The following is a 53,273-nucleotide window of genomic DNA, read 5'->3' as shown; positions in this document are numbered from 1 at the left end:
TGACGTCGAACTTCGCGATGCACCACCTCTCCGACGACGAGAAGCGCGAGGCGATCTCGGTCGTCGCCGACCTCGCCCCCCGGAAGGTCGTGCTCGGGGACGTGATGTTCTTCGGGGAGCCCGACCCAGCGGAGCCGTTCTACAGCCCCGAGGTCGACGACCCGGCGACGGTCGGCGTGCTCGCGGACGCGTTCACGGACGAGGGCTACGCGCTCACCGCCGTCGAGCTGGTCCACGAGCAGGTCGGCGTGCTCGTCGCCGAACGGCAGTAAGCCGCCACGCGGGGACTCCCAGCCATGAAACACCTCCCGAAACACCTCCGCCCGCGGTGGCGGTACCTCGCCGTGGAACTGGAGGCGTGGCCGGACGCCGACGTCGCCGAGGGCGACTTCCAGCGCAGCCTCTGGTTCGCCGCCCAGAACCTCTTCGGGGACGCCGGCAGCGCGGACGCCGACCTCCGCGTGGTCGCCTTCTCGTTCGCGGAGGGGACGGGCGAGGCGCTGGTCCGCGTCCGACACGGCGAGGTCGAGCGCGGGCGCGCGGCGCTGGCGTGCGTCGACGCCGTCCGCGGCGACCCCGTCAGAGTGGCCGTGCGCGGCGTCTCCGGGACGATGCGCGCCGCCGAAGAAAAGTATTTAGGACGGCCGAGCGAACCCGCAGAGGAAGCGACCGTCGCGTTCGCGGGCGAGTCCCGGCGCGCCGTCCGCCGGGGCGACCTCCTCGACGTCGACTGCGAGGGCTCGTTCGCGGGCGCGACGAACCTCGATCTCCAGTAAACCATGCAAGGGCAGACCCAACAGCAGGCCTACGACCGCGGCATCACGATCTTCTCACCGGACGGCCGACTCTACCAGGTCGAGTACGCGCGGGAAGCCGTCAAGCGCGGCACGCCGTCCATCGGCGTCCGCACTGACAGCGGCGTCGTCCTCCTCGTCGACAAGCGCATCAGCTCGCCGCTGATGGAGGAGGCGTCCGTCGAGAAGATCCACAAGGCCGACGACCACATCGGCATCGCGAGCGCGGGCCACGTCGCCGACGCCCGCCAGCTCATCGACTTCGCGCGCCGCGACGCCCAGGTCAACCGCCTGCGGTACGACGAGCCGATCGGCGTCGAGACGCTGACGAAGGACATCACCGACCACATCCAGCAGTACACGCAGGTCGGCGGCGCGCGCCCGTTCGGCGTCGCCCTGCTCATCGGCGGCGTCACCGACGGCGAGCCCCGCCTCTTCGAGACCGACCCGTCGGGGACGCCGTACGAGTGGAAGGCCATCGCCATCGGCGAGAACCGCTCGTCGGTCCAGGAGTACCTCGAGGCGAACTACGACGAGTCCCTGACCCTCGACGAGGGCGTCGAACTCGCGTTGCGCGCGCTCGGCGAGATCCGCGACGGTCTCGCGCCGGAGGGCGTCGGCGTCGCCACCATCGACGCCGAGACGGGCGCGTTCATCGAACTGACCGACGACGAGATCCGCGAGTACCTCGCCGAACACGGCCTGCTCGCGGACGAGGACGGCGACGAGACGGGCGACGGACCGGCCGACGAGAGCGAGGAGTGACGTCCCCGGTAGCGCGAGCGTGACGCGCCCGGTAGCGCGAACGTGACGCCGCCGCGTTTCGCGGCGTCGGGAAAAGGGCTTTTAGCCGCCCCCGCCGAACCCCCTGGTATGATTTCACTGGACGAGGCGGTGACGGCTCGCCTGGAGACACACGGCGAGCGGTTCGAGGTGCTCGTGGACCCGGACGCCGCGCTCGCGATGAAACGCGGCGAGTTCGAGGGAGAGCTCGAGGACGTCATCGCCGCCCGCGACGTCTTCGAGAACGCCTCGCGCGGCGACCGGCCGGCCGAGGAGGCCCTCGAGGAGGTGTTCGGGACGACGGACCCCCTCGAGATCATTCCGGAGGTCATCGACCGCGGCGAGATCCAGATCACGGCCGAGCAGCGCGAGGAGATGCAGGAGCGCAAGAAGCGCAAGCTCATCAACATCATCTCGCGGAACGCCATCAACCCCCAGATGGACGACGCGCCCCACCCGCCGGAGCGCATCGAGAACGCCCTCGAGGAGGCCGGGTTCACGGTCGACCCGATGGAGCCCGCGGAGAACCAGGTCGACGAGGCCCTGGACGCGCTGCGGCCCGTGATCCCGATCCGCTTCGAGGAGGTCACCGTCGCCGTGCAGCTGCCGCCCGAGCACGCGGGCAGCGGTCAGGCGAAGCTCCGGGAGTTCGGTGACCTCGACCGCGAGGAGTGGCAGGCCGACGGCTCCTGGGTGGGCGTCATGACGTTCCCCGCCGGGATGCAAAACGACTTCTACGACCTCGTGAACGAGGTCTCGTCGGGCGAGGGCGAGACCCAGATCATCAAGGACAAGGACGAACTGGAGACGCGGTAGGCGGCGCGGACTGGCCGACACCGGACTGGACGAATCCAGCCTGGTCGACGGCGGACGGGTCGGCACCAGCCTGGTCGGCGGACGGGTCGGCGTTACTGGTTCGGTAAGTCGGCGTTACTCCTTCGGAGCGTCACTGGACCCCGTTCGGGGGCCTGCGTCACCCCTTCCGGAAGCCGAGCAGGAAGCCGCCGGTGAAGCCGGCGCTCACGGAGAGCGTCGAGAGGATGGTGTTCACCCACGACGGCGGCGTGCTGGCGTTCGCGGCGGAGGTCAAATCGAGCATGCCGGCGGTGAGGCGGTCCCAGTCGACGGTGAGGATGCCGCGGGACTCGAGGAACTTGAACAGCGCGAGCTCGAGGCCGACGATGACCGCGATGAGCTTCGCGACCTTCTTCGCCGCGAACCCGATGACGGCGCCGATGCCCGCGCCGCCGCCGAACTCGAGCCCGAGCGAGGTGAGATTGACGTCTGGCATGGTCGCTTCTCGGTCACCAACTGGTAAGTCTCTTTTGCCGCGCCAGGGGCTTAAGTAGCGGCGGACCGTACGCTGGGGCAAGTGACCGGAACACAAGCGACGGCCGTGGTCGCCAAGCGCGTCGACGACGGCGACCCGGAGACCGCCGAGATCCGGGACCTCGTGCGCGCCGCGGGCTACGAGGTCGCCGGCGAGGTGACGCAGACGCGGACCGCGGACCCGGCGCTCCAGCTCGGCGAGGGGAAGGTCGAGGAGCTGGCGGTGCTGGTCGAGGAGACGGGCGCCGAGCGCGTCGTCTTCGACAACAGCCTCGGCCCCTACCAGACGTACAACCTCGGACAGCGGCTCCCGGGGGACACGGAGGTCGTCGACCGCTTCCGCCTCATCCTCGACATCTTCGGGCAGCGCGCGCAGACGCGGAAGGCCCAGCTCCAGGTGGAGCTGGCCGAGCTGCGGTACGAGCTGCCGCGCGCGGAGGCGAAGACGAGCCTCGCGAAACGCGACGAGCGCCCCGGGTTCATGGGCCTCGGCGAGTACGACGAGAGCCGCGAGCAGGACATCAAGGCCCAGATCAGCCGCATCCGCGAGGACCTCGAGAACATCGAGAAGACCGAGCGCCAGCGCCGCGAGACCAGGCGGGAGTCGGGGTTCGAGCTCGTGGCGCTGGCGGGGTACACGAACGCGGGGAAGTCGACGCTGCTGCGGCGGCTCGCCGACGACCTCGACGTCGACGAGAACGAGGACCTCCACCCCGACCTCGACAGCACGGCGGAGTCACGGGACCGGCTGTTCACGACGCTCGGGACGACGACGCGCCGGATGGAGCTGGACCGCCGGGACGTCCTCGTGACCGACACGGTGGGGTTCATCAGCGACCTGCCGCACTGGCTCGTGGAGTCGTTCAAGTCCACGCTGGAGTCGGTCTACCAGGCCGATCTGGTGTTGCTCGTCGTGGACGCCAGCGAGTCCGTCGACGACATCCGGGAGAAGCTCGTGACGAGCCACGACACGCTCTACGAGCGCAACGAGGCGCCGATCGTCACCGTGTTCAACAAGGTGGACGAGGTCGGCGACGACGAGCTCGCGGAGAAGGTGGAGGCGCTGTCGGCGCTCGCGCCGAACCCGGTCGCGGTGAGCGGCAAGGAGGGGAGCAACGTCGCCGCGCTCCGGGACCGCATCGACGAGGAGCTCCCCGACCGCGAGCGCGAGACGCTCGTCCTGCCGATGACCGAGGACACGATGAGCGTGGTGTCGTGGGTGCACGACCACGCCCACGTCAGGGACGTCGACTACGGCGACGACCAGGTCGTCGTCGACTTCGAGGCGCGGCCGCCGGTCGTCGAGCAGTCGCGCGCGAAGGCCAGCGACCTCGTCGCGGAAGCCTGACGGCGCTCGTTCTGCCGGGGCGAAGACAGTGAGCCCGTCAGCCCCGGGTCAGAACAGGGCCCTCAGCCCCGGGTCAGAACAGGGCCCTCAGCCCCGGAGCAGGGCAGACCCCTCAGCCCCGGGTCAGGGCAGTTCGATGGTGCGCGTGGCGTCCTCGGTCGTCAGGACCCGGAAGGGCGTGTCCGCGGGGGCCTCGTCGGGCGACAGGTAGCCCACGGCCCACGCGGTCACCGCCTCCTCGGAGTCCAGCGAGACGTCGACGGTGGTGACGACCGTCCCGTTTGCGTCCGGGGTGTCGGCGCGGATCTCGATCTCGTAGTCGCCCTCGGGGACGGTCACGTACTCGGAGGCGTTGCCGAAGCTGACGTTCTCCGCGAGGACGACGTCGCCGTCGTCCGCGGTGATGTCGACGGTCGGCGCGTCCGGCGAGAGGTGGGCGACGCGGACGGCGGCCTCGTCCTCGTCGGGCGTCAGGGCGTCGCTGGCGTACACGCGCGGCGTGAACGCGGTCGAGGCGTTCTCGCTCACTTCGCCGGATGCGGCGATGGTCGACGCGGTCCCGCGCTCGGCGGTGACGTTGCCCTCGAAGACGACGGCCTCGCGGTCGTCGGCGACGGTGATGGTGACGTTGTACGTGCCCGCGGCGACCTCGAGGTAGTCGCTGACGTCGCCGAACTCGACGTCGTCGAGGACGCTCTCGTTGTCGACGTAGACGTCGACAGCGGGCGCGTCGGGCGAGGCGTGCGCGACGGAGAGGTACGCGGCGTTCTGCGGGTCCACGTCGTCGTGGTCGGACGCGTCGTCGTGGTCGGACGAGTCGGCGAGCGCGCCCGGTGCGGCCGCGGCGCCCAGGGAGGCGCCGGCGAGCAGGACGGTCGCGGCGAGCAGTACGGCTGTCAGCGTTCGCGGTGACTTGGGAGCCATCACTGTCGTCGAGACGCCCCGGACGGCTTTCGTTATTTGTCGCCAACAACACGTATCAGTACGCTTAGTTCTTCGACCGGCGTCGGTAAGGTCGGCACCGGCGACGGCCCGCGACAGTAAGCACGACGAATCGGAGAGCGTGCTCGGACCCTCGCCGGACCGCCTCGAGGCGGCGACTGCGGTGAAACTGTGGGGCAGTAAGCCGCCACGAGTCGGACCCCAGGAGAGTAAGCCGCCAGGAGTCGACCGAAAGGCGACCGTACCGCCTCGCGGAGGCGGCCCGGGCGGCCGCCGGCAGGCGCGCCGCCGGGGCGCCGCGCCGGCGACCGCTCACTCCAGAACGCGTTTCTCCTTCGCGACGACCTCGACGCCCTCGATCCGCGTCCCCGGATACTGTCCGTCGTCGTCCTTCTCGGCGGCCTTCACCATGTCCCAGACGACGTTCAGCCCCGTGGTCACGCCCTCGAGGGCCTCCATCTCGCAGCCGGTCTTCCCGGTCGTCTCGACGGCCACCGCCAGCACCACGCGGTCCTCGCGCACGTCGAAGTCAGTCTCGACGTTCGTGATCGGGATCTGGTGGCACATCGGGATCGTCTCCCACGTGTGCTTGACCGCCTGCACGGCGCCCACTCTGGCGGTCGCGAGCACGTCGCCCTTCCCGATCTCGTCGTCCCTGATGGCGTCGGCGGTCGACTCGGAGAGGTGGATCTCCCCCCTGGCGACGGCGCGGCGCGCGGCGTCGGGCTTGCCGCCGACGTCGACCATCTGCACGTCGCCCTCGTCGGTCGTGTGCGTCAGGTCGTCGGCCGGCTCGCTGGTCGCGGCCCCGCCGCTTCCTCGCTCCGAGGCCTCCCGCTCGTCGGCCTCGCGGTCGTCGCTACTCATCCCGACCACCCCACAGCGCGGCGGGGAGCGCGTCCAGGAGGTCCGTCGCGAGCAGGCCGTACCCCCGTTCGTCGACCACCTCGTCGCCCGCCGCGCCGTTCGCGTACGCGGCGACGCTCGCCGCCTGCAGGGGTTCGAGCACCGACAGCATCGCGGCCGTCGCGCCGGCGAGCACGTCACCGGTGCCCCCGACGGTCATTCCCGGGTTGCCCGTCCGGTTCACGCGGGTCGCCTCGCCGTCGGAGATCACGTCGTAGGCGCCCTTCACGAGGAGCGCGTGCCCGAGATCGGCGGCGAACGCCTCGACGGCGTCCGCGCGCTCGCGCCAGTCTTCAGCTTCGGGACCGCCCATCTCGCGGAGTTCGCCCTGGTGGGGCGTGCAGACGAGGGTCGCGTCCGTCTCCACGTCCGGCACGACCTGGAGGGCGTCCGCGTCCACCACCGCCGTCCCCTCGTAGCCGGCGAGGAACTGCCGGACCGCGGCGAGCGTGCCGTCGGCGTCGCCCAGCCCCGGTCCGAGAACCACGACGTCCATCTCGCCGGCGCGGTAGAGGAGGTCCTCGACGTGCTCGGGCAGCAGGCGCGTCCCGACGTACGAGTCCACGATGAGGTTCTCGCTGTACCCCCGGATCGGCTCCACGACGCTGTCCGGGACCGCGAGGTACGCGAGGTCCGCGCCCGCGCGCAGCGCCGCCTGCGCGCTCAGCGCCGGCGCGCCCGTGTACGGCCCGCCGCCGACCACGAGCACGCGCCCGAAGTCCCCCTTGTGGGCGCGTGGGTCGCGTGCCAGCGACTGGAGGTCGCCGGGCCCGACGAACAGTTCGGCCGCCTCGGGGATGCCGATGTCCGCGACTGTCACGTCCTCGCGGTCGGCGAGCGCCGGCTTCACGTCGTGGAACGTCACCACGCGGTCGGCGTCCACGGCGACGCCCGGCGTCTCGCCCGAGTCCGCGTCCACCCCCGAGGGGACGTCCACCGCGACCACGGTGCCGTCGGTCCGGTTGATCGCGCGGATCGCCGAGGCCTCCGGCTCCCTGGGCGCGCCCGCGACGCCGGTGCCGAGGACGGCGTCGACGACGACGTCCGGGTCGCCGAGGTCGAGCGCGGCGGCGTCCTTCACGACCTCCGTGGGGAGTTCGGCCGACTGGAGCGCCTCCCAGTTCTCGCGGCTGACGTCGCTCCCGATGGACTCCGGCCGGCCGAGCAGGTGGACCGCGACGTCGTAGTCGTCCAGGAAGCGCGCCGCGACGAACGCGTCGCCGCCGTTGTTCCCGCGGCCGGCGACGACGGCGACGCTCGCGCCCGGGTCGGCGGCGTCGCGAACCGCGTCGGCGACGGCGTTCCCGCTGGACTCCATGAGCTGTTTCTGCGGCACCCCCAGCGCGGCCGCGTTCCTGTCGACGGCCGCCATCCGCTCGCTCGTGATCATGGCTCGTCGTTCGCGGGCGGCCGCCGTAAAAACTCCGCGTGCGGGGGGCGGGTCGCAGTCGTTCCTACCGCCGGACGCGGAACCCCTCCTCGCCCTCGGGGTCCCCGTACTCGACCTCGACGCCGTCGACGCGCGCTGCGGGACTCCCCTCGTGGCACCACTCCACCATCGCCTCGACGGCCTCGCGGTCGCCCTCGAACACCGCCTCGACCCGGCCGTCCCGGAGGTTCCGCACCCAGCCGTCGACGCCGCGGTCGGTCGCCGCCTCGCGCGTGTTCGCCCGGTAGTAGACGCCCTGGACCTTCCCGGAGACGAGCACGCGAGCGCGCGTGCGTTCGCTGTCGCCCATGGCCGGGAGTGTGCCCGCTACCGACTAAATATTACGGCGCGGGCCGGCGTGCGGTCGTCACGGGACACGGATTGGCGGGCGGTCGTCACGGGACACGGATTGGCGTGCGGCCGTCACGCGGCGTCGCCGCCCGAGCGGAGGTAGTGGAAGAGGTACGTCTGCGTGTAGCCGGCGTACGGGCCGAGGCGCTCGCGGATGGCCCGCGAGGTGGCCGCGTAGTTCCCCTCGTCGCAGTCCGGGTAGTGGTCGGCGATGGCCGAACGGATCCACGTGTCGAGCGGGACGGCCTCGAGGTAGCCCAGCGAGAACAGCAGCACGCAGTCCGCGACCTTCTCGCCGACGCCGACGAACCCCGTGAGTTCCTCCCGGGCGAGTTCGTACGCGCGGCCGCGGACGTCGCGCTCCGTGAGGTCGCCGCCGGCGACCATCTCCGCGGTCCGCTGGACGTACGGCGCGCGGTAGCCGAGTTTCAGCTCCCGGAGCTCCCGTTCGGTCGCCGCGGCGAGCGCCTCCGGTTCGGGGAACGCGTGGACGGTCTCCCCGCCGAACTCGACGCGCTCGCCGTACTCGCGGCGCAGCGCCTCCTGCATCGCGAAGATGCGCTCGACGCGCATCTGCGCCGAGCAGATGAACGACACCAGGCAGCCGAAGAACGGGTCGCGGACGATGCGGAGGCCGTCGTAGGCGTCCCAGGCGGCCTGCGCGAGGTCGTCGTCGGTGGTCGCTCGCCTGATCGCCCGGAGGTCGTCGTCGAGCCCCAGGAGTTCGCGGACGAGCGGGGCGGCGTCGGTCGTCGACCGCCACTCCACGGCGTCCGCGGTCTGCCGGACGTCCACGACGTCGCCGCCGACGACCGTGCGGTACCAGGCGTCGCCGCCGGACGCGCCGTCGGTCTCGTAGGTGGCGCCGTCGGGCCGCCACCAGCGGTAGGTCTGTCCGCTCTCAAGCGTCGCCTGGACGTCGACCGCGCCCGGGACGTCCGTCGTCGGAATCGCGCCTCGCTCCATCCGGACGCGGGTACGTCGGCCGCCGGGAAGTGGGGTTCGGTTCCGGGCCAACCTTCTTCTACGTTGCCTGCGAACACGTCACGTAGCTATGGACTGTAGGGTGGTGGTCGAAGCCGCGGTCCCGGTCTACGACGTGCAGTCCGCCGACGAGGCCGTCCGCATCGCCATCTCGAAGACCGGCGAGATGCTGAATCCGGACCTGAACTACGTCGAGATCAACATGGGCGAGCGGTCCTGCCCGCACTGCGGCGAGGCCATCGACCCGGCGTTCGTCGCCGCCGACGAGAGCCTCGTCGCGCTCGAACTCGAGATGACGGTGTTCAACGTCGAGCGGGAGGAACACGCCTCCCGCATCGCCCGGAAGGAGATCGGTCAGCGCCTCGAGAACATCCCACTCGAGGTGCTGGTCGTCGAGGAGATCGTCGAAACCGACGAGGAACAAGAGGAAGAAGAGGAGGAGGAAGAAGGGGAGGCGGCGGACGATCCCCTAGAATCTCCCGGGGACTCGCCCGGGGACTCGCCAGGCGACTCGCCCGGGGACTCGCCAGGCGACTCGCCCGGTGACCTGGACGACGGCGCCGACCTCGACTCCGACCCGGCGTTCCGACCGGACGAGTAGCCGCCACCCGACCCCGGGCCACCACTGCAATTCCGTCTCCGGCTCGCGGAGCGCCAGCGTCCCCCGAGTCCAGAGATCTGCAGGGACCGCCGGTCCGAGCAGCCGTCCGGGCGCCGAGGCCGTCGCTGGGCGGTGCTGTGTGCAGTAGTCGGCGCGTCGGTCGCTACGTTAGTCGGCAGAAGCGGGAACGGCGTCCTGTTCCTCGGCTTCGCTCATCGCCGAGGTGATGCCGCCCGCGAGCGCAAAAACAGCCGCCTTGTGGTCGGTCTTCGACTTGTGGATAGATGTGGGTCGTACGCCGAGAGAGTCGTACTCGTCGAGTGGGATCTCGTCGTTCTCGCACTCCTCGTAGTAGCTTCCGACCTCTGCCAGGAGGCCGTGCAGGTGGATGAGCTCCTGTTTCTTCATGACACCAGCCTCTAACGGGCACGGGGTTATAGTATTATCCTGAGAGGCGTTACCACGCCTCTACGTCCCACAGGCGGCCGTTTCGGGCCTCGGCCGACCCCGCTTTTGAAAGGCTTTTGTGCGGGCCGCCACTTCTGTCCAGCATGGACTACGAAGAGCAACTCGACCGCGCGATGGAGCAGAAGCCCGACGTCGCGGGCAGCGAGAGCCGGTTCGAGGTCCCCGAGCCGAACGTGCGCGAGGAGGGCAACGTCACCGTCTACGAGAACTTCCAGGAGACCCTCGACCGCCTCGGCCGCGACGAGGACCACGTCCTGAAGTTCCTCCAGAACGAGCTCGGGACGAGCGCCCAGATCGACGAGAGCGGGCGCGCCCGCCTCACCGGCGAGTTCCGCGAGTCCCGCGTGAAGGCCGTCCTCGACGAGTACGTGGACACGTACGTGACGTGCCCGGAGTGCGGGCTCCCGGACACGAACCTCGAGACGGACGGCGACACCGAAGTCCTGCACTGCGAGGCCTGCGGCGCGCGGTCGGCGGTCTGACTCGCGGCTCGACGACGACTCACCGGAGTCGTACCGGTTCGCGGTCGGCCGACTGGATACCGTCTACTTGAGTCGCTTCAGGTTCTCGAGGTCGCGGTCCGTGCGCATGAACTCGGCGGTGCGTCGCGTCGCGTGACAGTTCGGACAGTTGAAGTTCTCGTCGTGCGTGGGGAGCTCGCTGGGCGTGCTCTCCCAGTGCTTCTGGCATTCAGGACAGACCAACTGCACGTACGCCTCGTGCGCCATGTCACGGATTCGGACGGCTGTGGGGAAAAAGGTTGAGGCCCGCCCGCCGAATTGCTGGGGCGACGTCCGCGCAGACGCTCCCAGGACTCGCTGGACCGGCGACCGCGCGGTCAGTCCCAGGTGACCCACAGTAAGAAGAGGATGGCGGCGGTCTCCAGCAGCCGCAACACCATGAACGCCGTCGCGGAGATCGAGGGGAGGCCGGTGAACCACGCCGTCAGCACGTCGTGGACGGCGAAGTAGTAGAGGCCGAGCGCGTTCTCGCCGAGCAGCAGGACGCCGAACAGCAGCAGGCCGAGCGTGTGCTTCGACCGGATCTGCCGGTAGTTGCGGACCCACACGCTACAGAGCGCGAGCAGCAACACGACGTTGAGCGCCATGGCCGCCCGCGTGACGTCCGCCCAGACGGTCATCTACACCACCGTTGGCAGGACCGACAGTTATACGCTTTCCCAAATTCGGCCGATTTTCGCCGGGTTCCGTGCATCAGTCGACCGCCTCCGTGTCGTCGATGATCTCCTCGACGGTGTCCCAGTGGTCGCGCGCCTCCTCCGTCGGCAGGTAGACCGCGCCGTAGTCGTCGCCGCTGGACTCGACGATGTCGTTGTCCACGAGCACGTCGAGGTGGTGACGAACCGTCTTGTAGTCCAGGTCGAGGTCGGCCGCGAGCTGGTTCGCGTTCCGCGGTCTGTCGGCCAGCGCCCGCAGCAGGCGGACGCGATTCGGGCCGCCGCGCGTCCCAGTCAACACGTACCAGAGCGCGGCCTCCATCGGGTCTGCCGACGCGGCGCACTCACGTAAAGGTACCCGACGGCGAACGACGCGCCGGTACTGGGGCTCCGGCACTCGGTTCCGCCGTCGTCACGCAGCGGACACGTGACCGGGCCGGCGGCGGGGCCTCACACGGTGAAGAGGTGACCCGAGTCCGGGACGTCGAACAGCCCGATGCGGGCGCCGGCGTCCAGCCACGCGTGCCCGTAGGAGAACGCCGCGAGCGCGTTCACCGCGTCGTCGCGCTCGCGGAAGTGCCGCCCGTCCTCGAGGTACGACTGGGCCATCTCCTCGCACTCCGCGGCCGCCTCGCCGAGCGGCGTGTCCGGCGGCGGCAGGCGTTCGGCCTCGCCGAGCGCTTCGGCGAGCAGCCCCTCGTAGCGGTCCACCTTCTCGTGTAAGTCCGCGGCCATACGCCACACTCGGCGACCGTCGGCGTAAGCGCTTGGGCTCGCCGGCGAGCGGCGACCGAACTAAGTCCCGCCCCGCCGACGTCCCGGCCATGCTCCCGTCGAAGGAGGTCCGGGAGCCCGACGCCGGACCGAGGGTCGTCGACCTGGGCGCCGAGGACGGCGCGGCCGTGAACGCGCTGTCGTCGGAGACGGCGCGCGCCATCCTCGACAGGCTCCGCGAGTCGCCGGCGACGGCGTCGACGCTCGCCGACGTGACCGACACCAGCCCGCAGAACGTCCACTACCACCTCGACAACCTCGAGGCCGCGGACGTCGTGACCGCGGTGGACACGGTGTACTCGGAGAAGGGCACCGAGATGACGGTCTACGCGCCCGCCGGCGACCCGCTGGTCATCGTCTCCGGCGACGCCGACGGCGACGAACTCCAGCGCGTACTGGAGCGAGCGCTCGGCGCCGCCGCCGCGTTCGCGGTCGCGGGCGTGGTCGCCCAGCGCGTGCTCGCGCCCGAACCGGGGTTCGTCGGCGGGGAGAACCTCGGCGGGTACGGCGTCTCAGCGCCGCCGGTCGGCGCGGCCGTCTTCGGCGTCGGCCTGCTCGCCGCCGCCGCGTACGTCGTCGTCCGCGCCCGAGCGCTGCGGGCCTGACCCGGTCGCGCTGCCAGCGGCGAACCCGACGCCGAGCGTCACGACCGCGGCGGGCACGTAGACGACGAGGTCGACGAATGCGAGTCCGAACGGCGTCCGTCCGGGGAGGAACGGGAGGGCCGCCAGCGCCAGGAGCGCCGCGCCCCCCGCCCTGTTGTACCAGCGCGCGTACCGGTCGCCGGCGAGCGCCGCGAGGACGCCCGCAGCGCCGAGTGCCGCGTGGACCCCGTCGAGGGGCGCCGACTCGCCCGTGAACGGCGTCCCATCCGGCGCGCCCAGCGGCAGGAGGCCGGCGGCGCCCAGGACGGCGACCGCGACGCCGACGAGCGCGGCGACGACGCGCTGCGGGCTCCCGACGGCGGACCCGGCGCTCGGCCCGGAGACCGTCCCCCGGGCTGCCGTCGGCCCGGTCCGGGAGAGGCGGACCGCGAGGCCGACCCACGCGAGACCGTAGAACCCGGGGCTGGCGCGGACCACGCCACGACCGAGTCCGAGCCCGGCCGACCCGAGGAAGACGTTCACCAGGAGGCTGGCCGGCAGCGCGAGGACGAACGCGACCGCTCCCGGCCGCCCGAGGACGTCCGCGCGGCGGAGGGCGACGGCGAGGAACGTCGAGCCGACCCAGAGCGCGAGGAACCCGCCGGCCGCCACGGGGCCGACGGCGAACACCGCGACGAGCCCGGCGAGCGCCTGCCGGAGCAGCGCGCCGACCGCGAGCAGCGCGAGCCCGACTCCAGCGAGCGCCGCGCCCGCCCGCCCGAACTGCCCCCAGCCGTCCCCGTACCGACGCCTGCACTCGAGGACGCCGAACGCCAGGAGGACGGGTGCGAGCGGCGCGAGCGACCAGACCCACGGGACGGTTCCGTCGAGCGCCGGGACGGCCGCCCACAGCGTCCCGCCGACCGCCGCGGCCGCGAGGTTCCGCGCTGACGCGTCCATGGGCAGCGGTTGGGCGACCCGACACGTGTAGCTTCGGGAGCGACAAACGCCCGTTTGAACCACCGGAGAGTCGCCCGGCCAACACAACCTACAAACGCCGCGGTCGACGAGTGTACGGTATGACCGACGACCCCCGAGTAGAGATCTACACGAAGACGAACTGCCCGTACTGCGAGAAGGCCGAGGCCCTCTTCGACGAGAAGGGCGTCGACTACGTGACGTACAACGTCACGGGCGACGAGGAACTGTTCGCGGAGATGAAAGAGCGCGCGGACGGCCGCGAGACGGCGCCCGAGGTGTTCGTCGACGACGAGCTCGTCGGCGGCTGGGACGACACGCACGCCCTCGAGGAGGCCGGCGAACTCGACGAGAAGCTCGGGCTGGTCACGGACGGCGGGAGCGAAACCTCGGACGAGGATCGAGCCGGAGGCGGTGACGCCGCCGGCGAGGAGGACGTCGTCGAACACCGGAAGCTCGTCGTGACCGGTACGGGCATCGCGGCGCTGACGGCGGGCATCTACGCGGCGCGGTCGAACAACGACCCGCTGCTGTTCGAGGGCGACGAGCCCGGCGGCCAGCTCACCCTGACGACCGACGTCGAGAACTACCCGGGCTTCCCGGAGGGCATCTCTGGGCCGGACCTCATCAACGACATGAAAGCGCAGGCGGAACGCTTCGGCGCCGACATCGAACACGGCGTCGTCGAGGCCGTCGACGACTCCGTGCGGCCGTTCCGCGTGGAGCTGTCGAACGGCGACGTCTACACGGCGGACGCGGTCATCGCGGCGTCCGGCGCGAGCGCGCGCACGCTCGGCATCCCCGGCGAGGACGAACTGATGGGGTACGGCGTGTCGACGTGTGCGACCTGCGACGGCGCGTTCTTCCGCGGCGAGGACATGGTCGTCGTCGGCGGCGGCGACGCCGCGGCCGAGGAGGCGTCGTTCCTCACGAAGTTCGCCGACACCGTCTACCTCGTCCACCGCCGCGACGAGCTTCGCGCGGAGGACTACTGGGAGGACCGCGTCCAGCAGCACGTCGACGACGGCGACATACAGGTGCTGTGGAACACGGAGGCCGTCGAGGTCAACGGCACGCCCGAGGACGGCGTCTCCGACGTGACGCTCGTCCGCCACCCCGAGGGCCACCCGACGGCGAAACTCGACGACGAGGCGACCGAGCAGTTCTCCCTGAACGTCGGCGCGTTCTTCGTCGCCATCGGCCACACGCCGAACACCGAGTACCTCGAGGACACGGGCGTCGAACTCGACGACGAGGGCTACATCCTGACGCAGGGCGGGAAGGGCGGTGGCCAGACGAAGACCGACGTCCCCGGCATCTTCGGCGCCGGCGACGTCGTCGACTACCACTACCAGCAGGCCGTCACCGCCGCCGGCATGGGCTGTAAGGCCGCCATCGACGCCGACGACTACCTCGAGGGCGAGGTCAGCGCGGCGGCCGGCGAGGGCGGCGAGGCCGCGCCCGCCGACGACTGAGCGTCCGGACGCGCGGACCGACAGCCCCACCGGCGGGCCGCCCCGCGAACCCCATCCCTTTTACTCGGGGTGCCGTCCGTGGTGGCATGGACGAAGCCACGTTCACCATCGAGGGCCCGGACGGCAACACGAACGACGTCACCATTCCCGCGCGACTCGTCGAACTGTTCACCGAGGAGGACGACGACTCGCAGGCCCAGGCCGTCGGCGACATCACGCTGATGGCGTTCGCGCAGCGCGCGCACATGCTCGTCCACCACAGCGAGGACGAGCCCACCGAGGAACTGCAGGCCGTCGAAGAGGCGACCCTCGACCAGTTCGAGCAGCGCTTCGGCGTGACGTACGCCGAGGCGACCGGCCACCAGCACTGAAGCGGCCCGCGGTCAGCAGTCCGCGATCGTTCTAGCAGTCGTACTCGAGGAGCACGCCGCCGTCGACGCGCTCGACGCCGACCAGCTCCAGTTCCGGGAAGTCCTCGACGAACCCCTCGCCGTCGGCGAGCGTCGGGGCGTCCCGGCCGCCGATGACCGTCGGCGCGACGTACACCGAGAGGTCGTCGACGAGGCCGTCCGCGAACAGCGAGAAGATGAGCTCGCCGCCGCCCTCCACCATGAGGTCGTCGACGCCGCGGGCCTCGAGTTCGTCGAAGGCGGCCGGGAGGTCGACGCGGTTCTCGCCGGCGACGACGACGGTCGCGCCCGCCTTCTCGAGGCTCTGGCGGTGTTCGAGCGGTTCCTCCTCGGCGACGAGGACGAACGTCTCGGCGGCGGCGTCGAGGACGCGCGCGTCCGGCGGCGTTCGAGCGTGGGAGTCCGCGACGACGCGCGCGGGCTGGGGAGAGTCGCCGCGGTGCTCGCGGTCGGCGACGAGGTCCGGGTCGTCCACGGTCAGCGACGGGTCGTCGGCGAGCACCGTGCCGACGCCGACCATGACGGCGTCGACGCTCGCGCGGAGTTCGTCGACGCGGCGGAAGTCCTCCGGGCCGCTGATGGCGACCTGCTCGCGGCGGCGCGTGGAGAGCTTGCCGTCCGCGCTCATCGCGGCGTTGACGACGACGTGCATACCCGGGGTAGGTCGCGGCCGCGGGAAACCGGTTTCGCTACACGCGCATCTCGTCGCCGTGCGCGCGCAGGTCGAGTTCAGGGCCGGCGCGTCGGTCGCGCGTCGCGCGCGGGAACCCTTTTAGGGGAGGGTGACGCAGTTCTACGTGCATGAACGTCGACGAGCACGCCGAGGAGCTCGCCTCCGACCTCGGTGTAGACAAAGCGGAGGTCAAAGAGAACCTGCAGAACCTCGTGGAGTACAGCGTCCCCCTCGAGGAGGCCAAACGCAGCCTCCGGCGGAAGTACGGCGACGACGCCGGCGGCGACTCCGGCACGCCGACCGCGGTGGACGTCGTGGACGTCAGCCCGGACTCCGGGAACGTCACCGTCACCGCGAAAGTCCTCACCGCCGGCCAGCGGTCGATCCGCTACCAGGGCGACGACCACGTCATCCGGGAGGGCGAACTCGCCGACGACACCGGGAAGATCTCCTACACGGCGTGGGAGGACTTCGGCCTCGAGCCCGGCGACACGGTCACCATCGGGAACGCGAGCGTCCGCGAGTGGGAGGGCCAGCCGGAACTGAACTTCGGGGAGTCCTCGACGGTGAGCGACGCGGAGGACTTCGACGTGCCGTACGACGTCGGCGGCGACCGCGACCTCGCCGACCTCGAACCCGGCGACCGCGGCCGGAACGTCGAGGTCCGCGTCACGGAGGTGGAGACGCGGACCATCGACGGCCGGGACGGCGAGACCGAGATCCTGAGCGGCGTGCTCGGCGACGAGTCCGCGCGCCTCCCGTTCACGGACTGGGACCCCCACGCCGAGATCGAGGCGGGCGCGTCCGTCCGCCTCGAGGACGTCTACGTCCGCGAGTTCCGCGGCGTCCCCTCCGTGAACGTCTCCGAGTTCTCGACCGTGACGGCCCTCGACCGCGACGTCGAGGTCGGCGGACCGACGCGGCTGGCGGTCCGTGAGGCCGTCGAGCGCGGCGGCGCCTACGACGTCGAACTCGTCGGGAACGTCATCGAGGTCCGGGACGGCTCCGGGCTCATCCAGCGGTGTCCGGAGTGCGGCCGGGTCGTCCAGAAGGGCCAGTGCCGCCAGCACGGCGACGTGGAGGGCGAGGACGACCTCCGCGTGAAGGCGATTCTCGACGACGGCACCGACACCGTCACCGTCGTCCTCGACCGCGAGCTGACCGAGGAAGTGTACGGCGGCGGCCTCGAGGACGCGCGCCGGCAGGCGCGGGACGCGATGGACCAGGAGGTCGTCGCGGAGAGCATCGCCGACGAGATCGTCGGCCGGGAGTTCCGCGTGCGCGGCCACCTCTCGGTGGACGACTACGGCGCGAACCTCGAGACCACGGCGTTCCGGGAGTCCGCGGACGACCCGGCCGAGCGCGCGAGCGCCTTCCTCGCGGAGGTGGCCGCATGAGCCAGTCCGAATCCGGCGAGGTGAACCGCCGCGAGGTCGCCTACCGGCTGTTCGCCGCGGAGTTCGAGGACGCCGACTACTCGTACGCGGAGAGCGACGAGGAGCGCGCGCCGAACTACGTCGTGACGCCGACCGGCGCGCGCGTCAACCGCGTGTTCGTCGTCGGCGTGCTCACCGAGGTCGCGCAGGTCAGCGAGGACGTCGTGCGGGCGCGCGTCGTCGACCCGACGGGCGCGTTCGTCGTGTACGCCGGCCAGTACCAGCCCGAGGCCCTCGCGGCGCTGGAGTCGGCGGAGACGCCGTCGTTCGTCGCCGTCACCGGGAAGGCGAGGACGTTCCAGCCGGACGACTCGGAGGTCGTCTACACGTCCATCCGGCCGGAGGCGGTCAGCGAGGTGGACGCCGAGACGCGCGACCGCTGGGTGGTCTCCACCGCCGAGCAGACCGTCGACCGGGTCGCGACGGCGGCGGCCGCCCACGACCGCGTGGAGCGCGGCGACCGCCTCCGCGAGGTGTTGGAGCGCGCGGGCGTCCAGCCGGGGCTCGCGGCGGGCATCCCGCTCGCCCTCGACCACTACGGGACGACGCCGGCGTACCTGGCGGCGGTCCGCGACCTCGCCGTCGAGGCGGCGCGCGTCGTCGCCGGCGAGGCCGACGCCGCTGGCGACCTCGCGCTGAGCCCCGACGAGGGCGGCGACGCCGCCCTGGACTTCGCGGCCGACCTGGACGCCGACGCGGCAGCCGCGGACGAGGCGGCCCCTGCAGGGGCCGTGGAGGCGGAGAGCGAGACCGCTGTGGCCGCGGAAGGCGAGACCGGGGCGCAGGCCGACAGCGGACCCGAAACTGATTCGGAGACAGACGAAGCCCGGCCCGATACAGACGAGGGCGACTCGGGCGCAGTCGACGCCGAGGCTGGCGAGAGCGAGGGCGACGTGCAGGGCTCTGTCGGAGAGCCGGAGGCCGAGTCCGTCTCGCCGGAGCCGGCGGCGGAGACGCCGAGCCCGGGCGACGTCGCCGCCGAGGCCGCGCCCGAGGGAGGCGACGGTGTCGACGACGGTGGCAGTGGCGACGGTGGTGGCGACGGTGGCGACGACGGTGACGGTGGCGACGGAGGCGACGGGGAGCTGTACGAGCTCTCCGAGGAGGAACGCCGAGAGGTCGAGGAGAACTTCGACGTCGAGTTCTCCACCGGCAGCGACATCCCGGACGCGGGCGAGGCCGACGCGGAGACGCCCGAACCGGACGCGGAGTCCGCGACTGCGGCCGGCGGCGAGTCCGGCGACGAGTCCGCGACTGCGGCCGGCGGCGAGTCCGGCGACGAGTCCGCGACTGCGGCCGGCGGCGACGAGACCGGCGAGGGCGACGGCGAGGCCGTCGATTCGACTGCTGACGACGAGGAGGCAGACGAGCGTGCGGCCGACGGTGACGACGAACTCGGCGACTTCACGGCGGAGGACGAGGCGTTCGACGAGTCACAGGAGGAGTCCGATACGACCACGGACTTCACCGAAGACGAGTACGACGAGCCGGCGTCCGACCGCGAGGACGCGGAAGGGGGCGAACCCGACCTCGACCTGGAGGACTACGTCGTCGACCTGATGGACCGCCTGGACGACGGCGACGGCGCGCCACGGGAGGACGTGGTCGCGACGGCCGCGGACGAGCGCGACGCCGACGAGGGCGAAGTCGAGGACGCCATCCAGGCGGCGCTGATGAGCGGGCGGTGCTACGAGGCCGGCGACGACCACCTGAAGGCCATCTGATGGCGCTCGTCGAGCCGGTGCCCGGCGAACCGGCCGCGGTCGCCGACCTCGACGCGGCGGCGACCGAGGGCGGCCGGCGGGCGGGCACCGAGCGCGCGCTCGTCGTCGCGGACTACCACGCGGGCATCGAGCAGTCGCTGCGCCGCGAGGGCCTGGAGGTCCGGAGTCGCGCCGCCCGGCGCCGCGAACACCTGCTGGGGCTCGTGGACGAGACTGGCGCCGACCGCGTGGTGTTCCTCGGCGACCTCGGACACGCCATCGGGACGCCCGAGGGCGCCGAGCACGACGAACTGGACGCGCTGTTCGGCGCGCTCGACGTGCCGGCGACGCTCGTCGTCGGGAACCACGACGGCGGCCTCGCGGACGCGTACGACCTCGCGGCGACGCCGCCCGAGGGCGCGCGGTTCGGCGACGTCGGGTTCGCGCACGGCCACACGTGGCCGAGCCCTGAAGTGCTGGCCGCCGAGACCGTCTGCGTCGGCCACGAACACCCCAGCGTCCGCCTGGAGGACGACGTCGGCGGCAGCCGCGTCGAGCGCGCGTGGCTGCGCGGCCCGCTGGTCGCCGCGCCCTTCGAGGCCCACCACGGCCGCGACCTCCCGATACGCGGCGAACTCGCCGTCTTCCCGGCGTTCAACGACCTCTCCGGCGGCACGTGGGTGAACGTCGAGGGCCAGGGGTTCCTCGCGCCGTTCCTCCCCGAGGCGTGCCCGGACGCCGACGCGTACCTGCTGGACGGGACGCGCCTCGGCCGGTACTGCGACGTCTGACCGCGGGAAACCGGGCGCGGGTCGCAGCCACGGAGCCGGCAACGGCCTTATTCTCGTCGCGGCCCTACCGCCGCGGGATGAGTGAGACGCGTGGGATGGACGCGTTCTCGCACCTCGGCAGCGAGGTCCGCGCGGCGCTGAGCGAGCGCGGGTTCGCGACGCCGACGGAGCCACAGCGCCGGGCGATCCCCGCGCTCGCGGAGGGCCGGAACGGCCTCGTGGTCGCGCCGACCGGGACGGGGAAGACGGAGACGGCGATGCTGCCGGTCTTCGACCAGATCGTCGCCGGCGGCGCGCCCGAAGGGTTCGCGGCGCTGTACGTGACGCCGCTGCGCGCGCTGAACCGCGACATGCGCGAGCGCCTCGACTGGTGGGGGGACACCCTGGACGTCGACGTCGACGTCCGGCACGGCGACACGACCCAGTACCAGCGCCAGCAGCAGGCCGAGGACCCGCCGGACGTGCTCGTGACGACGCCGGAGACCCTGCAGGCGATGCTCACCGGCGAGAAGCTCCGGGACGGCCTCGCGGACGTCGAGCACGTCGTCGTCGACGAGGTCCACGAGCTCGCCGGCGCGAAGCGCGGCGCCCAGCTCTCGGTCGGCCTCGAGCGCCTCGTGGAGCTGGCCGGCGACTTCCAGCGTGTCGGGCTGTCCGCGACGGTCGGCGACCCCGGGGAGGTCGGCGCGTTCCTCACCGGCGGCCGCGGCTGCGAGGTGATAGAGGTGGACGTCACGTCGAACGTCGAGTTCACCGTCCGCGAGCCCGAGGTGACCGACCGCGACGAGCGCGCGAGCAACGAACTGATGACGAGCCCGGAGATGGCGAGCCACGTGCGAGCCATCCGCGACGTCGTCGAGGCACACGACTCCACGTTGATCTTCGTGAACACGCGACAGACCGCTGAGGCCCTGGGGTCGCGGTTCAAGGAGCTCGGCGCGAACGTCGGCGTCCACCACGGCAGTCTCTCGAAGGACGCGCGAATCGAGGTCGAGGACCGGTTCAAGGCCGGCGAACTCGACGGCCTGCTCTGCACGTCCTCGATGGAGCTCGGCATCGACGTCGGCCGCATCGACCACGTCGTCCAGTACTCCTCGCCCAGGGAGGTCGCTCGCCTCCTGCAGCGCGTCGGGCGGGCCGGCCACCGCCGCGACGAGGTCAGCCACGGCACCATCATCACCGGCAATCCGGACGACGCCCTGGAGGCGCTCGCCATCGCGCGGCGCGCCGGCGAGGGCCACGTGGAGACGGCTGGAATCCACCACGGCAGCCTCGACACCGTCGCCAACCAGGTCGTCGGCCTCGCGATGGACTTCGGGGAGACGAGCGCGCGCCACGCCTACCAGGTCGTCACCCGGGCGTACCCGTTCCGGGACCTCGACGAGGCGACGTTCCGCGAGGTCGCCGCGGAACTCCACGCGAACCGCGTGGTGTACGTCGACGAGGACGACGACACCATCGCGAAGTCCGGCGGCACGTGGCAGTACTACTACGCGAACCTCTCGATGATCCCCGACGAGCAGACGTACGACGTCTACGACATGGCCGCCGGCCGCCAGGTCGGGACCCTCGACGAGCGGTTCGTCGTGAACTTCGCCGAACCCGGGGCGACGTTCGTGCAGCGCGGCGAGATGTGGCGCATCACGAACATCGACGAAGAGGAGGAGGAGGTGAACGTCTCCCCCATCGAGGACCCCACGGGCGAGGTGCCGTCCTGGACGGGCCAGGAGATCCCCGTCCCCTACGCGGTCGCCCAGGAGGTCGGCGAGATGCGCGCGGTGGCCGGCGAGCAGTTCGCCGCCGGCGCGGACGCCGAGGGCGTCGCCCGGGAGTTCACGGTCCGGTACCCGACCGACGACGCGACCGCGAGGGGCGCGCTCGAACAGGTCGAGCGCCAGGTCGAGGCCGAGGCGCCGGTGCCGACCGACGACCGCGTCGTCGTCGAGCAAGCCGGGAAGACCATCGTGGTGAACGCGGCGTTCGGCCACGAGGTCAACGAGACGCTGGGCCGCCTGCTCTCGGCGCTGCTCGGCCAGCGCACCGGCTCCTCGGTCGGGATGGAGGTCGACCCGTACCGCGTCGAACTGGAGGTGCCGGCGCGGGTCAGCGCGAGCGACGTCGTCGGCCTGCTCGAGGAGACCGACCCGGGCCACGTCGAGGCCATCCTGGAGTTGAGCCTGAAGCGCTCGGAGACGCTGAAGTTCACGCTCGCGCACGTCGCCGCGAAGTTCGGCGCGCTCAAGCGCTGGAAGGGCCGGGACGGCGTCGGACTGTCGCGACTGCTCGGCGCGCTCGAGGACACGCCCGTCTACGACGAGGCCGTCCGCGAGGTGTTCCACACCGACCTCGACGTCGACCGCGCCGCCGACGTTCTCGACCGGATCCAGGCCGGGGCGCTGTCGGTCGCGGTGGTCGGCGAGCGGACCGCCGTCGGCTCCGGCGGCCGGTCCTCGGGCGCGGAGCTGTTGACGCCGGAGAATGCCGACGCCAGCGTCGTGCAGGCGGTCAGACAGCGCATCAGGGACGACCGCGTGAAGCTGTTCTGCACGCACTGCACCGACTGGGAGCAGGAGACGAAGGTCCGCCGGGTCGCCGACCAGCCCGAGTGCCCGCGCTGCGGGTCGACGCGGGTCGCCGCGCTGTCGCCGTGGGCCGACGACGCCGTGACCGCGGTGCGGGCCGACGACAGGGACGACGAGCAGCGCGACCGCACGGAGCGCGTGTTCCGGAACGCGAGCATCGTCCAGAGCCACGGCAAGAAGGCCGTGATCGCGCTGTCGGCTCGCGGCGTCGGGCCGCGGAACGCGGCCCGGGTCATCAACCGCCACCGCGAGGACGAGGACGACTTCTACCGGGACATCCTCGAGCGCGAGCGCGAGTACGCGCGCACGAAGGCGTTCTGGTAGGGGCCCGACCGCGCGTCGTGGTCCGAAACCGACCGCGCACTGACCGACCGAAAATCTCGACGCACCGGTCGGCCGATAACCGACCGCGCACTGACCGACCGGAACTTGCGGCGCGCCGGTCGGCCGATAACCGACCGAGCGTCCGCGGTCGCGGGCGGTCCACCGGGCCGCGGCGCGGACGGTGTGGCAACGCTACGCAGCCTCACGAGAATTTAAGAGGGCGTCCACGCAACGGGGAGACATGCGTCTCACCCCCCCAGACAGCGGACGGACGGCCCTCCTCGCGGTCGGCCTGTCGGTCCTCCTCGTCACGGCCGGTTGCACGGGATTCATCGGCGGCGAGGGCTCCGGCAGCGGCGACGGCGCGGCGACCGAGCGCGTCCCCGCGGACGCCTCCATGGTCGGCTACGTCGACGCCGCCGGCATGCTCGAGGACGACTCGCTGCGCGACCTCGCGAACGCCGCCTTCGAGGCCCAGGGCCAGTCGGAGTTCTACAGCGGCCCGACCAGCGTCGAGGAGTGGCTCACGCAAGTCGAAGACGAGTCCGGCCTCGACCCGTCGAACGTCGAGAGCATGACGTTCTACGGCACCGAGGGCGAGAGCGTGCCGACGAACGCCCAGCAGGCCGGGGCCGTCATCGAGACGTCGTTCACCGAGGACGAGATCGTCTCAGCGATGGAGGAGTCCGGCACCGAGTTCGCCGAGGAGTCCCACCAGGACACCACGGTGTACACGTACGGCTACCAGAACCAGAACGCGCTCGCCGCGCTCGGCGACGGCGCGTTCGTCGTCGGCGACACCACCGCCGTCGAGAGCGTCCTCGACGTCGACGCCGGCGACGAGGAGGCCCTCGGCGGCGAACTGCTCGCGCAGTTCGAGAGCACCGACGACGGCTACCTCCGGTTCGCCGCCGACGTCCCCCAGGACCAGCTGCCCGCCGACGAGCTCGGCGGGAACTCCCAGGTGGACACCAGCGCGTTCAACGCCGTGACGTACGTCAGCGGGTCGTTCGACACGAGCGGCGACGAGGTGTCGATGCGGATGAACATGATCAGCGAGTCCAGCGACGACGCCAGCCGGATCAACGACGTCGTCGACGGCGCGCTCTCGCTGTACAGCGGCGTCGGCGGCGACGAGCTCCGGGAGGCACTCGAGAAGCTCTCGGTCTCACAGGACGGGGACACGGTGACGGTCACGTACACGGACACGGTCGACGAACTGGAGGACCGCATCGAGGCGATGTACTCGATGAGCGGCTCGGCGTCGGCCACGGGGTCGGCGTCCTCGTCGACGGACGCGACGGACGGCGCGGCGACGACGGCGTAACCGATGGACGTCACGTCCCTGCTCGGCAAGGAGCTGACGTGGGGACGCCACAAGCTCGTCGCGTTACTCGTCGTCCTCGTCTTGCTCCCGGCGGTGTTCTCGTACACGACGTTCGCGTTCCAGCACGTGCTGCCGACGGACGCGCCCGTCGCCGTCGCGCCGGCCGACGACGCCACGACCGAGGAGGACCTCGACATCGCGACGGCGTCGGTGACGCTGTTCAGCGACCCGCGGACGTACGACTCCGAGGCGGCGGCGATGCGAGCGCTGAACCGCGAGCGCGTCTACGCCGTCATCGCGGTGCCGCCCGACCTCACCGACGAGTCGGCTGGCACCGCGCACTTCGACGTGTACGCGTCGGGCAGCGTCGTGCCGTACCTCCAGCCGTCGCAGGCGCTGGCGAGCATCGCCTCGTACACGCTCGAGGACCAGCTGCCGCGGGACGTCTCCGCGACCCGGCACGTCGTCGGCGAGGAGTACGCGCTGTCCTCGTACCTGATTCCGGCGTTCCTGTTGACGCTCGTGTCGCTGGTGGCGCTGGTCTACCTGCCGTACACGTTCGACCAGGAGGCCGCGGTCCTCGACCGCCTGCGCGTGGAGACGTCCCTGCACGCGGTCGTCGCGAGCAAGCTCGCGTTCTTCGGCGCGCTGCTGTTCGTCCCGCTGGCGGTGTTCGACGCGACGACGGCACACGCCGGCGCGGCGCTCTCCGTGCTGACGCCGGGCACGGCGCTCGTGACGCTGCTGACGTTCCTGCTGCTCGGGCTGGTGGCGGCGACGCTGATGGTCGTGTTCCGGTTCGGGACGTGGGGCCGCATCGCGAACCTCCTCGTGATGCTGTTCGTGCTGTCGTTCTCCGGCATCGCGTACCCCGTGGGGTTCTTCTCGCCGGCGCGCCGGTGGCTCGTCCGCCACGTGCCGACCCACTACTCGGCGGTCACCACGAGAGGGTTCGTGCTGCGCGGCGACGCCGTCGGCCAGTACGCCGACTGGCTGCTCGGCCTGGCGGCGTGGGTCGTCGGCGCCGCCGTCGTGTTCGCGGGCGCAGTGGAACTGTACGAACGGAGGGCCTGAGATGACCGGGACGGACACCGGACCCGGGGCACCCGGCCGGCCGGACGCGACGCTCGGCGTCACCGACCTCACGAAGACGTACGGCGACACGAAGGCCCTCGACGCGGTGGGCGTCGCGTGGGGGACGGGACTGCACTGCGTCGCCGGCCCGAACGGCTCCGGGAAGACGACGCTGCTGCGCGTGCTCGCGGGCCTCACGCGGCCGGACTCGGGAGCGGTGACGGCGCCGGACTCGCTGGGGTTCGCGTTCCAGGAGCCGAACGTCTACCCCGACCTCACGGTCGACGAGAACCTCGACGTGTTCGCGTCGCTGACCGGCGGCAGCGAGGAGTGGCGCGAGTCGCTCGTCCAGCGGCTCCGCCTCGGCCCGGAGCGGGACCGCCGCGCCGCGGACCTCTCCGGGGGCTTCGAGAAGAAACTCGACCTCGCGCTCGCGCTCGTGAAAGCGCCCGACGCGCTCATCCTCGACGAGCCGCTGGCGGACCTCGACCCGGCGACGCGGCGCCGGCTCGTCGCCGTCGCGACCGAGTACGCTCGCGACCACTGCGTGCTCGCGTGCACCCACAACCTCTCGGCGTTCCGCGAGGACTACGAGAGCCTGACGGTGCTCGTGGACGGCCGCGTCCGCCACCGCCACGACCGCGCGGAGACCGACGGCGGCCCCGCCGACGCGTACGAACGACTGCTAGACGACGTGGCGACCGGCCGGGGCAACGGTTTTTAACTCGGGCGACGCACGCTCACGTATGGTCGAGGAGACTGAGCGGGACGACATGCTCTGGTACCGCTGCGAGAAGTGCGGGCTGATGTTCGACGACCAGGGCGACGCGCGCCAGCACGAGCAGAACTGCGACTCCGAAGACCCCTCGTACTTGCAGTAGGCCGCCGCGGCCCACGTCACCTACCCGTCGTCCGCGGCGAACAGTTCGAAGGACCGCTCGCCGAGTTCGTCCTCCTCGAACACGAACACGCGTCCCCTCGCCTCGTCCGGGTCGGCCGCCACTTCCGTGGCGTAGCCGTCCGCGCGGACCGTCACGCCCGGGAACAGCTCCTCCTCCTCGCCGGGGTCCAGCAGGACGCGGCCGACGCCCGACGACTCCAGGATGTCGTCGTGGGTCTTCAGGTCGTTGACGTAGACGAGGACGCCCTCGGACTCCGTCGGGTCCGTGACGAGGACGTGGACGTCCTTGCCCGGCCGGCACCGCAGCGTCCCCGCGACCTTCTCAGGGACGCCGTTGTAGAACGCGCGGCGGCCGTCCGTGTACTCGACGTAGACGCCCTCCTCGGCGAGTTCGACGCCGAGCGTGCTCGGCGGGATGTCGTTGCGGGCGCTCATGACCGAGTGTTGCCGGCACGCCGGGAAAAGGCCGCCGTTTGCCCGCCGCGAGCGGGGCGGCCGCCCCGCTTCGGAGCGGTTGCCAGGAACGCCAACCGTAAGTGCGCGCCGTGGCAGGAACACGCATGGACGGCCGCGCAGCAGCGCCCGCCGCGGGCACCGTGTTGAACGCGCTCGCGACCGGCGTCGGCTCGGCGTTCGCGCTCGACTTCGACGTCACCGCGGAGGTATCCCTGGACGCCGCTGCGGACGGCGTGACCGGGACGGTGGTCGGCCACCCGGACGCCGACACCGCGCTCGTCGAGCGCTGCGTCGCCCTGGTGGTCGAGCGGTTCGGCGACGGCGAGGGCGGCACCGTCGAGACCGACAGCGAGGTGCCGATGGCGTCCGGCCTGAAGAGTTCGAGCGCCGCGGCGAACGCGACGGTGCTGGCGACGCTGGACGCGCTCGGCCGCGCCGGCGACGTCGACCGCGAGGACGCCGCTCGGATCGGCGTGCAGGCAGCCCGCGAGACCGGCGTCACCGTCACGGGCGCCTTCGACGACGCGTCGGCGAGCATGCTCGGCGGCCTGACGATGACGGACAACACCGCGGACGAACTGCTGTTCCGCGACGAGGTCGAGTGGGCGGCGCTCGTGTGGACGCCGCCCGAGCAGTCGCTGTCCGCGGACGCCGACGTCGACCGCTGTCGGCGCATCGCGCCGCTGGCGGAGCACGTCGCCGACCTCGCCACGGCGGGCGAGTACGGCACCGCGATGACCGTCAACGGGCTGGCGTTCGCGGCGGCCCTCGAGTACCCGAGCGCGCCGATCGTCGACGCGCTCCCGCACGCCGACGGCGCGTCGCTGTCCGGCACCGGCCCGAGCTACGTCGCGGTCGGCGCCGAGGACGCACTCCAGGAGGTGAAACCACTATGGGACGACAACCCCGGGACGGTCCGGCTGACGACGACGCAGCTGGACGGGGCCCGGACGACATGACACTGGACGAACTGCGCGAGGAAATCGAGGACATCGACCGCGAGATCGTCGACCTCATCGCGCGACGCACGTACGTCGCGGACACCATCGCCGAGGTCAAGGCCGAACGCGGCATGCCCACGACCGACGAGTCACAGGAGGAAGCCGTCATGGAGCGCGCCGGCCGGAACGCCGAGGCGTTCGACGTAGACCCGAACCTCGTGAAGGCCATCTTCCGGCTGCTCATCGAACTGAACAAAGTGGAGCAACGAAATAGCCGATAGGCCGAAAACTCCCGTTTCAGAGTTTCTAACAACATATTAGCGGTTCAAAAGTGGGTTCGCAACCCCCCGCGGCGATTTTCGGATTCGATGAGCAGACGGAAGATTCGGTGTGGATCTGTTGTACACGCGGTCACCAGAACCACTTCGTGCAGTAGCCCGAATCAGTACAGAATGACCGAATCCCGCTACGTACAGTCGGCTGAGTCCTCGTTCCAACGAGATGGCTTGGACATGGCGTCTCACGCGTGTGATTCGGTTGGTTGCGTCGTCTTTCGTGAGGTGAATGATTTGTAGCTATAGTACGCTCCGAGGATTCCTGTCGGTAGAAAAACCAGTACTGGTGGGGGGATCAGCACGAGCACGAGGAGGAGTGCGTGCACGAGCATGCCGACCCCCCAGAGGAGGGTGCTTCGGAGCCACGTCCCGATACTGGCTAGCAGGAATAGACTGCTGAGGACTACTGCGAAGCCAATCATCCACGATGGATACGTGGCGACGTATACACGCGTCACACCACCGGTTTGTGTCGTTTGTAGTGTTGGCGGGGCCGTCCACATGTAGATGGCCGCGAGAAGGAATATTATCGCGTGAAACGCATGGACTCCGGCGAGTGGTTTGATGTGGGACGCCGACCCAGTCGTTCTCTTTGCGGGGTCTGACATGGGTGTGTGGGTGCGGGGGGTGGTTACGGGCCGCCGTTCTTGACAACGAGCGTGTTTGCTACTTTATCGCCTAGGCGCTGTGTCCGGTCCGAGAACGCCGCGAGGATGAATCCGAGGAGGTACATCGTTGGTAGCCCATCGATGACGCGTAAGAGATTTCGGACGATCGACTGGTTGAGGGAGATCGGCTCGCCGGATTCCGTGACCACTTCCAGTCCAAGCATTAGTTTTCCCAACGTTTTCCCCCAGAACGCCTCAAGAACGATGAAATACGCGAACGGAACAGTGAACAGTAAGAGGAGTGCTGTGGGTGAGGGGCGGGATATGAGTATCTGCAGGATGGCTACTACTAATATGCTATCAAAGAGTGCGGCGGCAGTGCGGCGACCGAGGACGTCGTGGTGGAGCCCTATGGGAAGTTCGAGGTTGGCGCTGGTTTCGACTCGTTGATGTTTGCTTTGACGGGCGGCTGGCTGTGCCGGTCCAGTCTTGACTCCGCCGTCTGTGTGGGAGTCAGTTGGCTGCGGGTCTCGGTGTGGGAGGTCTGCCCCACAGTCCGGGCATGTTGTGTGGGTTTCCTGCACTTCCATTCCGCATTCATGGCAGTACGGCATACGCTCGAACCATAACTCTCTCTCCTCTTTGTTATGAACTCAGTTGTAAAATAGAGCAAGAAAATCGGGCACACTTACGAGATTCCGGAGGAAGAGTAACACTACATTTATCTCTCGTATTTTTTAAATTAGTAGAGTATGATACCATTTGTATTCGTACGCTGCGCGGCAGTATTGTGAAAAATCTCTATAACTAACCAAGACGACCGCGAACACACCACGGGTGATAGCATGGATACTCACAGGGACTGCCGTGCCACTCGACGTGGCCTCATCGGAGCAATTGCCACGGTCAGCCTCATTCCACTGAGCGGCTGTTCCGCACTTCAACCACCAAACCTCGAAGACCTCAAAATCAGTCTTGAGGGCTTCGAACGACCGGATATCAACGCAACAACGCTGCTACTCCCGCTCGTATTCGAACTCTGGAACGACGGAGACTCTCGCATCCCAGAATCCACAATCGAATTCGACGCCCTCATCAACGGCGGACATGTTGCTACTGCTGACACCAACACGCCGCCAATTTCCGCGAACGACCTCACGCAGACAACCGTTGACCTCAGAATCGATTTCGGTGACGTCGCCGACCAGACGCTAAACGCAATCCGGAACGGCTCATTCACGCTCACTGCCGCCGGCCAACTGGAGGCCAGCGGTCCCCTTGGATTATTCTCCGATTCACGGTCGTTCCAAGACCAAATCAATGTTGGTTGACTCCCCGTTTCTCGTTGAAACGCTGGGAGACAGTTCGTGCGACTGGCGTCGAACGCGGTCGCACATGGACAAACCCAACGTTGCCACGCCTTCGATGACAACGGCGACACTTCCATCACTCTCCGCACAGTCCCCATTCAGTCATTCCTGTGGACAACGTGACTATCTAGGGGTGTCACGTGGGACAGACCCCATCGGGCGGGAAGCCTTTCCTCGAATCAGGTTAGAAGTCTTCAAGCGCCTTTACGATCTCAAACGAGAAGTTGACAGATGAATAGAACAGGTCGCCATTTTGGGAGCATTTCTCCTCGCCGTCAATGGTCGTACAGACCTCGGTGTCGAGTCTCCAATTAGCAGTCGGGGTGTTTTCGTGAGCCTGCTCAGCGGCGGGCATAATGATGAGGTCGAAAATGGTGCGGAACGTCCCCATGCGCGACGTAAACTCGGATTTGGAGACGCCATCATTGTTGTATAATTTCACGGTATCTGCGGCCGCGCTAATGAGAGTATAGTAAGGTTGAGAGTTGTCGTACGACGTGTCCGGAAGCGAATCATACAGGCCGCGGTCGCCTTCGTGCAGGGCCTTGGCAGCGGTTCGGTAGCGTTCTCGGTCGATGGCGAATTGACCTTGTTCGAGGAGGGACATTGAAGCGTGAAACGCGGCTGCAATATCCGTGAGTGCACCGTATGGCAACCCGAAGGGATTGGCAACGGATTGCACCAGCTCCTCAGCTTGATTCAGCATTTGTTCGGCCATACTGGCGGATACATCGGCGGCAGATGTTTCCCACGGGTCAGCCATGGCAGCGAGGACAGCGGCGGTTTGTTCTTCTGGGTCAGTGTCGTTGATGTCTACTTCGCCTGCATCGTCGCCGTTACACCCGGCAATAGCGGCGATACTCCCGGTCGCTAGGGTCGTGAGAACTGCACGACGGGTCCGGTCGGGCGAGTGGTTGGAGGCTTCCATAGACATGGGTAGACCATCTCATCGAGTGGGACCATTGCTGGGCAACTACTTTGTTAATAATCCCGAACTGTTTGGTTGGTCAGCTTAAGAGCTGAGCTGAACTGGACCTTGACCGTACCGGACACGAACCTTACGTAATTCTCCTCTCGTCAACACGCTGCTTGGTACGTAACTGATTAATCCGGACGATGCTCATGATACGCATCCAGGGTCAACAGCAAGAAACCAACCGCCACCCCGAAATATTGGTTTTATTACACTACACAGCTACTGACCTATTCTGGGATGGGGCTGGTAAGTACAGACGAGCAGTATATCAGTTAGTGCAAATCCGGCGTGTCACTGGGGACAAAGCATATTCTACAAGAAATTCTTCTGAGACATATGGACTTAAGTTGGGCCCTCCTCCTTGTTGTCGCTGTCCTCGTCATGGGGTATGGTCTTTACACTGTGTACAATCTCTCAAATTTCCTCGGAGACTATCTCCGTTCCTGATAACCAAATTCGGGCGTTCTCGCTTCCGTCTACTCGATGCATTCGCCTACGTACACATCGGCTGTATTAACCTCGTACTCGTCCGAAGGAATCTGCGTCAGTCTCCCCTGTCCGGATACATGGGAAGTTACGCGACGCCGCCGGACTGGACTGATTCCGGCACGAGGACGCCGACACAGCAGCTAAACTCGGGGACGCCCTCTCGGGGCGGCCGGCTGGCGGACGTCGATATCGACGCCGTCGAAGCGGTGCGTGACGTGCGCGAGCGGCGTCAGTCCTCGTCGGTCGGTTCGAGTGGGACTCGTTCTACCTCGACGTCCTCGTAGTCTCTCTCGGAGGAGAGGACGTCCATCCCTCGTGTTTCCGCAGTCGCCGCGTGGAACGCGTCGAACGGCGTCATTCCCTCGTCGTAGTAGTTGACGGCTTTCAGGACGACCTGTTTCTCTTCTTCGTCCCGCACGGGGACGAGTTCGAGGAGGTTCGCCACCAGCGGTACGTAATCGAACTCGTAGCGTTCCCGGGCGAGGAGGAGTTCGAGGTACGAGAACGGCGACGTTTCGACGTCGTACTCGGCGAGGGCGTCCTCTGCGGAGCCCTGTAACCAATCGGTGTCTTTGGCGAGCGCGAGCAGGAAGTCCGTCTCGACGTACACCGTCATCTGTCGCCGCCGGCTTCCTGAGCCTCGTCTTTCGCCTCGGCATCGATGTCCTCTCGAATCTCATCGACGGACGAGTCGTGAAGTTCGCCTGCGGCCTCGCGAACAGCGGTGAGTGGATCGTCCGCGACCGGTATCAGTTCGATTCTGTCCTCGTACGTGACGATGTGGTACTTCTGGCCGTACTTCTCGCGCACCTCCTTCGGGATGTACAGCCGCCCCTGTCCGTCCGTCTCTGATGACATAGATGTGTATAGAGTGTCACAGGCAAAGAATCTTACCACTATCTCGTTCCAGATGGTCCTACCAGTTCGTTTCAGTAGCGTGTATGGTGGATTTCGTCCATCTGAACAAGGTCGAACAGCGGGAGAATCGGTAGAATCCGAACCCACAGTCGAGGGACGCTATCGCGGCTGAACCTCAGTCGAGTCCGAGACTCAGGTTCAGTGCACCCTCTACGTCGCGCATCGTCTCTTCGTCGATGCTGCCCGCAGCCGAGCGAATCCGCTTCTCGAGAGAGACCGCTCGAAGTTGGTGAGACGGATCGACGAATCGTTCTCGTGAGGGGACCTCTCGGCTTCGACGAACACCTCGAACGGGTAGTCTCGGTACGTGCCCGTTGCGGGTGCGACGATGGTTCTGGTCGAGACGAACGTCTTCGTCGCCAGTTTGACCGACGAACCTGCCCGAGGAGGCAGTGCGACAGAGCCGCTGAACCAAGACCGCGATTTCTGTACGTCCATCCTGGATCTCGTGGATCTCCGGTCGGTGATGACGGAACCGAAGCGAGTCGAACAGGACAGAGTCGAGGACGTACTCTCCGACGTCTACGCGCACGTCGATAGTTACGCGCCGGAGATCAGCGACCAGATCTCGGCGTACAATCCCCAGCAGGATGGACTGCCGTACACGCTCGATCGCGTCCTGCTCGCTCTGACCGACGACCGCGACGCCACGCTCGCTCCGTTCGACGGCGAACTCCTCGACGACGGTGCCGTCGAACCGAGCGACCTCGCCGCGGAGAGGTCCGGCTTCTGGCTCCACGAGAACAGCAGCACGGGCGAATCGTGTCCAGAACGGCCAAGTGGGTAGCGTCTCGGTTCATCACGTCGTGAGGTGGAGTTCGCCTGGCTGAACGAGGTGGAGAGACAGGACAGCCGGTAGTGGCTCCGGCACCGGGTGTGAGGACCCCCCGAGATGCGGGGGCGGCGGCGTGCTAGCACTGCTCCTGCTAACTATAAGCACGCGCGAGTCCTACACCATCTTTGGTGATATTACGTGGCAGTCACCGACAAGACAGTGAACGGTGTCGACGTAGAGCAACTCGAGGGCGCCGTCGAAGCGATCACCGCCGACCCGGAGAAGGGGCAGTTCACCTTCCGGGCCGAGACGGAGTGGACGGACGCGCTGCAGAGCGTGACGACCATCGACGAGTTCGACCAGGCGGGCGAGACGGTCGCCACGCGCGAGTTCACCATCGAGGGCGACGAACCCGAGCAGATCCTCGGCGAGCGGACCGCGCCGAACGCGGTCGAGTTGCTGCTGGCCGCGCTCGGGTCGTGTCTGAGCGTCGGCTACGCCGCCAACGCCGCCGCGATGGGGGTCGAACTCCGCGGACTGCGGTTCGAGATGGAGGGCGACGTCGACCTCCGCGGCTTCCTCGGCATCTCCGAGGACGTCCGCGCGGGCTACGACGACGTCGCCTGCACGGTCTACCTGGACGCCGACGCGTCGGCCGAGGACGTCGACGCACTCCGGGAGCGCGTGGAGGCGACCTCGCCGCTGATGGACAACATCGCCAACGAGGTCTCCCTCGAGACGCACCTCGTCGTCGAGTAACCCGTTTTTTCGCGAGCAGCCGCGATTCGCCGAGCGACCGGTGTGGGGGTCTCGTAAGTCCGGTGCCTGTATCCGCGTTCTGTGCGTCCGGTACCTGTCTCCCCGTGCTGGGCGTCCGTCGTGCTGTCTCCGCGGTCAGTACGTCCAGAGCCGATGCACGCGGTCTGCGAGTTCGGCGTGGGCGTCGCGGAGCGCCTCGGGGTCGCGGACGCCGTCGACGTTGACCACGTGGAGTTCGCCCCGCCGCCCGCCGTAGACGTCCTGGAAGTCGTAGACGGCACCCACGGCGGTCACGCGGTCTGGCACGTCACCGCTGTCGACGAGGGCGTCGACCTGCCGGTCGACGTTGTACTCGACGAGGTGGTCGATGGCCTCCGCGCGGTCGAGACCTCCCGGGAGCGCGTCGACGCCCGGTTCGAGCCGTGCCGCGATGCGGTCGACGCAGTGTCGGATGCCGGCGGGCTCGTCGCTCGCGTCGCCGCCGGTGAGGGCGTCGTAGGTCGCGGTGACGGCGCCACAGCCGGTGTGACCGACGACCACCGCGAGGTCCGTCCCGGTGTGCTCGATGGGGTAGAGGACGTCGCCGGAGACCGCGTCGCCGTCGTCGGTGCGCTGGACGACGCGGTTCCCGATGTTGCTCGCGGTGAACACCGTCCCCGGCGTGTCGTTCCCCCAGAGGTGGTCGTGGAGCACGCGCGAGTCCGAACAGCAGACCGAGACCACGTCGGGGTGCTGGGCGTCCTGGACGTCGTCGAAGCGGTCGGCGAACTCGCGGGCGTGCGCCGCGTTCGCGTCGAGGAGGTCACAGAGGGACTGCTGCATAACCGTTCGTGAGTGGCGGCGCGGCCCTGGTGGCTCTTCCGGTTGCAGTCCAGTGACCGGCAGACTTTTATCCGGAGTCGCGTCACTCTCGGACCGGATGAGCGAGCCCGGAGACGCGCGCGAGCAGGTCGCCGCCCTCCTCGACGACGGCGACGTGAACCACGTCGTCAACGAGTGGACCGTCGCCGCCGGGGACTTCGAGGCACACAGCGACGGCTGGGTGGCGGCGGGCGCCGTCGCGTGGAACCCCGACGGTGAAGCGCCGTTCGTGCAGCCGTCCTGGGCGGACGCGTGGGTGCTCCCGGGCGGCGGTGTGGAACCGGGCGAGACGCTCGCGGAGACGGCTGCGCGCGAACTCCGGGAGGAGACGGAACTCGACGTGGACCTCGTCGGGCCGCGCCGCGTGGTCGAGCAGGTGATTCGGTCGGACGCCAGCGACCGGACCGCGAGCGGCTGGTTCGTGGCGTACGCGGCCACGACCGACGACCGCGAGTTCGGCGAGGACCTCGGCGTCCACGACGACGAGATCGACCGCGCCGCGTGGTTCGCGGCGCCGCCGTCCGAGACGCCGCAGTTCGTCGACGCCGAGGGGATGTTCGCGGACTGCCGACTGGCCGGGCGGCCACCGGCGTGCGAGCGGTGACCGCGGGGAGTCCTCCCAGTCGGGGTGACCGCGTGGAGTTCTCGTAGTCGGAGTGAGAAGGGAAGTCCTCCACGTCGGAGTGAGAGGGTGAGCCCTCCCAGTAAGATTAACCTGCTCGCGGTGGAGCCTGCGACCGATGCCGTCAGCCAGTGACGTCGACCGGCCGGCGGAGGCGGCGGCCGTCGCCCAGCGGTACCTCCGGCGCGAGCGACCGCTGAGCGGGCTCGTCGCCGCCCTCGTCGTCGGCGTCTTCCTCGCGGCGGTCCTCGCGTGGTCGCTGCTGCCCGCCGTCGTCGTCGGCGCGGCGCTGGTCGGTGCCGTCCGCGCGCCCGTACTCCGGCCGCACGGGACGGTGCGAGTCCGCTGCGACGACGACCCCGAGATGGTGCGCGCGGCGTTCATGGGGGCGACGCCGCCCGTGCTCGGATTCCAGTGGGGCATCGCGGACGAGATACGCGCGGAGGACGATCCCGTCCGGTACGTCACGACCTATCTGTTCGGCCTGCGCACCGCCGAGGTGGCCGTCGAGTCGCACTCGGAGCCGACCGCGGCCGGAGGGTGCCGCGTCGGGCTCGACGTCGCGACGAACGGCCGCCAGTGGGGGTCGTACGCGGCGACCATCCGCGAGGACGGCGACGAGACGGTCGTCGACGTCGAGTACGGGAGCGACCGGCACTTCGGCCTGCGGCGCCTCCCCCAGCAACTCCTCGCCCACCGGTACCGGGACGACCTCCTCGAAGCCCAGGGGTACGCGGTCGTCGGACGCGACTCGCACCTCCGGTAGTCCCGTCGTCGCGGTCGTCGTCGCTCGTCGCCCGGCGGGCCGTCGTCACCGCAGTGGGTACGTCTCCGCGAGCGCGTCCAGCGCCTCGTGGTGTTCGGTGGTGTGCGGCGCGGTGAGCGGCGAGACGGAGACGTGGCCGTCGACGACCGCCCGGCGGTCGGTCCCGGGCGGGTCGTGGATGTCCCCCGAGTCCATGCGGTCCCACATGCGGTCGCGGAGCGAGACGGTCTCGCCGTTCCGCGTCGCGGTCATGTCGTAGCCGTGGGAGGGCCGCGTGACGACCATCTCGCCCGTCGCGTCGGCCCCCGGGTGGGGCGCGTTCACGTTCAGGTAGTCGGCGTGCTCGAAGACGCCGGCGTCGAGGGCGTGCTCGACGAGGTACGCGGTGGCGTCGACGGCCGCCTCGTAGTCGCCGGGCGCGGTCGGCTCCCCGAAGTCCTCGCTGGTGAGGAACAGCGACGACGCGACGGCGGGCACGCCGAAGAACGCCGCCTCGACGGCGGCGCTCACGGTTCCCGAGCGCCCGAGCACGTACATCCCGAGGTTCGCGCCCTCGTTGACGCCCGCGACGACGACGTCCGGGTACGGACCGAGCGCCTCGAGGCCGGCGACCACGCAGTCCGCCGGCGTGCCGCGGACGGCGTACCCGAGGTCGCGTTCCTCGACGGCGACCTCCCTCGACATCGCGCGACCGGTCGCGCTCCTGTTGTCCGCCGGCGCGACGACGGTGACGTTCCCCACGTCCTCGAGCGCCGCCGCGAGCGCGCGGATGCCCGGCGCGTCGATGCCGTCGTCGTTGGTGACGAGAATCTCCGGCTGGTCGCTCATCGGTCGGGAGTCGGCGCGACCGGGAAAAAGCGTGTCGGGACGCGCGCGAGGACACACCACGCCACCGGTAGCTATTTGCCGGTGGTTCGGAAACGCTGGCGGTCCGCATGACCGCGTTCAACGAGTCGTTCGTGCGCGACCGCATCGAGCGGTTGCGCGAGGACTACGGCGAGTTTCCCGTCGAAGACGACGTCGTGGACGTCCCGCCAGCGGCGTTCCCCGAGTACGTGGCGAACGCGCGCGACGGCTACGTCGGCAGCGCGTACGCGTGGACCGTGCGTCGGCCCGAGCAGGCCGGCGAACCGAGCGAGTCGTACAGCGGCGGCGAGGAGACCAGGGAGCGCGCGCTGTTGATCCTGCCGCGGGGCGACTCCGCGTGGGGCGTCCCCGGCGGTGGCCGCGAGGGCGAGGAGGACTTCGAGCAGACCGCCGCCCGGGAGGTCCGGGAGGAGGCGGGCGTCGCGTGTTCGGTGACGGAGCCGTGGCTGGCCGTGCACGCGCGCTGGCGTAGCGAGGACGCCGCCGACGACCGCGTCTCGCACACGCTGCACGTGTTCTTCGACGCGACCTACGAGGGCGACACCATCAGCGTGCAGCGCGGCGAAGTGAACGGCGCGGCGTGGTTCGCCGAGCGGCCGCGGCGGCTCGACGAGTACGCCGCGCGGCGCGCGGACGCGTTCTTCTGACCGGTGGCGGACTGCGCGGCCGGGCCTCAGAACGCGAGGCGCTCCGCGACCCGCCGGAGGAGGCCGGGGCGGCGGCTCTCCCGGGGGTAGACGGTGACCTCCGTGCAGTCGACGGCGGTCGGCTGGACGGCGTCGCGGCCGCCGCTGATGCGGGCCAGCGACCCCGTGCGGACGACGAGGTCGGGGGCCTCGAGCTCGCCGCCGTCCGCGCGCAGCACGTGCGTCCGGACGGGCGCCGAGAGGACGCCCGCGAGCTCCTCCTGGTACGCGCGGATGGTTTCCTGGCGGGCGTCGGGCTGGTCGGCGGCGAGCGGGAACTGGAGCGTGACGTGGCCGCCGGTCTGGCCGGCGATGGTGTCCGCGAGCGCGACCGTCGAGGGGTCGTAGGGGCCGCCGTCGCCCTCGAGGACGACGTGCTGGGGGCGGTCGTAGCCGCGGTTCTCCACGAGCAGGACGTCGCAGCTCGCGTGCCTGACGACCCAGTCGATGGGGTCGCCGAGCAGCCGCGAGCGCAGGCGGAGGCGCTCGTGTTCGGCGACGACGGCGTCGACGCCGCGGTGGTCGGCGTAGTTCACGATGGCGTGTTTGGTGTCGTGGCTGACGATCTCGCCGTACTCGACGGGGACGTCGAACTCGCCGGCGAGGTCGGCGGTCCGGTCCTCGAAGCGGACGTCCGCCGGCGACTGCACCTCTGCGGCGTGTTCCAGTGGCGCCTGGTCGGGGACCTCGTCGAAGCGCACGACGACGACCGTGCCGCCGGACGGCCGGACGACGTCGGCGGCCAGCGAGAGCAGCGAGCGCTCGCGGTCGGCGTCGGTCTCGCGCGTGATGGCGACGAGGACGTCGGTGCCGTCGTCTGTCGGCCCGGGAGCGTTCGCGCTGTCGGCGCGCGAGGCGGCGGCGTCCCCCGCAGCGGTGGCCGTAGGGATTCCGTCCCCGCCAGTGGCGTTCGTGCCGACGTCGTCCGTCGGGACTGCGCCCGTTCCAGCGGCGTCCGTGGCGGCGCCGTCGGGTCCGCCTGCTCCGGTGCCGGCGGCGGCGTCGAGGGCGTCCTCCGTCTCGGCCACGACGTCGCGGCCGAGGCGGCGCCGGATGACGTCCGTCGCGGCGCCCTCGCGGCGGATGCGCGGCCGGGCGTACGCGAGGTACCACGCGACGCTGCCGAGCGTGATGACGACCGCGCCGGCCAGCGGCACCAGCCCCATCTGGGTGAGGAGCGCGAGCCCGCTGAGGACGCCGAACGCCTGCAGCCAGGGGTACAGCGGCGCCTCGAACTCCGGCTCGTAGTCCGTCGAGCCGTTCCGGAACGCGACGATCGCGAGGTTCACGAGCACGAACACGAGGATCTGGAACGCGCTGGCGAGCTTCGCGATCTCGAGGATGGGGACGAACGCGATGAGCACGAGGACGACCGCGCCGGTGAGCGTGATGGCGGTCGTCGGCGTGCCGAAGCGGTCGTGGACGTCCGCGAACGTCGACGGCGCGAGGCGGTCGCGGCTCATCGCGAACGGGTACCGCGACGACGAGAGGATGCCGGCGTTCGCGGTGGAGACGAGCGCGAGCAGCGCGGCGGCGATGACCGCGTAGACGCCCCAGTCCCCCAGAGTGACCTCGGCGACGACGGCGACCGGCGTCTCGGAGCCGGCGACGGCGCCGGCCTCGGTGACGCCGACCATGACGGCGACGATGCCGACGTACAGCAGCGTGGTGAACGCGAGCGACCCGAGGATGCCAAGCGGGATGTTCGTCCCGGGGTCCTCGACCTCCTCGGCGACGCTGGCGACCTTCGTGACGCCCGCGTACGAGACGAAGACGAGGCCGGTCGCGGCCAGCAGGCCCTCCCAGCCGCCCACGAAGAAGTCCTGGTAGTTCGCCTGCTGGACCTGTGGCGCGCTGCCCGCGACGAACCAGCCCAGTGCCAGCAACATGACGGCGACGATGACCGTCTGCAGGCGGCCGGTCTGTTTCGCGCCGAGGAGGTTCACGACGACGAGGAACGCCGCGAGGCCGAGCGCGACGGGCTTGACGGGGAGGTCGAACAGCAACACGAGGTAGGGGACGCCGCCGACGAGCGCGAGCGCGCTCTTGAACGACAGCGAGAACCACGTGCCGACGCCCGCGATGGTGCCGAGCACGGGCCCCATGCCGCGCTCGATGTAGAGGTACGTGCCGCCGGCTTCCGGCATCGCGGTCGCCATCTCGGACTTCGAGAGGGCGGCGGGAACCACGAGGAGGCCGGCGAGCAGGTAGGCGACGACGACGGCGGGCCCGGCGATCTCGAGCGCCAGCGCCGGGAGGATGAAGATGCCGCTGCCGATCATCGCGCCGACGCTGATGGCGAACACCGCGCCGAGGCCGAGGTCGCGTTCGAGTTTCTTCATGACGGGGCGGCGGGGGCGGCGGGCGGGTGGCTGTCGCTCGGGAGCGGGACGCCGGCAGTCACGCTACCAGAGCTCCGTGACCGTGCGGCCGACGGCCGCCGCGGCGTCGACGGTTTCGACGTCGAGCGCGTCGAACAGCGGTCGCCTGTCCGGGTCGTTGACGGCGACGACGACGCGGTCGGCGTCGAACGCGGAGCGGGCGTGCTGGGCGACCATGAGGTTGCAGGCGTCGTCGCCGGTGAGCACGACGACGGTCCCGGCCTCCGCGAGGCCGGCCGCCCGGAGTGAGTGGACGTCGAAGGAGTCGACGGTGTGGGTGACGTGTCCGGGCGGGGGGTCCGGCAGTGCGGTGCGGTCGACGTGCGTGACGGCGTCGCCGCGGGCGGCGAGGCGGTCTGCGACGTCGCGGCCGGCGGCGCCGCCGCCGACGACGAACGTGGCGTCAGCGTCGGTGGGCGTGTCGGGATCGTGGGTCGGTGAGGTCGTCATGGGTGGAGTGCCGCGGTGTGCGACCGAACGGCGGTCGCCGCGGCTCGTTACCAGAGTGTAGTGGACGGAAACGCATAAAACGACCGTATTTTCTGCTCGTCCGTTAGAATACTTGGCTCGTAATCATCGTTCGTCCGCGTCGTCGAAGTCGCCGTCGCCGTCGCTGTCCCTGGCGTCCGAGCCGTCGCTGTCCCTGGCGTCCGAGCCGTCGCCGTTCTCGACGTCGAAGGCGGTGAACGGGCCGCTGTGGACGTTCCGGATGAGGTCCTCGTCGACGACCTCGAGGCCGAGCTCGTCGAGGTCGCGGCCGATGCGGCTGAGGTCGTCGCCGTCCAGCCCCACCGCGAACACGTGGACGTTCTCCGCGCCCGTCATCACCTCCTCGACGCGCACCACGCCAGGGACCTCCAGGGCCGCGGCCGCCAGCTCCTCGCGGCGCGGCACCGGCGCCGTGCAGACGATGAGCGTGTACAGCTGGTAGCCCGCCAGCTCGTAGTCGACGTCAGCGTGGTAGCCCCTGATGACGCCGCGGTCCTCGAGGCGCTGAATCCGGTTCCGGACCGTGCTCGCCGAGACGCCCGCCTCGTCGGCGATGGTCTGGGAGGACGTGCGCCGCGCGTCCCGCTGGAGCGCGTAGATGATCCGTCGGTCGATGTCGTCGATGCCGTCCAGCGTCATAGCAGCCTCTCGCGGACGGACCCGCAAAAGTATGCCCCAAAATCCGCGGGCGTCCGGCGCTCCCCGGTCCCGTCGACCGCTCAGACGCGGTCGACGACCGTCTCCTCGTCGACGACGAGGTTGTAGGCGTCCTCGTCGCCGTTGTACAGCACGAGCGCGGATTCCACGGACAGCAGGTCGCCGTAGTCCGCGCGTTCGAGGTCGCGGTTCAGGCTCGTCGGCCGCACGAGCACCGCGTAACAGTCCGTGGCCTCGCTGCCGTCGCTCACCTTGAACAGCGGGTTGGCGTCCTCCCCGGCGAGGTTCCGGGAGAGCTTCGCGAGCACCGCGTCCGCGCGGTCGGTCACCCACTCGTCGACGGCCGCCAACCGCAGCAGGCGGTCGCCCTCGAGGGCGACGTCGTGCTCGCGGACGCCGTCCGACCGCAGCAGCGAGTACGAGAACCGCACGTCGGTGTGCAGGAACTCCGACGGCCGCTCGCTGGCTTCTGCGAGCCGCTCCTGGAAGCGCGGCCGGTCGAGCGCGGGCCGCTCGTCGAACGTCCAGCCGCGGTCGCTCGGCCGCTCGCCCGGCCACAGCCGCGGCGTCGGCCCGTAGACCGTGACGCCCCGGGACTCGAGTTCCCGCTCGACCGCGCGGAGGTGCGTGCTCGTGTGCTTGTCCGCTGGCGCGACGCCCACGAACGTGCCGTCGTCGGCGAGCGCGTCCACGCACTTCTCGGCGACGGCGAGGGAGTCGTCGAGTTCGCTGAGGACGCTGCACGCCAGCACGAGGTCGTACTCGCCGGACGGGTCGAACGCCTCGGCGGTCTCGCGGTGGACCTCGGCGTGGACGTTCCGACCGGCCTCCGGGAGCAGCGACTCCAGGACGTCCGCCGCCTCGCTCGGTTCGACCGCGTGGTACTCCACGAGCGCGTCCCCGGGCAGGAAGTCGAAGAGCCCGAGCGCCGGGCCGCCGACGCCCGCGCCCACGTCCAGGACGCGGAGGTCCCCCGAGAGCAGGCCGCCTGCCGCGAGGTCGTCGAGGACGTACTGGACGGCGGCGTAGTACGACGGGAGGTGGTAGACCGCGTACCCCAGCGCCACCTCGTAGTCGTACTCCACGGGATTGCGTCGGTAGTAGTCCTCCTTGAACCGGCGGATGGTCTCCCGGAGGTCGTCGCCGGACTCGCCGCGGTGCCAGTCCGCGCCCCACCGCTCGACGAGCAGGTCCTCGACCGCGTGCTCGTAGGTCGGAGGGAGAGCGTCCACCCCCTCGAACGCCGGGCGGACCGGGCCGTCGCTCGCCGGGACGAACGTTCCGTCGTCGCGTTCGACGAGCCCGAGTTCCGCCGCGTGCTCGCGCAGCACCTGCCGGACGACGGCCTCCCGGGGCTGGCCGGCGACGTACTCCCTGATCTCGGCCGGGTCGACGGGCCGCACCCCCCGGAGGTACTTCGCGCTGTCGAGGACGGCGTCCCTATCGACCGGCATCCTCGTAGGCCTCCAGGAACGCCTCGCGGTCCGCGTCGGCGAGCCGCCGGGCCGCAGCCGCGAGCTCCTCGGTGCCGCCGAACGCGTCCTGGATGTCGGCGTACACGCGTGGGTTCCCGCCGGTGACGCGCGCCACGAGGGCCGCGAGGTCCTCGTAGACCGGCGTCGCCAGCTCATCGGGGACGTCGTCCGCGGCGAGCGCGAACGCCAGCACCGCGGCGTGCGCGCGCCCCTGGATCGTCGCCATCGCGTCGTCGTGGTCGGCCGGCGCCACGTCCACGAGCGTGTTCCCGGCCGCGTCCAGCCACTCGCGCACGCGCTCGACCGCCGGCCCCGCGGTGCTCTCGCTGACCGCGACGCGACCGGGCGCGTGCTCGGGCGCGAACAGCGGGTGGAAGCTCGCGCGCTCGCGGGCCGGCGCCGCCGACGCCATCGCCGCGAGCGGGCCGCGCATCTCGCCCGTGAAGTCCACGACGGCGCGCTCGGCGCGCTCGGCGTGGGCCGCGATGGCGTCCGCGGCCGCACTCATCGGCACCGCCACCGCAACCAGCCCGAACGACTCCTCGCCGTCCAGGGGGACGGCGCGCGCGCGGCCGTCGTGCTCGGCGGCGGCCGCCTCGGCGCGCGCCTCCTCGACGTCCGCGAACGACACCGGTGCGTCCGCCAGCGACGCGAACCACCGACCGACCGCGCCGGCCCCCACCACGAGTACGTCCATCGACTCCCGTTTGCGGCCCGCCCGGCAAAAGGCGTTCGCTCGCCCCGAGGGCGGCCGAACGGCGCGGCGGTTTCTCGACTGATAATCCGACGCGCAAATTTTTGTACCGGGACGCGGTTGTCGGGCCCATGCCGACCTCCGAGGTCCACCTCGTGGACCGACAGCCACGCCGCGACTGGCTGGTCGCGGCGTTCGGTGCGGCGCTGTCCGCGGCGGCCGTCGGGCACTTCCGCGGCCACGGCCACGGCGACCCGATGGTCGTCGCGGCCACGGTCGTGCCCGCGCTCGGTCTGCTCGCGTACGGCGTCTGGTTCTGGCGGTCCGGCCCCCGGGTCGCGCGCGGCGACGCGGTGTTCGCGTGGGCCGTCGGCGGCGCCGGCGCCGTGCTCGCACTCGACCTCTGGGCGATGGCCGTCGGCGCGTACGGCGCCGGCGCGGCGACCGACCACGTGTTCATCCAGCACACGAGCGTCGGCGCGCTCGCCGCGGCCGTCGCCGGCACGTACAGCGACAGCAACCGCCAGCAGTCCCGCGCACACGACCGCCTCCGGGACGCCCTCGACGCGGCGATGGACGGCGTCGCCGTCCTCGACGACGACGGCCGCCTCGCGTACGCCAACGACGCGTTCTGCGAGGCGTACGGCGCCGACGACCCGGTCGGCGTCCTCGGAACGCACTACAGCGAGTACTACCCCACCGACGCCCGGGCCAGGGTGGCCGAGGTCGTCGACGCCCTCGACGCGGGCGAGCGCGAGCACTGGCACGGGACACTCGCCGCGCGCCGCGAGGACGGCTCCACGTTCCCCCAGGAGCTGTCGGTGGTGCCGCTGGCCGACGGCGGCTACGTCTGGGTCGCCCGGGACGTCACCGGCCGGGAGGCCCGCGACCAGCGGCTGCGCGTGCTGAACCGCGTGCTCCGGCACAACGTCCGGAACGCGCTGAACGTCGTGCTCGGGCGCGCCGAGCGCCTCGCGGACCGGCTCGACGGCGACGAGGACGTCGAGAGCGTCCGGTCGGCCGCCGAGGGCCTCCTCGCCGTCAGCGAGAAGGCGCGGGTCGTCGAGCGAGTGCTCGACGAGGACAACGCCGAGACCGTCGCCCTGGCCGACGTCGTCGCCGCGGCGGTCGAGCGCGCGCGGTCCCGGTACCCGGACGCGCGCTTCGACGTCGACGTCGAGGCCGGCCTGGACGCGGCAGTGGACGAACGACTCCGCCTCGCCGTCCGCGAACTGCTCGCGAACGCCGTCGAGCACAACGACGCCGCGGTGCCGACGGTGGCCGTCGAGGCGTTCCGCGACGGCGACGAGGTCGCCGTCTCCGTGTCGGACAACGGCCCGGGCATCCCGGAGCAGGAGCAGCGCGCGCTCGCCGGCGCGACGGAGCGGCAACTTGAGCACGGCTCCGGCATCGGGCTCTGGGTCGTCTACTGGGTCACCCGGCAGTGCGGCGCCGCCGTCGACGTCGCCGACGACGCCACCGTGGTCGTCAGGACGCCGGCGGACGGCTCCGCGCCGTCGCCGGCCGTCGAGACGGCCGTCGCGTCCACGCCACACTGACGGGGCCGCCGCGCCGCTTGCGTCCACGCTACACTGACGGCGACGCGGCGCCGTTTACGTCCACGAACGACCGGCGACCTCGAGCAGGTCCGCCGACCGGCGGCCTCGAGCAGCGCTCGCCGGCCGAACGAGCCGAGAACGGGCTCCTTTCGGTGCGGGAAAGAGTTAAACGAGCAGCTAATCTTCGTGGTCGTAGATGACCGAGACGGCGACGGTCCTCATCGTCGAGGACGAGCGCGAACTCGCGGACCTGTTCGCGGACTGGCTGTCCGCGACCTACGACGTCCGCACCGCGTACACGGCGGCGGGCGCACTCGACGAACTGGACGACGACGTGGACGTGATGCTCCTGGACCGGCGGCTCCCCGAGCAGTCCGGCGACGAGGTGCTCGCGGCCGCTCGCGAGGCTGGCTACGACTGCAAGGTGGCGATGGTGACCGCCGTCGACCCGGACTTCGACACACTCGACCTCGGGTTCGACGCGTACGTCGTCAAGCCGGTCGAGCGCGAGGAACTGGAGTCGCTGGTCGGCCGGCTGCTCGCGCGGTCGCTGTACAGCGAGGAGGTCCAGGCGTACTTCGCGCTCGCCTCGAAGCGCGCGACCATCGAGACGACGAAGACCCCCGAGGAGCTCGCCGGCGACGAGCGCTACGAGCGGCTCTGCCGGGAGCTAGAGACGATGCGCGAGGAGATCGACGAGCTCGTCGCGGAGCTCGACGAGGACGACTTCGTCGCTGTGTTCCACGACCTCCGCGAGGACGAGGACGAGAACGAGACCTGACAGGCCACAAGTAACAAACCGCAGGGAGTGCCTACGGTGTACCGACAGCCGCTATGGGGGACTCCCGGACAGAAGCCGACGCCGAGGTGCGGGTCCTGTTCGTCAGCGACCGCCTGCGACGACGGGCGGCCGTCGAGCGCGCGTTCCCGGAGTGCGCGCCGCTGTCGGTGACGACCGCGGCGAGCGCCGAAGCGGTGGAGGCCCTGTCCGAGGCCGACGCCGACTGCGTGGGCGTCGAGCACGCGCTCGGGCCGGACGAGGCGCGCCGGACAGACGAGAGTGGGGCAGTCGGCGACGGCGGGTCGGCCGGGTCGGACGCGCTCCGCGTGCTGGAGCGCGTTCGCGACGCCGACCCCGCTGTCCCGGCCGTCGTCCTCGAGGCGGAGGGCGCGGCGTCCGTCGCGAGCGACGCCATCTCCCTGGACGTCACCGAGTACGTGCGCGCGTCCGAGACGGCGGACGCGCTCGCGGCGGTCGCTGGCGCGTGCCACGACGCCGCGGCGACGTACCGCAGCCGGCAGGACGTCGCGATGGTGAACGACCTCGCGCGGAGCGTCTACGAGCGCGTCACGGACGGCTTCTTCGCGCTGGACCGCGACTGGCGGTTCACCTACCTCAACGACGCCGCGGCGGAGGTCCTCGAGGTCGACCCCGAGGACGTCCGCGGCGAGACCGTCTGGGACGCGTTCCCGGCCGCCAGCGACACGGACTTCGGCGCGGAGTACCGGCGCGCGATGGCGAGCCAGACGCCCGTGACCTTCCGCGAGCACTACTCGCCGCTCGGGAAGACCTTCGAGGTCCGGGCGTTCCCCGCCGAGGACGGGCTCTCCGTGCACTTCCGGGAGGTCATCGACGGCGACGAGTCGACGCGTAGCGACCACCTCCTGGAGCTGACCGACCTGCTGTCCTCGGACCTCCTGGACTCCATCGAGGCCGTGGAAGCCGACCTGGAGGCCGCCCGCGAGCGCGTCGACGCGGACGAACTGGACGCCGCCCTGGACGGCGTCGAGCACATGCGCTCGCTCGTGAACTCCTCCATCCGGCTGGCGAGCGCGCCGCCGCGCCCGGACGCCCCGGGCGGCGAGTAGGCGCGAGCGAGCTGCGGCGGTCAGCCCGTCAGCGAAATCTCGTAGTCGGTGAGGTTCTCGTAGCCGTCCTCGGTGACGACGACGATGTCCTCGAGGCGCACGCCGCCGACCTCGGGGTCGTAGAGGCCCGGTTCGACGGTGATGACGTGACCGGGCCGCAGTTGTTCGCCGCCGGGCGCCAGCGACGGCTTCTCGTGGACGTCGAGGCCGACGCCGTGGCCCGTCGAGTGGATGAACCCGGTCTCCGCGTCGGGGTCCGTGTAGATGGTGGGGAAGCCGTGGTCGTCGTAGACGTCGACGACCGCCTGGTTGACCGCCTCGCCGCTGACCCCGGGTTCGACGGCGTCGAGCGCGGCGTCCATCGCCTCCCTCGTGACGTCGTACCACTCGCGCTGGGTGTCGCTGGGCGTGCCGTTGAGGAACGTCCGCGTCATGTCCGAGTGGTACTTCGTCGCCTTGTCCCGGGGGAAGATGTCGACGATGACGAACTCGTCGGCGAGCAGCGGACCGCTGCCGCGGTCGTGGGGGTCGGCGGCGTCCCGGCCGCACGCGACGATGGTCTCGTCGAGCGAGCAGCCGTGGCGCAGGAGCTCGATCTCGATCTCGCGAGTGACGTCCTCGCTGGTGAGCACGTCGCCGTCGTGGACGAGTTCGCCGTCGTCGTCGACGTCCGCGCCGCGAACGAGTTCCTCCGCGCGCGCCATCGCCGCCTCGTTCGCGCGCTGGGCGGCCCGGACGTTGTCGACCTCCTCGTCGGTCTTCGTCGCGCGCACGTCGGAGACGACGCCGTCGTCGTCGACGGAGACGCCGACGCCTTCGCCCCGCAGGTCGTCGGCGGTGCCCACCGGGAACGTCCGCTGGACGGCGACCGACTCGCAGCCGAGGTCCGCGAGGAACGCGGCGGCGGTCAGCGCCATCGCCGTCTCCGTGCCGTGTTCCTCGCGCTTCGCGGAGAAGTCGTACTCGGAGAGCCGCCTGACGGCGTCCGCGCGGCTCTCGGCCTTCGCGCGGCCGTACTCCAGCGGGCCCGTGAGGATGCCGGTGGCCTCCGGCGCGTAGACGGCGAAGAACGGGTCGGGCGCGGAGAAGCCGGTCGCGTAGTAGAGGTCGCTGTTCGAGGCGTCGTCGTGGAACGCGTACCCGTCGAGGCCGCGCTCGTCGAGGTACTCGTCCAGCCGCCCGAAGTCGGGGTCCATGCCGGGGACTGGTGGGGGCCGGACAAAAACGCTACCGCATCCGACAGCCCGGGAGGAGCGTCTGTGGCTTCGCGGGTGCCCGGGCTGGAAGACGTGGCCGACGCCGGAATCCTGATACCGCGAGCCGTCGTCGGTCCGATCATGGACGCTACTGTGGCGAACTCGCGCGTGAGCGGGACGGCGCGCGCGCCGCCGTCGAAGAGCTACACTCACCGCGCGCTGCTCGCGGCGGGGTACGCGGAGGGCGCGCTCGTCCGGAACCCGCTCGTGAGCGCGGACACGCGCGCGACGGCGCGCGCCGTCGACCACTTCGGCGGCGACGCCGAGCGCACGGGCGAGAACTGGGAGATTACGGGGTTCCTCGGCGACCCCGACGTGCCGGCCGACGTCGTCGACTGCGCGAACTCGGGGACGACGATGCGGCTCGTCACGGGGACGGCGGCGCTCGTCGACGGCACCACCGTGTTGACCGGCGACCGGTCGCTGCGGTCGCGGCCGCAGGGCCCGATGCTGGACGCCGTCGAACAGCTCGGCGGCACCGCGCGGTCGACACGGGGGAACGGCCAGGCGCCGCTCGTCGTGGACGGCCCCGTCGACGGCGGCACCGCGTCGATCCCCGGCGACGTGTCCTCGCAGTACGTCACGTCCCTGCTCATGCTGGGTGCGGTGACCGAGCGCGGCGTCGAGGTCGAGTTGACGACGGAGCTGAAGTCCGCGCCGTACGTCGACGTCACCCTGGACCTCCTGGACTCGTTCGGCGTGGACGCCGAGGAGCGCCGGAACGGCTACCGCGTGCCCGGCGGCCAGACGTACGAGCCGACCGACGGCGAGTACGCGGTCCCCGGGGACTTCTCGTCGGCGTCGTACCTGCTCGCGGCGGGCGCGCTCGCCGCCGGCGACGGAGAGGACGGCGACGGGGAGCGCGGCGGCGAGGTCGTCGTCGAGGGGATGCAGCCGAGCGCGCAGGGCGACGCCGCCATCGTAGACGTCCTCCGAGAGATGGGTGCCGGCGTGGACTGGCGGGAGACCGAGGGACGCATCGTGGTCGAGCGGGGGGCGCTGGACGGCGTCGAGGTCTCGGTCGCGGACACGCCGGACCTCCTGCCGACGATCGCGGTCCTCGGCGCGGCCGCGGACGGCACGACGACCATCACGGACGCCGAGCACGTCCGCTACAAGGAGACCGACCGCGTCGCCGCGATGGCCGAGGAGCTCGCGGCGCTCGGCGCGAGCGTCGAGGAGCACCCCGACGAGCTGGTCGTGCACGGCGCCGAGAGCGACCTCTCGGGCGCTGCGGTGGACGGCCGCGGCGACCACCGCATCGTGATGGCGCTGGCGGTCGCCGGGCTCGTCGCGGACGGCGAGACGACGATCGCGGGCGCCGAGCACGTCGACGTCTCGTTCCCCCGGTTCTTCGACGTCCTCGCCGACCTCGGCGCGGCCGTGGACGCCTGAGGGCCGTCACGAACGTGAACGTCGACGCCCGAGAACAATTACGAACGCTGACGTCGACGCCCGAGAACAATTACGGACGCGGCGGTGGACTGCCGTTCGCGGACCCGACTCCGCAGTGTGGGTCGTGCTACCGAGACCTGCACCACCGGAGCCGTTTTTGTGCGTCGAGAGCGACCGAGGAGGTATGCTCGACGCGGCGCTCGCAGACGACCTCGCTGGCGACGAACTCGCGGACGGGTACCTCCGGCCGGACTACGACGGCTTCTGTTTCGCGAGGGTGCCAGCGACGGCGGCCTCGCTCGTCGGCGCGGACCTGGGTCGGGGGCTGCCCGAGCGCGCGCTGGACGGCGTGACGGCGGACGCCGAACGTGTAGTGGTGGTGTTCCTGGACTCGCTGGGGTTCCGGCAGTTCGAGCGCGTCCACGGCGACGTGTCGCTGCTGTCGTCGTTCGTCGACGAGGGGCGCGTGACGCCGTTGACGTCGACGTTCCCCTCGGAGACCGCGGCGTGCGTGACGACGATGCACACCGCCACGGACCCGGTCGAACACGGCATGCTCGGGTGGAACGGCTACGACCCCGAGGGCGACGTCGTCTACGAGACGCTGCCGTACGCCGCGAAGGACGGCGGCGAGGTGTCCGTCGCGCCGGGCGACCTGTTCGACGCCGACTCCGTGTACGGGGACCTGGGCGCTGCGGGCGTTGACGCGCACGTCGTCGAACCCGACTACGGTCCGGGCTACCGTGACGCGTCGACGGCTGGCGCGACGGTCCACCACTACGAGCGCACGATGGGGTTCGCGCTCGCCGTCCGGGACGCCGTCCGCGAGAGCGCGGCGCCGTCGTACACGTACGCCTACTATCCGGTCGTGGACTCGGTCGCGCACCGCGAGGGACCGGACGGCGAAGCGTACGACCTCCAGGTGGCGGCCGTCTGCGACGCGCTCGAGCGCGCGTTCGCGACCGTCGACGGCGACGTGTCGGCGGAGACGGCGGTCTGTCTCGTCGCCGACCACGGCCAGGTGCCCGTCGAGCGCAGGACGGAACTGGACGAGACCGGCGTGCTCGAGTACGTGCCGACCGACCGGTCGGGGACGCCGCTCGTCCTCGGCGGCCCGCGGAACGTCCACCTCCGCGTGAGCGACACGGAGGCTGCTCGCGCGTGCCTCGCTGCCGCGGACCTGGACGCGCTCGTGCGCTCGAAGGCCGACGCGCTCGCCGACGACCTCTGGGGGTTCGGGGAGCCGGGTCCGGCCTTCGAGCGGAACTGCGGCGACCTCCTCGTGGTGCCACGGGAGGGCGCGCTCTGGCGCGCCAGCGAACCCGAGGAGTTGGCGCTCGCCGGGATGCACGGCGGTCTGCACGAACGCGAGGCGCTCGTGCCGTTCGGCGTCGCGCGCCTCGGCGACCTCGTCTGACCGACGCCGGCGTGGACGGCCCGGACGTACCGAACCCGGAGCCGAGGACTCCCGCCCGGCCCGGCCGGCACCCGTTGCAGATACTGCAAGCCATAAGCCCCTCGCGCCGTATCGTCCGACAATGAACGGGAATCGGTTCGGGCGGCTCTTCCAGCTGACGACGTACGGCGAGAGCCACGGCCCCGGCATGGGCGTCGTGGTCTCCGGGTGCCCGGCTGGCGTACAACTCGACGAGGACACCGTGCAGCGCGAACTCGACCGCCGGAAGCCCGGCCAGTCGATGATCACCACGTCCAGGGGCGAGCCCGACGAGGTGACGATCAACTCGGGGCTGCAGGACGGCTACACCACGGGAACGCCCATCGGGATGACCATCCAGAACAAGGACGCGCGCTCGGGAAAGTACGAGCCGTTCGTGACCGCGCCGCGGCCGTCCCACGGCGACTACACGTACTCCGCGAAGTTCGGTACGCGCAACTGGGGCGGCGGCGGCCGGTCGTCGGCCCGCGAGACCGTGAACTGGGTGGCTGCCGGTGCCGTGGCGAAGGCGGTACTCGACCAGTCAGCGCACGACGTCCAGGTGAAAGCCCACGTCAACCAGATCGGGGACGTCGAGTCGCCCGCGGTCACGTTCGAGGAGATGCTCGAACACACCGAGGACAACGAGGTCCGGTGCGCGCACCCCGAGACCGCCGCGGAGATGCGCGACGTCATCGACGACTACCAGCAGCGCGGCGACTCCATCGGGGGGTCGATCTACTTCGAGGCGCGTGGCGTCCCCCGCGGGCTCGGCGCGCCGCGCTTCGACGGCTTCCCGTCGCGGCTCGGCCAGGCCGTCATGTCGATTCCGGCGACGACCGCCTTCGAGTTCGGGCTCGGGCGCGAGGCGCGCTCCGTGGCCGGCAAGGAGCGCAACGAGGACTGGACGTTCGCGGACGGCGACGAGGACCACGTCGTCGCCGACGAGGGCGACCCCGTTCCGGTCGGGAACGACCACGGCGGCCTCCAGGGCGGCATCACCACCGGCGAACCCATCTACGGCGAGGCGACGTGGCACGCGCCCACCTCGATTCCGAAGACCCAGGAGACCGTTGACTGGGAGACCGGCGAGGAGAAGGAGGTGACGGTGACCGGCCGCCACGACCCGTCGCTGCCGCCGCGCGCCGTCCCGGTCGTCGAGGCGATGCTCTACTGCACGATTCTGGACTTCATGCTGCTCGGCGGCCGCATCAATCCGGACCGCCTCGACGGCCGGCCCGGCGAGTACGACACCGACTACCACCCGAGCAGTCCGCGAAACGAGTAGCCGCGGCCGCCCACGGGCAGATTACGGCCGGGCGACACGGCTCCCAGAGGCGACGCGGCTCCAGATTACGGCCGGGGAGATACGGTTCCCAGAGGCGACACGGCTTTCCACGCGGCGCCAAGAGTAACCGGTAGATGGACGCGAACCAGGGCGGCCGCCGGAACCCCTACGGGATGGACGAGGACTGCCGGAACTGTCCCGGGCTCTGCGACGTCCGCGAGCGCGTCGTCCACGGCTACGGCGACGTCGGCGCGGACTTCGTGTTCGTCGGCGAGGCGCCGAGCGCGGGCGCCGAGCGAGCGGGCGTGCCCTTCACGGGCGACGCCGCCGGCGAGCGCTTCCAGCACATCCTGGGGAGCGTCGGCCTGAACTACTCGCTGCCGGACAGCGAGGAGCCGGAACTGGACAACGCCTACCTGACGTACCTCGCGCGCTGCCGGCATCCGGACCGGGCGCCGACCGACGAGGAGGTCGCGACCTGCGAGCCGTTCCTCAACGCCGACATTCGAATGATAAACCCGGAGGTGCTGGTGCCGGTCGGGCAGCGCGCGCTCACCGAACTCGGGGCGGAGTACACGACGACGCCCGCAGACGAACTCGACGTCGAGGAGTGCCACGCGACGACGGTTCGCGGTCGCGGCTTCGAACTCGCGCCGATGATCCACCCCGGCGAGCAGACCGACTCGGAGACGGAGGCGTACGTCGAGTTCTTCCTCGAGCTGCTGGAGACGGACTACCGGCAGACGAAGGGGCGGCGCAGTCGCTGACCGACGGACCGCGACTCCGACCAGGCAGGCCAGACCGCGACTCCGACCAGGCAGGCCAGACCGCGACTCCGACCAGGCAGTGGTTCGCTACCAGTACGGCGTGCGTCCGTTCGGGGACCCGCCGCGCCTGGCGCCGGCACCGACGACAGCGAGCACCGCCGCGGCGACCAGCACGGCCGTCGCCGCCGTCTCGGCGTCTCCGAGCGCCGTCGCGAGTGAGACGGCGGCGCCGACCAGTGCGGCGACGACCAGCAGGGCAGCGAGGCCCGCGAGTAGCTTCGACGCGTTCACGACGGACAGTCCGGACGGCGTCGACTTATACGATTCGCCGACTGTGGACGTGAGTGCCTGCACTCGCCGACTGCGGCCGTGAGTGCCTGCACTCGCCGACTGCGGCCGTGAGTGCCTGCACTCGCCGACTGCGGCCGTGAGTGC

General features: G+C 70.4%; 60 protein-coding genes and 1 pseudogene (1 of these 61 running past the window's edge). 33 read left to right on the top strand and 28 right to left on the bottom strand.

Features of this window, described 5'->3' with window-relative positions; all coding sequences use genetic code 11:
* The 4 genes from U5911_RS16425 to U5911_RS16410 form a co-directional block, all read left to right on the top strand.
* Positions 1-272, top strand: the 3' end of a protein-coding gene (locus U5911_RS16425) for a class I SAM-dependent methyltransferase (RefSeq protein WP_336038167.1). Its footprint begins 337 nt before the window's first position; only the last 272 of its 609 coding nucleotides appear in the window; its start codon lies off the left edge, out of view; its stop codon occupies positions 270-272.
* A 24-nt stretch (positions 273-296) separates the two neighbouring features.
* Positions 297-776, top strand: a complete 480-nt coding sequence (locus tag U5911_RS16420) for an Rpp14/Pop5 family protein (RefSeq protein WP_336038165.1) — start codon at positions 297-299, stop codon at positions 774-776.
* Between the two features lie 3 nt (positions 777-779).
* Positions 780-1,559 carry an archaeal proteasome endopeptidase complex subunit alpha gene (gene psmA, locus U5911_RS16415; RefSeq protein WP_336038164.1) on the top strand — a complete coding sequence of 260 codons (780 nt, stop codon included), beginning with the start codon at positions 780-782 and terminating at the stop codon, positions 1,557-1,559.
* Between the two features lie 108 nt (positions 1,560-1,667).
* Positions 1,668-2,393, top strand: a complete 726-nt coding sequence (locus U5911_RS16410; RefSeq protein ID WP_336038162.1) for a ribosome assembly factor SBDS — start codon at positions 1,668-1,670, stop codon at positions 2,391-2,393.
* A gap of 157 nt (positions 2,394-2,550) precedes the next feature.
* On the opposite strand, the gene U5911_RS16405 is transcribed toward U5911_RS16410, so the two are convergent.
* On the bottom strand, positions 2,551-2,868 hold the full coding sequence (locus U5911_RS16405; RefSeq protein ID WP_336038161.1) for an FUN14 domain-containing protein: 318 nt from the start codon (positions 2,866-2,868) through the stop codon (positions 2,551-2,553).
* Positions 2,869-2,949: 81 nt separating this feature from the next.
* Here U5911_RS16405 and hflX point away from each other — a divergent pair, with 81 nt between their 5' ends.
* Positions 2,950-4,254 (top strand): GTPase HflX, encoded by a 1,305-nt coding sequence (gene hflX / locus U5911_RS16400; RefSeq protein WP_336038160.1) that lies wholly within the window; start codon positions 2,950-2,952, stop codon positions 4,252-4,254.
* A gap of 123 nt (positions 4,255-4,377) precedes the next feature.
* Here hflX and U5911_RS16395 read toward each other — a convergent pair whose 3' ends face one another.
* From U5911_RS16395 to U5911_RS16375, 5 genes are all read right to left on the bottom strand, one after another.
* On the bottom strand, positions 4,378-5,178 hold the full coding sequence (locus U5911_RS16395) for a DUF4397 domain-containing protein (protein WP_336038158.1): 801 nt from the start codon (positions 5,176-5,178) through the stop codon (positions 4,378-4,380).
* Positions 5,179-5,508: 330 nt separating this feature from the next.
* The gene (gene moaC, locus U5911_RS16390; RefSeq protein ID WP_336038156.1) at positions 5,509-6,063 is read right to left on the bottom strand and encodes a cyclic pyranopterin monophosphate synthase MoaC; all 555 of its coding nucleotides are present in this window, start codon (positions 6,061-6,063) and stop codon (positions 5,509-5,511) included.
* Positions 6,056-7,492 carry an NAD(P)H-hydrate dehydratase gene (locus U5911_RS16385; RefSeq protein ID WP_336038155.1) on the bottom strand — a complete coding sequence of 479 codons (1,437 nt, stop codon included), beginning with the start codon at positions 7,490-7,492 and terminating at the stop codon, positions 6,056-6,058. Before U5911_RS16385 ends, moaC begins: the two co-directional genes overlap by 8 nt.
* A 64-nt stretch (positions 7,493-7,556) precedes the next feature.
* Positions 7,557-7,841: an acylphosphatase gene (locus U5911_RS16380; protein WP_336038153.1), complete on the bottom strand. Its 285-nt coding sequence runs from the start codon at positions 7,839-7,841 to the stop codon at positions 7,557-7,559.
* A 113-nt stretch (positions 7,842-7,954) separates the two neighbouring features.
* Entirely contained in the window at positions 7,955-8,848 is an 894-nt protein-coding gene (locus U5911_RS16375) for a DNA-3-methyladenine glycosylase family protein (RefSeq protein WP_336038151.1), read from the bottom strand.
* An 88-nt stretch (positions 8,849-8,936) separates the two neighbouring features.
* On the opposite strand from U5911_RS16375, the gene U5911_RS16370 reads away from it, so the two are divergent.
* Positions 8,937-9,467, top strand: a complete 531-nt coding sequence (locus U5911_RS16370; RefSeq protein ID WP_336038150.1) for a DUF555 domain-containing protein — start codon at positions 8,937-8,939, stop codon at positions 9,465-9,467.
* Positions 9,468-9,635: 168 nt separating this feature from the next.
* Here the strand turns inward: U5911_RS16370 and U5911_RS16365 are convergent, their stop codons facing one another.
* Entirely contained in the window at positions 9,636-9,875 is a 240-nt protein-coding gene (locus tag U5911_RS16365; RefSeq protein ID WP_336038149.1) for a UPF0058 family protein, read from the bottom strand.
* 143 nt (positions 9,876-10,018) lie between these two features.
* Between U5911_RS16365 and U5911_RS16360 the strand changes: the two genes are divergently transcribed.
* Positions 10,019-10,417, top strand: coding sequence for a translation initiation factor IF-2 subunit beta (locus tag U5911_RS16360; RefSeq protein WP_336038147.1), 399 nt, complete (start codon positions 10,019-10,021; stop codon positions 10,415-10,417).
* A gap of 63 nt (positions 10,418-10,480) precedes the next feature.
* Here the strand turns inward: U5911_RS16360 and U5911_RS16355 are convergent, their stop codons facing one another.
* The 4 genes from U5911_RS16355 to U5911_RS16340 all read right to left on the bottom strand — a co-directional run bounded on the left by U5911_RS16355 (position 10,481) and on the right by U5911_RS16340 (position 11,847).
* The gene (locus U5911_RS16355; protein WP_336038145.1) at positions 10,481-10,663 is read right to left on the bottom strand and encodes a DUF7836 family putative zinc-binding protein; all 183 of its coding nucleotides are present in this window, start codon (positions 10,661-10,663) and stop codon (positions 10,481-10,483) included.
* A gap of 110 nt (positions 10,664-10,773) precedes the next feature.
* Positions 10,774-11,076, bottom strand: coding sequence for a DUF8036 family membrane protein (locus tag U5911_RS16350; RefSeq protein WP_336038144.1), 303 nt, complete (start codon positions 11,074-11,076; stop codon positions 10,774-10,776).
* Between the two features lie 73 nt (positions 11,077-11,149).
* Positions 11,150-11,434 (bottom strand): ArsR/SmtB family transcription factor, encoded by a 285-nt coding sequence (locus tag U5911_RS16345; protein WP_336038142.1) that lies wholly within the window; start codon positions 11,432-11,434, stop codon positions 11,150-11,152.
* Between the two features lie 128 nt (positions 11,435-11,562).
* Positions 11,563-11,847 (bottom strand): DUF357 domain-containing protein, encoded by a 285-nt coding sequence (locus tag U5911_RS16340; protein WP_336038140.1) that lies wholly within the window; start codon positions 11,845-11,847, stop codon positions 11,563-11,565.
* A gap of 89 nt (positions 11,848-11,936) precedes the next feature.
* Between U5911_RS16340 and U5911_RS16335 the strand changes: the two genes are divergently transcribed.
* Positions 11,937-12,491, top strand: a complete 555-nt coding sequence (locus tag U5911_RS16335) for an ArsR/SmtB family transcription factor (protein ID WP_336038139.1) — start codon at positions 11,937-11,939, stop codon at positions 12,489-12,491.
* On the opposite strand, the gene U5911_RS16330 is transcribed toward U5911_RS16335, so the two are convergent.
* Positions 12,399-13,430: a hypothetical protein gene (locus U5911_RS16330; protein WP_336038137.1), complete on the bottom strand. Its 1,032-nt coding sequence runs from the start codon at positions 13,428-13,430 to the stop codon at positions 12,399-12,401. The genes U5911_RS16335 and U5911_RS16330 overlap by 93 nt on opposite strands.
* Positions 13,431-13,549: 119 nt before the next feature.
* Between U5911_RS16330 and U5911_RS16320 the strand changes: the two genes are divergently transcribed.
* Both U5911_RS16320 and U5911_RS16315 read left to right on the top strand, forming a co-directional pair.
* On the top strand, positions 13,550-14,923 hold the full coding sequence (locus U5911_RS16320) for an FAD-dependent oxidoreductase (RefSeq protein WP_418771554.1): 1,374 nt from the start codon (positions 13,550-13,552) through the stop codon (positions 14,921-14,923).
* 86 nt (positions 14,924-15,009) lie between these two features.
* The gene (locus tag U5911_RS16315; RefSeq protein WP_336038135.1) at positions 15,010-15,294 is read left to right on the top strand and encodes a DUF7545 family protein; all 285 of its coding nucleotides are present in this window, start codon (positions 15,010-15,012) and stop codon (positions 15,292-15,294) included.
* A gap of 31 nt (positions 15,295-15,325) precedes the next feature.
* Here the strand turns inward: U5911_RS16315 and U5911_RS16310 are convergent, their stop codons facing one another.
* On the bottom strand, positions 15,326-15,985 hold the full coding sequence (locus tag U5911_RS16310; protein ID WP_336038133.1) for a 2,5-diamino-6-(ribosylamino)-4(3H)-pyrimidinone 5'-phosphate reductase: 660 nt from the start codon (positions 15,983-15,985) through the stop codon (positions 15,326-15,328).
* Between the two features lie 149 nt (positions 15,986-16,134).
* Between U5911_RS16310 and U5911_RS16305 the strand changes: the two genes are divergently transcribed.
* From U5911_RS16305 to U5911_RS16270, 8 genes are all read left to right on the top strand, one after another.
* A complete protein-coding gene (locus tag U5911_RS16305; protein ID WP_336038132.1) occupies positions 16,135-17,403 on the top strand; it encodes a Single-stranded DNA binding protein in 1,269 nt (422 codons plus the stop codon).
* Positions 17,400-19,166 carry a hypothetical protein gene (locus U5911_RS16300; RefSeq protein ID WP_336038130.1) on the top strand — a complete coding sequence of 589 codons (1,767 nt, stop codon included), beginning with the start codon at positions 17,400-17,402 and terminating at the stop codon, positions 19,164-19,166. Before U5911_RS16305 ends, U5911_RS16300 begins: the two co-directional genes overlap by 4 nt.
* Positions 19,166-19,936, top strand: a complete 771-nt coding sequence (locus tag U5911_RS16295) for a metallophosphoesterase (protein ID WP_336038128.1) — start codon at positions 19,166-19,168, stop codon at positions 19,934-19,936. The genes U5911_RS16300 and U5911_RS16295 overlap by 1 nt, the downstream gene beginning before the upstream one ends.
* A gap of 77 nt (positions 19,937-20,013) precedes the next feature.
* Entirely contained in the window at positions 20,014-22,842 is a 2,829-nt protein-coding gene (locus tag U5911_RS16290; RefSeq protein WP_336038127.1) for a DEAD/DEAH box helicase, read from the top strand.
* 241 nt (positions 22,843-23,083) lie between these two features.
* Positions 23,084-24,169: a hypothetical protein gene (locus U5911_RS16285; protein WP_336038125.1), complete on the top strand. Its 1,086-nt coding sequence runs from the start codon at positions 23,084-23,086 to the stop codon at positions 24,167-24,169.
* 3 nt (positions 24,170-24,172) lie between these two features.
* Positions 24,173-25,243 (top strand): ABC transporter permease, encoded by a 1,071-nt coding sequence (locus U5911_RS16280; protein ID WP_336038124.1) that lies wholly within the window; start codon positions 24,173-24,175, stop codon positions 25,241-25,243.
* A 1-nt stretch (position 25,244) separates the two neighbouring features.
* The gene (locus tag U5911_RS16275; protein WP_336038123.1) at positions 25,245-25,967 is read left to right on the top strand and encodes an ABC transporter ATP-binding protein; all 723 of its coding nucleotides are present in this window, start codon (positions 25,245-25,247) and stop codon (positions 25,965-25,967) included.
* A 22-nt stretch (positions 25,968-25,989) separates the two neighbouring features.
* A complete protein-coding gene (locus U5911_RS16270; RefSeq protein ID WP_336038121.1) occupies positions 25,990-26,124 on the top strand; it encodes a DUF7128 family protein in 135 nt (44 codons plus the stop codon).
* Between the two features lie 20 nt (positions 26,125-26,144).
* Here U5911_RS16270 and U5911_RS16265 read toward each other — a convergent pair whose 3' ends face one another.
* Entirely contained in the window at positions 26,145-26,579 is a 435-nt protein-coding gene (locus tag U5911_RS16265) for a DUF5796 family protein (protein ID WP_336038120.1), read from the bottom strand.
* Between the two features lie 125 nt (positions 26,580-26,704).
* Here U5911_RS16265 and U5911_RS16260 point away from each other — a divergent pair, with 125 nt between their 5' ends.
* Together U5911_RS16260 and U5911_RS16255 are read left to right on the top strand one after the other, a co-directional pair.
* Positions 26,705-27,559, top strand: coding sequence for a shikimate kinase (locus U5911_RS16260; protein ID WP_336038118.1), 855 nt, complete (start codon positions 26,705-26,707; stop codon positions 27,557-27,559).
* Positions 27,493-27,822: a chorismate mutase gene (locus tag U5911_RS16255; protein WP_418771553.1), complete on the top strand. Its 330-nt coding sequence runs from the start codon at positions 27,493-27,495 to the stop codon at positions 27,820-27,822. The genes U5911_RS16260 and U5911_RS16255 overlap by 67 nt, the downstream gene beginning before the upstream one ends.
* Before the next feature lie 685 nt (positions 27,823-28,507).
* On the opposite strand, the gene U5911_RS16250 is transcribed toward U5911_RS16255, so the two are convergent.
* Complete coding sequence (locus U5911_RS16250; RefSeq protein WP_472779958.1) at positions 28,508-29,074, bottom strand: RDD family protein; 567 nt, start codon at positions 29,072-29,074, stop codon at positions 28,508-28,510.
* 255 nt (positions 29,075-29,329) lie between these two features.
* Here U5911_RS16250 and U5911_RS16245 point away from each other — a divergent pair, with 255 nt between their 5' ends.
* Positions 29,330-29,815, top strand: coding sequence for a hypothetical protein (locus U5911_RS16245; protein ID WP_336038113.1), 486 nt, complete (start codon positions 29,330-29,332; stop codon positions 29,813-29,815).
* Between the two features lie 223 nt (positions 29,816-30,038).
* On the opposite strand, the gene U5911_RS16240 is transcribed toward U5911_RS16245, so the two are convergent.
* The 4 genes and pseudogenes from U5911_RS16240 to U5911_RS16835 form a co-directional block, all read right to left on the bottom strand.
* Entirely contained in the window at positions 30,039-30,788 is a 750-nt protein-coding gene (locus tag U5911_RS16240; protein WP_336038111.1) for a hypothetical protein, read from the bottom strand.
* A gap of 760 nt (positions 30,789-31,548) precedes the next feature.
* Positions 31,549-31,935: a PIN domain-containing protein gene (locus tag U5911_RS16235; RefSeq protein WP_336038110.1), complete on the bottom strand. Its 387-nt coding sequence runs from the start codon at positions 31,933-31,935 to the stop codon at positions 31,549-31,551.
* A complete protein-coding gene (locus tag U5911_RS16230; protein WP_336038109.1) occupies positions 31,932-32,177 on the bottom strand; it encodes an AbrB/MazE/SpoVT family DNA-binding domain-containing protein in 246 nt (81 codons plus the stop codon). The genes U5911_RS16235 and U5911_RS16230 overlap by 4 nt, the downstream gene beginning before the upstream one ends.
* 175 nt (positions 32,178-32,352) lie before the next feature.
* Positions 32,353-32,675: pseudogene (locus U5911_RS16835) on the bottom strand (type II toxin-antitoxin system PemK/MazF family toxin).
* Between U5911_RS16835 and U5911_RS16225 the strand changes: the two are divergent.
* Both U5911_RS16225 and U5911_RS16220 read left to right on the top strand, forming a co-directional pair.
* The gene (locus U5911_RS16225; RefSeq protein ID WP_336038108.1) at positions 32,566-33,024 is read left to right on the top strand and encodes a VapC toxin family PIN domain ribonuclease; all 459 of its coding nucleotides are present in this window, start codon (positions 32,566-32,568) and stop codon (positions 33,022-33,024) included. The pseudogene U5911_RS16835 and the gene U5911_RS16225 sit on opposite strands and share 110 nt — an antisense overlap.
* Before the next feature lie 186 nt (positions 33,025-33,210).
* A complete protein-coding gene (locus U5911_RS16220; protein WP_336038107.1) occupies positions 33,211-33,771 on the top strand; it encodes an OsmC family protein in 561 nt (186 codons plus the stop codon).
* Between the two features lie 135 nt (positions 33,772-33,906).
* Here the strand turns inward: U5911_RS16220 and U5911_RS16215 are convergent, their stop codons facing one another.
* The gene (locus U5911_RS16215) at positions 33,907-34,593 is read right to left on the bottom strand and encodes a carbonic anhydrase (protein ID WP_336038106.1); all 687 of its coding nucleotides are present in this window, start codon (positions 34,591-34,593) and stop codon (positions 33,907-33,909) included.
* 97 nt (positions 34,594-34,690) lie between these two features.
* Here U5911_RS16215 and U5911_RS16210 point away from each other — a divergent pair, with 97 nt between their 5' ends.
* Entirely contained in the window at positions 34,691-35,236 is a 546-nt protein-coding gene (locus tag U5911_RS16210) for an NUDIX hydrolase (RefSeq protein WP_336038105.1), read from the top strand.
* 136 nt (positions 35,237-35,372) lie between these two features.
* Positions 35,373-36,020, top strand: coding sequence for a hypothetical protein (locus U5911_RS16205; RefSeq protein ID WP_336038104.1), 648 nt, complete (start codon positions 35,373-35,375; stop codon positions 36,018-36,020).
* A 45-nt stretch (positions 36,021-36,065) separates the two neighbouring features.
* Here the strand turns inward: U5911_RS16205 and surE are convergent, their stop codons facing one another.
* A complete protein-coding gene (gene surE / locus U5911_RS16200) occupies positions 36,066-36,848 on the bottom strand; it encodes a 5'/3'-nucleotidase SurE (protein WP_336038103.1) in 783 nt (260 codons plus the stop codon).
* 107 nt (positions 36,849-36,955) lie between these two features.
* Here surE and U5911_RS16195 point away from each other — a divergent pair, with 107 nt between their 5' ends.
* On the top strand, positions 36,956-37,534 hold the full coding sequence (locus tag U5911_RS16195) for an NUDIX hydrolase (protein WP_336038102.1): 579 nt from the start codon (positions 36,956-36,958) through the stop codon (positions 37,532-37,534).
* A 26-nt stretch (positions 37,535-37,560) separates the two neighbouring features.
* Here the strand turns inward: U5911_RS16195 and U5911_RS16190 are convergent, their stop codons facing one another.
* From U5911_RS16190 to U5911_RS16170, 5 genes are all read right to left on the bottom strand, one after another.
* Positions 37,561-39,915 carry an amino acid permease gene (locus tag U5911_RS16190; protein WP_336038101.1) on the bottom strand — a complete coding sequence of 785 codons (2,355 nt, stop codon included), beginning with the start codon at positions 39,913-39,915 and terminating at the stop codon, positions 37,561-37,563.
* A 63-nt stretch (positions 39,916-39,978) separates the two neighbouring features.
* A complete protein-coding gene (locus U5911_RS16185; protein ID WP_336038100.1) occupies positions 39,979-40,404 on the bottom strand; it encodes an NAD-binding protein in 426 nt (141 codons plus the stop codon).
* A gap of 123 nt (positions 40,405-40,527) precedes the next feature.
* Positions 40,528-41,082, bottom strand: a complete 555-nt coding sequence (locus U5911_RS16180) for an Lrp/AsnC family transcriptional regulator (RefSeq protein ID WP_336038099.1) — start codon at positions 41,080-41,082, stop codon at positions 40,528-40,530.
* An 80-nt stretch (positions 41,083-41,162) separates the two neighbouring features.
* A complete protein-coding gene (locus U5911_RS16175) occupies positions 41,163-42,554 on the bottom strand; it encodes a small ribosomal subunit Rsm22 family protein (RefSeq protein WP_336038098.1) in 1,392 nt (463 codons plus the stop codon).
* Positions 42,541-43,272, bottom strand: a complete 732-nt coding sequence (locus tag U5911_RS16170) for a prephenate dehydrogenase dimerization domain-containing protein (RefSeq protein WP_336038097.1) — start codon at positions 43,270-43,272, stop codon at positions 42,541-42,543. The genes U5911_RS16175 and U5911_RS16170 overlap by 14 nt, the downstream gene beginning before the upstream one ends.
* Positions 43,273-43,400: 128 nt before the next feature.
* On the opposite strand from U5911_RS16170, the gene U5911_RS16165 reads away from it, so the two are divergent.
* The 3 genes from U5911_RS16165 to U5911_RS16155 all read left to right on the top strand — a co-directional run bounded on the left by U5911_RS16165 (position 43,401) and on the right by U5911_RS16155 (position 46,697).
* Entirely contained in the window at positions 43,401-44,828 is a 1,428-nt protein-coding gene (locus U5911_RS16165; protein ID WP_336038096.1) for a PAS domain-containing sensor histidine kinase, read from the top strand.
* Positions 44,829-45,024: 196 nt separating this feature from the next.
* Positions 45,025-45,609: a HalX domain-containing protein gene (locus U5911_RS16160; protein WP_336038095.1), complete on the top strand. Its 585-nt coding sequence runs from the start codon at positions 45,025-45,027 to the stop codon at positions 45,607-45,609.
* Between the two features lie 53 nt (positions 45,610-45,662).
* On the top strand, positions 45,663-46,697 hold the full coding sequence (locus U5911_RS16155) for a PAS domain-containing protein (RefSeq protein WP_336038094.1): 1,035 nt from the start codon (positions 45,663-45,665) through the stop codon (positions 46,695-46,697).
* A 20-nt stretch (positions 46,698-46,717) separates the two neighbouring features.
* Here U5911_RS16155 and U5911_RS16150 read toward each other — a convergent pair whose 3' ends face one another.
* Positions 46,718-47,893 (bottom strand): M24 family metallopeptidase, encoded by a 1,176-nt coding sequence (locus tag U5911_RS16150; RefSeq protein WP_336038093.1) that lies wholly within the window; start codon positions 47,891-47,893, stop codon positions 46,718-46,720.
* Positions 47,894-48,034: 141 nt separating this feature from the next.
* On the opposite strand from U5911_RS16150, the gene aroA reads away from it, so the two are divergent.
* The 4 genes from aroA (at position 48,035) to U5911_RS16130 (ending at position 52,838) form a co-directional block, all read left to right on the top strand.
* Positions 48,035-49,348, top strand: coding sequence for a 3-phosphoshikimate 1-carboxyvinyltransferase (gene aroA, locus U5911_RS16145; RefSeq protein WP_336038092.1), 1,314 nt, complete (start codon positions 48,035-48,037; stop codon positions 49,346-49,348).
* A gap of 184 nt (positions 49,349-49,532) precedes the next feature.
* On the top strand, positions 49,533-50,765 hold the full coding sequence (locus tag U5911_RS16140; RefSeq protein ID WP_336038091.1) for an alkaline phosphatase family protein: 1,233 nt from the start codon (positions 49,533-49,535) through the stop codon (positions 50,763-50,765).
* 121 nt (positions 50,766-50,886) lie between these two features.
* Positions 50,887-52,071 (top strand): chorismate synthase, encoded by a 1,185-nt coding sequence (gene aroC / locus U5911_RS16135; protein ID WP_336038090.1) that lies wholly within the window; start codon positions 50,887-50,889, stop codon positions 52,069-52,071.
* Positions 52,072-52,205: 134 nt separating this feature from the next.
* Positions 52,206-52,838: a uracil-DNA glycosylase gene (locus U5911_RS16130; RefSeq protein ID WP_336038081.1), complete on the top strand. Its 633-nt coding sequence runs from the start codon at positions 52,206-52,208 to the stop codon at positions 52,836-52,838.
* A gap of 87 nt (positions 52,839-52,925) precedes the next feature.
* On the opposite strand, the gene U5911_RS16125 is transcribed toward U5911_RS16130, so the two are convergent.
* Positions 52,926-53,129, bottom strand: a complete 204-nt coding sequence (locus U5911_RS16125) for a hypothetical protein (protein ID WP_336038080.1) — start codon at positions 53,127-53,129, stop codon at positions 52,926-52,928.
* Positions 53,130-53,273: the final 144 nt, after the last annotated feature.

The sequence above is a fragment of the Halobacterium yunchengense genome (assembly GCF_037031165.1).
GTDB lineage: Archaea > Halobacteriota > Halobacteria > Halobacteriales > Halobacteriaceae > Halobacterium > Halobacterium yunchengense.
Note: the sequence above shows the minus strand (reverse complement) of the source record. Positions and strands in the feature narration are given on the sequence as shown.

What these genes read in the sequence shown, in the direction of transcription:
- U5911_RS16180 (WP_336038099.1), bottom strand. Translation starts at nt 41,082, where the DNA reads ATGACGCTGGACGGCATCGACGACATCGACCGACGGATCATCTACGCG.
- U5911_RS16340 (WP_336038140.1), bottom strand. Translation starts at nt 11,847, where the DNA reads ATGGCCGCGGACTTACACGAGAAGGTGGACCGCTACGAGGGGCTGCTC.
- U5911_RS16160 (WP_336038095.1), top strand. Translation starts at nt 45,025, where the DNA reads ATGACCGAGACGGCGACGGTCCTCATCGTCGAGGACGAGCGCGAACTC.
- U5911_RS16185 (WP_336038100.1), bottom strand. Translation starts at nt 40,404, where the DNA reads ATGACGACCTCACCGACCCACGATCCCGACACGCCCACCGACGCTGAC.
- U5911_RS16260 (WP_336038118.1), top strand. Translation starts at nt 26,705, where the DNA reads ATGGACGGCCGCGCAGCAGCGCCCGCCGCGGGCACCGTGTTGAACGCG.
- U5911_RS16245 (WP_336038113.1), top strand. Translation starts at nt 29,330, where the DNA reads ATGGATACTCACAGGGACTGCCGTGCCACTCGACGTGGCCTCATCGGA.
- U5911_RS16405 (WP_336038161.1), bottom strand. Translation starts at nt 2,868, where the DNA reads ATGCCAGACGTCAATCTCACCTCGCTCGGGCTCGAGTTCGGCGGCGGC.
- U5911_RS16215 (WP_336038106.1), bottom strand. Translation starts at nt 34,593, where the DNA reads ATGCAGCAGTCCCTCTGTGACCTCCTCGACGCGAACGCGGCGCACGCC.
- U5911_RS16190 (WP_336038101.1), bottom strand. Translation starts at nt 39,915, where the DNA reads ATGAAGAAACTCGAACGCGACCTCGGCCTCGGCGCGGTGTTCGCCATC.
- U5911_RS16300 (WP_336038130.1), top strand. Translation starts at nt 17,400, where the DNA reads ATGAGCCAGTCCGAATCCGGCGAGGTGAACCGCCGCGAGGTCGCCTAC.
- U5911_RS16295 (WP_336038128.1), top strand. Translation starts at nt 19,166, where the DNA reads ATGGCGCTCGTCGAGCCGGTGCCCGGCGAACCGGCCGCGGTCGCCGAC.
- U5911_RS16345 (WP_336038142.1), bottom strand. Translation starts at nt 11,434, where the DNA reads ATGGAGGCCGCGCTCTGGTACGTGTTGACTGGGACGCGCGGCGGCCCG.
- U5911_RS16410 (WP_336038162.1), top strand. Translation starts at nt 1,668, where the DNA reads ATGATTTCACTGGACGAGGCGGTGACGGCTCGCCTGGAGACACACGGC.
- U5911_RS16420 (WP_336038165.1), top strand. Translation starts at nt 297, where the DNA reads ATGAAACACCTCCCGAAACACCTCCGCCCGCGGTGGCGGTACCTCGCC.
- U5911_RS16380 (WP_336038153.1), bottom strand. Translation starts at nt 7,841, where the DNA reads ATGGGCGACAGCGAACGCACGCGCGCTCGCGTGCTCGTCTCCGGGAAG.
- moaC (WP_336038156.1), bottom strand. Translation starts at nt 6,063, where the DNA reads ATGAGTAGCGACGACCGCGAGGCCGACGAGCGGGAGGCCTCGGAGCGA.
- U5911_RS16335 (WP_336038139.1), top strand. Translation starts at nt 11,937, where the DNA reads ATGCTCCCGTCGAAGGAGGTCCGGGAGCCCGACGCCGGACCGAGGGTC.
- U5911_RS16150 (WP_336038093.1), bottom strand. Translation starts at nt 47,893, where the DNA reads ATGGACCCCGACTTCGGGCGGCTGGACGAGTACCTCGACGAGCGCGGC.
- U5911_RS16280 (WP_336038124.1), top strand. Translation starts at nt 24,173, where the DNA reads ATGGACGTCACGTCCCTGCTCGGCAAGGAGCTGACGTGGGGACGCCAC.
- U5911_RS16310 (WP_336038133.1), bottom strand. Translation starts at nt 15,985, where the DNA reads ATGCACGTCGTCGTCAACGCCGCGATGAGCGCGGACGGCAAGCTCTCC.
- U5911_RS16290 (WP_336038127.1), top strand. Translation starts at nt 20,014, where the DNA reads ATGAGTGAGACGCGTGGGATGGACGCGTTCTCGCACCTCGGCAGCGAG.
- surE (WP_336038103.1), bottom strand. Translation starts at nt 36,848, where the DNA reads ATGAGCGACCAGCCGGAGATTCTCGTCACCAACGACGACGGCATCGAC.
- U5911_RS16395 (WP_336038158.1), bottom strand. Translation starts at nt 5,178, where the DNA reads ATGGCTCCCAAGTCACCGCGAACGCTGACAGCCGTACTGCTCGCCGCG.
- U5911_RS16305 (WP_336038132.1), top strand. Translation starts at nt 16,135, where the DNA reads ATGAACGTCGACGAGCACGCCGAGGAGCTCGCCTCCGACCTCGGTGTA.
- U5911_RS16240 (WP_336038111.1), bottom strand. Translation starts at nt 30,788, where the DNA reads ATGTCTATGGAAGCCTCCAACCACTCGCCCGACCGGACCCGTCGTGCA.
- U5911_RS16365 (WP_336038149.1), bottom strand. Translation starts at nt 9,875, where the DNA reads ATGAAGAAACAGGAGCTCATCCACCTGCACGGCCTCCTGGCAGAGGTC.
- U5911_RS16205 (WP_336038104.1), top strand. Translation starts at nt 35,373, where the DNA reads ATGCCGTCAGCCAGTGACGTCGACCGGCCGGCGGAGGCGGCGGCCGTC.
- U5911_RS16375 (WP_336038151.1), bottom strand. Translation starts at nt 8,848, where the DNA reads ATGGAGCGAGGCGCGATTCCGACGACGGACGTCCCGGGCGCGGTCGAC.
- U5911_RS16155 (WP_336038094.1), top strand. Translation starts at nt 45,663, where the DNA reads ATGGGGGACTCCCGGACAGAAGCCGACGCCGAGGTGCGGGTCCTGTTC.
- psmA (WP_336038164.1), top strand. Translation starts at nt 780, where the DNA reads ATGCAAGGGCAGACCCAACAGCAGGCCTACGACCGCGGCATCACGATC.
- U5911_RS16195 (WP_336038102.1), top strand. Translation starts at nt 36,956, where the DNA reads ATGACCGCGTTCAACGAGTCGTTCGTGCGCGACCGCATCGAGCGGTTG.
- U5911_RS16370 (WP_336038150.1), top strand. Translation starts at nt 8,937, where the DNA reads ATGGACTGTAGGGTGGTGGTCGAAGCCGCGGTCCCGGTCTACGACGTG.
- aroA (WP_336038092.1), top strand. Translation starts at nt 48,035, where the DNA reads ATGGACGCTACTGTGGCGAACTCGCGCGTGAGCGGGACGGCGCGCGCG.
- U5911_RS16265 (WP_336038120.1), bottom strand. Translation starts at nt 26,579, where the DNA reads ATGAGCGCCCGCAACGACATCCCGCCGAGCACGCTCGGCGTCGAACTC.
- U5911_RS16170 (WP_336038097.1), bottom strand. Translation starts at nt 43,272, where the DNA reads ATGGACGTACTCGTGGTGGGGGCCGGCGCGGTCGGTCGGTGGTTCGCG.
- U5911_RS16225 (WP_336038108.1), top strand. Translation starts at nt 32,566, where the DNA reads ATGGTTCTGGTCGAGACGAACGTCTTCGTCGCCAGTTTGACCGACGAA.
- U5911_RS16360 (WP_336038147.1), top strand. Translation starts at nt 10,019, where the DNA reads ATGGACTACGAAGAGCAACTCGACCGCGCGATGGAGCAGAAGCCCGAC.
- U5911_RS16210 (WP_336038105.1), top strand. Translation starts at nt 34,691, where the DNA reads ATGAGCGAGCCCGGAGACGCGCGCGAGCAGGTCGCCGCCCTCCTCGAC.
- U5911_RS16130 (WP_336038081.1), top strand. Translation starts at nt 52,206, where the DNA reads ATGGACGCGAACCAGGGCGGCCGCCGGAACCCCTACGGGATGGACGAG.
- U5911_RS16175 (WP_336038098.1), bottom strand. Translation starts at nt 42,554, where the DNA reads ATGCCGGTCGATAGGGACGCCGTCCTCGACAGCGCGAAGTACCTCCGG.
- U5911_RS16230 (WP_336038109.1), bottom strand. Translation starts at nt 32,177, where the DNA reads ATGTCATCAGAGACGGACGGACAGGGGCGGCTGTACATCCCGAAGGAG.
- U5911_RS16330 (WP_336038137.1), bottom strand. Translation starts at nt 13,430, where the DNA reads ATGGACGCGTCAGCGCGGAACCTCGCGGCCGCGGCGGTCGGCGGGACG.
- U5911_RS16270 (WP_336038121.1), top strand. Translation starts at nt 25,990, where the DNA reads ATGGTCGAGGAGACTGAGCGGGACGACATGCTCTGGTACCGCTGCGAG.
- U5911_RS16285 (WP_336038125.1), top strand. Translation starts at nt 23,084, where the DNA reads ATGCGTCTCACCCCCCCAGACAGCGGACGGACGGCCCTCCTCGCGGTC.
- U5911_RS16320 (WP_418771554.1), top strand. Translation starts at nt 13,550, where the DNA reads ATGACCGACGACCCCCGAGTAGAGATCTACACGAAGACGAACTGCCCG.
- U5911_RS16275 (WP_336038123.1), top strand. Translation starts at nt 25,245, where the DNA reads ATGACCGGGACGGACACCGGACCCGGGGCACCCGGCCGGCCGGACGCG.
- U5911_RS16355 (WP_336038145.1), bottom strand. Translation starts at nt 10,663, where the DNA reads ATGGCGCACGAGGCGTACGTGCAGTTGGTCTGTCCTGAATGCCAGAAG.
- U5911_RS16235 (WP_336038110.1), bottom strand. Translation starts at nt 31,935, where the DNA reads ATGACGGTGTACGTCGAGACGGACTTCCTGCTCGCGCTCGCCAAAGAC.
- U5911_RS16385 (WP_336038155.1), bottom strand. Translation starts at nt 7,492, where the DNA reads ATGATCACGAGCGAGCGGATGGCGGCCGTCGACAGGAACGCGGCCGCG.
- aroC (WP_336038090.1), top strand. Translation starts at nt 50,887, where the DNA reads ATGAACGGGAATCGGTTCGGGCGGCTCTTCCAGCTGACGACGTACGGC.
- U5911_RS16255 (WP_418771553.1), top strand. Translation starts at nt 27,493, where the DNA reads ATGGGACGACAACCCCGGGACGGTCCGGCTGACGACGACGCAGCTGGA.
- U5911_RS16315 (WP_336038135.1), top strand. Translation starts at nt 15,010, where the DNA reads ATGGACGAAGCCACGTTCACCATCGAGGGCCCGGACGGCAACACGAAC.
- U5911_RS16165 (WP_336038096.1), top strand. Translation starts at nt 43,401, where the DNA reads ATGCCGACCTCCGAGGTCCACCTCGTGGACCGACAGCCACGCCGCGAC.
- U5911_RS16140 (WP_336038091.1), top strand. Translation starts at nt 49,533, where the DNA reads ATGCTCGACGCGGCGCTCGCAGACGACCTCGCTGGCGACGAACTCGCG.
- U5911_RS16350 (WP_336038144.1), bottom strand. Translation starts at nt 11,076, where the DNA reads ATGACCGTCTGGGCGGACGTCACGCGGGCGGCCATGGCGCTCAACGTC.
- U5911_RS16250 (WP_472779958.1), bottom strand. Translation starts at nt 29,074, where the DNA reads ATGGAAGTGCAGGAAACCCACACAACATGCCCGGACTGTGGGGCAGAC.